Below are 41293 nucleotides of genomic sequence, written 5' to 3'. Positions count from 1 at the left end.
GGGGGGGCGCGGGCCGCGGCGGCCCCCCGGGGGTGGTTGGGGGGGGGGGGGGCGTTGGGGGGGGGGGGGGGGGGGGGGGGCCCCCCCCCCCCCGCGAGGCCCACACCGACGCGGGGCGCCCCTACCCCCACGGCCCCCACCCCCACGGCACCTACCCCCGCGGCCCTCCGGAGGACCCCCGCACCATCAACTCCCCCCGCACCGTGGCGATCCCCCCGGGCGGCGCCTCCTCCCGTCCCATCGCGATGCGGCCGGCCCGCGCCCCCGCCTCCGCGAGCGGCAGCCGTACCGTCGTCAGCGCGGGCACCGCGTCGATGCTGAACGGCAGGTCGTCGAAGCCGGCCACGGACACGTCGTCCGGGATCCGCAGCCCCAGCTCGCGCAGCGCCGCGCACGCGCCCAGCGCGACGGAGTCGTTCGCGGCGACGACGGCCGTCAGCTCCGGGTCCCTGCGCAGGAGTTCCAGCGTGGCCTCGTAGCCGGACTGCCGGTCGTAGCGGCCGTGGAGCGTCCAGCGGGGGTCCTCCTCGATGCCGTGCGCGGCCAGCGCGGCGCGGTGCCCCTCCAGCCGGTGCCGGGTCGTGGTGCGCTCCTCGGGGCCCGCGATGTAGCCGAGCCGCCGGTGCCCGAGCCCGATGAGGTGCTCGGTCAGTTCCCGGCCGCCCCCGCGGTTGTCGAAGGTCAGCGCGATGGCCCCCGTGCCCGGAGCCGGCGGCCGCCCGCACAGCACCACCCGCGTGCCGGCCTCCGCCAGCCTGCGCAGCTTCGCCGCCACGGCCGCCTGGTGCGCCGCGTCCTCCATCGCACCGCCGGTCAGTACGACGGCCGCCGCCCGCTGCCGCTGCAGCAGCGTGAGGTAGGTCAGTTCGCGCTCCGGGGCGCCGCCGGTGTTGCAGACCACGGCGAGTCTCTCGCCGCCCGCTCTGCCGCCCGGCCCGCCGATCTCGGACTGGACCGCGCCGGCCATGATGCCGAAGAAGGGGTCGGCGATGTCGTTGACCAGGATTCCCACCAGGTCGGACGTCGCCGCCGCGAGCGCGCTCGCGGGCCCGTTGAGGACGTAGTCCAGGTCGTCGACCGCCTTCAGCACCCGCGCCCGGGTGGAGGCGGCCACGGGATAGTTCCCGTTCAGCACGCGCGACACCGTCGCGGGGGAGACCTGGGCGCGGGCCGCCACGTCCGCCAGTGTCACCGTCATGTCCTCGTCCTCCGCATCGCGCGTGTCCCGAACGCCCGTCTCGGCCGTTCAAGCGCCGTCCAAGTGCCGTTTCAGCCGTCTCGGCCGTCTCAGCCGTCCAAGTGCCATCTGGGCCGTCGCAGCCGTCCAGGTCCGTCTCAGCCGTCCAGGTGACCTTACGGGCACCGCCCGCCGCCGTTCGCCCCCTCGAACAACTCGCCCGAGACACGGTCTTGTCCGGACCACCGTCCACAGGCTAGCTTCCTCATACATAGAAAGCGCTTGCTGTACTGCGTTGCCGTACCGCTCGCCGCATCGCCGGCCGTATCGATCGCTCTCGCTCGCTGTACGGCTCGTACGAAGGGAATGACGTGACACGCAAGACGGTGCGTATCGCCATGAACGGTGTGACCGGGCGCATGGGCTACCGCCAGCACCTCGTCCGCTCCATCCTGGCCCTCCGTGAACAGGGCGGCCTCGACCTCGGCGACGGCACCGTGCTGTGGCCGGAGCCGATCCTGGTCGGCCGCCGCGAGCACGCGCTGCGGGCGCTGGCCGAGCGGCACGGTCTGGAGCACGTCTCGACGGACGTGGACGCGGTCCTCGCCGACGACAGCGTCGACATCTACTTCGACGCCCAGGTGACCTCGGCCCGCGAGGAGGCGATCAGGAAGGCGATCGCCGCGGGCAAGCACATCTACACCGAGAAGCCCACCGCCACCGGCCTGGACGGCGCCCTGGAACTCGCCCGCCTGGCCAACGACGCCGGCATCAAGCACGGCGTCGTCCAGGACAAGCTCTTCCTCCCCGGCCTGCTCAAGCTCAAGCGCCTCATAGACGGCGGCTTCTTCGGCCGCATCCTGTCCGTGCGCGGCGAGTTCGGCTACTGGGTCTTCGAGGGCGACTGGCAGGACGCCCAGCGCCCCTCCTGGAACTACCGCGCGGAGGACGGCGGCGGCATCGTCGTCGACATGTTCCCGCACTGGGAGTACGTCCTGCACGAGCTGTTCGGCCGGGTGAAGTCCGTCCAGGCCCTCACCGCCACCCACATCCCGCAGCGCTGGGACGAGAACGGCAAGCCGTACGACGCCACCGCCGACGACGCCGCCTACGGCGTCTTCGAGCTCGACGGCGGTGCGATCGCCCAGATCAACTCCTCCTGGGCGGTCCGCGTCAACCGGGACGAGCTCGTCGAGTTCCAGGTCGACGGCACCGAGGGCTCCGCGGTGGCCGGCCTGCGCAACTGCCGGGTCCAGCACCGCTCCGCCACCCCCAAGCCGGTCTGGAACCCGGACATCCCCGCCACCGAGGTCTTCCGCGACCAGTGGCAGGAGGTCCCGGACAACGGCGACTTCGACAACGGCTTCAAGGCCCAGTGGGAGCTGTTCCTGCGCCACGTCTACGCCGACGCCCCCTACCACTGGGACCTGCTGGCCGGCGCCCGCGGCGTCCAGCTCGCCGAGCTGGGCCTGAAGTCGTCGGCCGAGGGCCGCCGCCTCGACGTCCCGGAGGTCTCGCTGTGACCCTGCACCTGCCGGACGCGAACGGCACCACGCGCGCCTACGAGCCCCGCGCCGAACCCCTCACCGTCACCCCAGGAAGCGCTTTCACGTCCCGTACGGTGTTCTCGGCGGCGCACGTCGTCGCCGACCCGTACGCGGACACCACGCCCGACGGCCCCGCCGCCGTCGACTGGGACGCCACCCTCGCCTTCCGCCGCCACCTGTGGTCCCACGGACTCGGCGTCGCCGAGGCGATGGACACCGCCCAGCGCGGCATGGGCCTGGACTGGGCCGGCGCGGCCGAGCTCATCCGCCGGTCCGCCGCCGAGGCGAAGACGTGCGGCGGCCGCATCGCCTGCGGCGTCGGCACCGACCAGCTCACCGCCGGCACGCTCGCCGAGGTCCGGGCGGCCTACGAGGAACAGCTCGCCGTCGTCGAGGAGTCGGGCGCCCAGGCCATCCTGATGGCCTCCCGCGCGCTGGCCGCGACGGCGCAGGGCCCGGACGACTACCTGGAGGTCTACGGCCACCTCCTGCGCCAGGCCGCCGAACCGGTCGTCCTGCACTGGCTCGGCCCGATGTTCGATCCGGCCCTGGAGGGCTACTGGGGGTCGGCGGACCTCGACGCGGCGACCGACACCTTCCTGGAGGTCATCGCCGCCCACCCCGACAAGGTCGACGGCATCAAGGTCTCCCTCCTCGACGCCCAGCGCGAGATCGACCTGCGCCGCCGCCTCCCACAGGGCGTGCGCTGCTACACCGGCGACGACTTCAACTACCCCGAGCTGATCGCCGGCGACGAGCAGGGCTTCAGCCACGCCCTGCTCGGCATCTTCGACCCGCTGGGCCCGCTGGCGGCCGAGGCGGTCCGCGTCCTGGACACGGGGAACACGGAGGGCTTCCGCGCCCTCCTCGACCCCACCGTCGAACTCTCCCGGCACCTCTTCCAGGCCCCCACCCGCTTCTACAAGACGGGCGTGGTGTTCCTGGCCTGGCTGGCCGGCCACCAGAGCCACTTCACGATGGTCGGCGGCCTCCAGTCGGCCCGCTCCCTGCCGCACCTCGCCCGCGCCTACGAACTCGCCGACGGCCTCGGCCTGTTCCCGGACCCGAAGCTGGCCCAGGAGCGCATGCGGAACCTGCTGAACCTGTACGGAGTGAACCAGTGAGCGACACGGCACCCGACCTGACCCGTTTCAGCATCAACCAGATGACGGTCAAGCAGCTGACGCTGCCCGAACTGACCGACGCCTGTCGCGACCTGGGCGTCGGCAACGTCGGCCTGTGGCGCGAACCCGTCCAGGCGTACGGCGTCGAGGCGGCGGCGAAACTGGTCCGCGACGCGGGCCTGACCGTCACCACCCTGTGCCGCGGCGGCTTCCTCACGGCCGTCGACCCCGACGAGCGCGCCAGGGCCCTGGCCGACAACCGCCGAGCCGTCGACGAGGCCGCCACCCTCGGCACCGACACCCTGGTCCTCGTCTCGGGCGGCCTCCCGGAGGGCAGCAAGGACCTGGGCGCGGCCCGCGAACGCATCGCGGACGCGCTCGCGGAACTGGCCCCTTACGCCGAGGAGCACGGCGTCCGCCTCGCCATCGAGCCGCTCCACCCCATGTACGCCTCCGACCGCTGCGTGGTCTCCACCCTCACCCAGGCCCTGGACCTCGCCGAACGCTTCCCGGCCCACCAGGTCGGCGTCACCGTCGACACGTACCACATCTGGTGGGACGACCGGGCACCGGAACAGATCGCGCGGGCGGGCGCGACGGGCCGCATCCACACCTTCCAGCTCGCCGACTGGACCACCCCCCTGCCCGAGGGCGTCCTCAACGGCCGCGGCCAGATCGGCGACGGCGCGATCGACATGCGGGAGTGGAAGGCGTACGTGGAGGCGGCCGGCTACACCGGCGCGATCGAGGTCGAGCTGTTCAACGAGGGGCTGTGGGCACGGGACGGACGGGAGGTACTCGCCGAGACGGCGGCCCGCTTCGCGGAGCACGTGGTTCAGCCCCACGGCAGGTGACCGGCCCGCTACGGACTCGGCGTCAGGAGGAGGAGGTGTCTCCTCCGGGGCCGGGTCCGTATTCGGCTCGTGGTGAGCCGAGGCGGTCTGCCACCAGCGTCAACCATCCGCCGGCACCGTGCGATGAGGGAGGGTCGACCTCCATGCCCAGTTCGGCGAGGGCCAAGGCGCAGCCGAACTCGTCCAGACCGAGTGCCAGCAGTTCGTGCAGCTCACCGACGAGACGGGCCACGAGGTGCGGATCGGTGGAGGAACGATAGTCCTCGACGGCTTCGTCATGGTCGGCGAACTCATCCGGCATGTCCTGCGAGAACCAGCCGCTCAGGGATCGGCCACCTTGAGTGCCAGCAAGAACGGCCTACGGGTTGGTTGAAATCGAGGCCGATGCCCCTTGCCTGATTGCAGCGCTTCGAGTTTCTGGTCGACCGTCTTTCGATTCTGTACTGGTCGTCAGGTGGGCCTGGCCAAGTAGAGCCCTATTTCGAAGCCGCAGCTCAACACGCAAGGGCGTCAGTTAATTTAATCTCTCAAGGAAGGAGATAGGAAATCTGCATTCTCACCCTCTTCGGCCTGGCCGTGGTTGGTGAAGTAGCGGGCGCCCTCGCCAACGGTGTCCAGCACGTCGAGCAGACATGAGTCTCGCTCGTGATCCCCGTGGCGAAGCGAAACTCGGGGGTCATGGAGGAGGCCGCCTGCGGAGATCAGCTTGGCGAGATCGAAGACATTTTCCCGGGAAACCTCCATGATGCTCTCCCTCAGTTCTGAGGAGTTCATATTCCGCAGCGAGGGGTTCCCTTTCACCGTACCGGTGACGACTTGGCGCCAATTGCCGCCCTCCCGGGGAGAGAGTGCAGCGTTCTTCTGCCCGTTTCCGGCCGGTGGGCCCACGAATTCTATGGTCTCCTGTGTGGTCTTCTGGGCGACAGTCAGGTTCGGGAACGAGGATGCGGCATCGATGGTTGGCTGGCCCCTGAGGCGATGGGCCAACTGCATGTCTGTCTTCCCTACGTGCTTGTCGATGACATGACTTCCATGGATCCCCTCCTGATTCGCCAAGTCCACGGGATATCTGTGATTTGATTCAACGGGCGGCCATGAAACGTCAGTTCGGGGTCGTTCGGAGGCGAGGTAGCGGCTTCCGGAGTGGTCGAAAGCGGCCGGGACGGGAGGCGGTGATGGCCGAGGCGGCGGCGCCGTTCGTCGAGTACGCGGCGGACGCGAGGCCCGGAAAACAAATGCCGGCGATCCGTGCAACCGTTCCGTCGCTCCGCGGGTCGTACTTGGCATCAGGACACCCCGGTGGGGGGATCCGAGGGATCTGGGGGGATCCGGGGGGATCGGTGGGGGTTCTGAGGGGGAGGGGAAACCCGAGGGGGCCCGGTCTTCGACTGGGCTCCCTCGAAGCTCCTCGATGCTCTGCGGCTGCTGTGGCCGCTGGGGTCTAGAAGAAGACGCCGCAGCGCAGCAGTACGTTCGCGTACGGTCGTGCCTCGCCGGTGCGGACGATCAGCCGGGCCCCGGCGGAGAGTTCCTTCAGTCGCTCGTGCGGGACGAGTGCGAGGGCGGGGAAGTGAGCGTCCAGCAGCGCGGCGGCCTCGGTGTTGGCCTCCCGTATCTCCGTCGCCGCCGTCGCGCCCTCGACGACCAGCTCGTCGAGCAGGCCCTCCACCACCTCGGCGAAGGACGGCACTCCGGCACGGAAGGCCAGGTCGACGACGCGCGGGCCGTCGGGGATGGGCATGCCCGCGTCGCAGACCAGGACCCCGTCGCCGTGGCCGAGTCCGGCCAGGGCCCCGGCGAGGTGGCGGTTGAGTATCCCGGCCTTCTTCACAGCGCCTCCACCTCCGCCGCCGTCGGGTACGACGCCTGCGCCCCCGCCTTGGTGACGGCCGCCGCGCCGACCCGCGCCGCGTACGCCGACGCCTCGGTGAGCGACTCTCCCGTGCCGAGCCGCCAGGCCAGCGCCGCGGTGAACGCGTCGCCCGCGCCCGTCGTGTCGACGGCGTTCACCTTCACGGAGGGGACGCGGGAGACACCCTCGGACGAGGACGCCACCAGCGCGCCCTCGGCGCCCAGGGTCACCACCACCGAGCGCGGCCCCTTGGCCAGCAGGATGCGGGCCCAGTCCTCGGGGCGTTCGCTCACGCAGGAGTCGCCGAGGATGACCTTCGCCTCGTGCTCGTTGACGATCAGCGGGTCGCAGGCCGCCAGCACCTCCGGCGGGAGCGGGCGCGGCGGTGACGGGTTCAGGACGAAGCGGCTGTCCGGTGCCAGGCTCCGGACCACCTCCACGACCGTCTCCAGCGGGATCTCCAACTGCGTGGAGACCACACGGGAGGCGTGGAAGAGGCTCGCGGCGGCGCGGACGTCCCCCGGTGCCAGCCGGCCGTTCGCGCCCGGCGAGACGACGATGCTGTTGTCGCCGGACGGGTCGACGGTGATCAGCGCGACGCCGGTCGGCGCCCCGCCCACCAGCACGCCGACCGTGTCGACACCGGCCGCCCGCTGCGAGTCCAGCAGCAGCCGGCCGTAGTCGTCGTCGCCGACCCGGGCCAGCAGCGCCGTACGGGCGCCGAGGCGGGCGGCGGCGACCGCCTGGTTCGCGCCCTTGCCGCCGGGGTGGACGGCCAGGTCGGTGCCGAGCACCGTCTCGCCGGCACCCGGCCGCCGCTCGACGCCGATCACGAGGTCGGCGTTGGCCGATCCCACGACCAGGAGGTCGTAGTCGTACATGAATCGCTCCCCGATCCGAGTGAAACCGAGTGAAACCGAGTGAAACCGAGTGAAGCCGAGTGAGGAGTGGCGGGCGGTCGATGGGACCGCCCGCCGTGAACTCCCCTGAACCCGTGTCAGCCCTCGAAGCCGGCCACGTTCTCCTTGGTGACCACCTTCACCGGCACCTTCACCATTGTGTCCACCTTTTCGCCATCGGCCGCGCGCAGCGCGTTCTGCACGGCGATCCTGCCCAGTTCCTTCGGCTGCTGCGCGACGGACGCGAACAACGTGCCCTCGCGCACCGCCTTCAGCCCGTCCGGGGTGCCGTCGAAGCCGACGACCTGGACCGACTTGCCGGCCTTGGAGCCCAGTGCCTTGATCGCGCCGAGGGCCATCTCGTCGTTCTCCGCGAAGACGCCGTCGATGTCGGGGTGCGCCTGGAGCAGGTTGGTCATCACGTCCAGGCCTTTGGTGCGGTCGAAGTCCGCGGGCTGCTTGGCGACGACCTTGATGCCCGGGTACTCCTTCAGACCGGCCGCGAAGCCCGCCCCGCGCTCCCGGCTGGCGGAGGTGCCGGCCTGGCCCTGGAGGATGACGATCGTGCCCTCGCCGCCCAGCTTCTCGGCGAGCGCCTTGGCGCCCAGCTCACCGCCCTCGACGTTGTCGGAGGCGACCAGCGCGGCCGCCTTCGCGTCGTTGACGCCGCGGTCCACGGCGATGACGGGGATGTCGTCCTTGTTCGCGCCGCGCACCGCGGGACCGGCCGCGTCGGAGTCCACCGGGTTGACGATGATCGAGGACAGCCCCTCGCTGGTGAAGTTCTGCAGCTGGTTCGCCTGCTGGGAGGCGTCGTTCTGCGCGTCCGTGACCGTCAGGTCCACGCCCGCCTTCTTCGCCTGCTCCTCGGCGCCGTCCCTGATCTGCACGAAGAACGGATTGTTGAGCGTGGACAGCGACAGGCCGACCTTACGCGTCTTCCCGTCCGAGGAGCCGTTGTGCAGCAGCGAGGTCGCGCCGACGACGGCCACCGCGACGACGGCCGCGATCAGGTACGTCAGTGCCTGCTTGCCCTTGCCGCCCCCGCCGGCCCCGGCCGCCGGAGCGGTCGCCCCCGCCTTGCGCCGCAGCGTGTCCAGCAGCACCGCGAGTGCGATGACGACACCGATGACGACCTGCTGCCAGAACGCGGAGACGGACAGCAGGTTGAGGCCGTTGCGCAGCACCGCGAGGATCAGCGCGCCGATCAGCGTGCCCGACGCCTTGCCGGTGCCGCCCGCGAGCGAGGCGCCGCCGATGACGACGGCGGCGATGGCGTCCAGTTCGTAGCCCTGCGCGGCCTGCGGCTGCGCGGAGGAGAGCCGGGAGGCGAGCACGATGCCCGCGGCGGCGGCGAACAGTCCGGAGAAGGCGTAGATGGCGAGCTTCTGCCGCTTCACGCGCAGGCCGGACAGGCGCGCGGCCTCCTCGTTGCCGCCGATGGCGTACATGGAGCGGCCGATGTAGGTCCGGCCGAGGACGAAGGCCGTGATCAGCCCCATCACGATCATCACGAGCACCGGCACCGGCAGCCACCCGCCGAGGGTGTCGCCCAGGTGCGAGACGGAGTCCGGGAAGGCGATCGGCGAGCCCTGCGAGATGACCAGCGACAGACCGCGCCCCACCGACAGCATGGCGAGCGTCGCGATGAACGGCGGCAGCTTCCCGTACGAGATGAGGAAGCCGTTCACCAGGCCGCACGCGATGCCCGTCGCGACGGACAGCAGCACCGCGAGCACGACGGGCATCCCGGCCTCGGTCGCGCTCCAGGCCAGTACGGTCGCCGACAGCGCGGCGACCGAGCCGACCGACAGGTCGATGCCCGCGGAGACGATGACGAAGGTGACGCCGAACGCGAGGATCGCGGTGACGGCGGCCTGGACGCCGACGTTCAGCAGGTTGTCGGCGGTCAGGAAGTCCCCGGACAGCGCCGACATGGCGATGACGAGGACGATCAGCGCGGTCAGCGCGCCGTTCTCCAGCAGCAGGCGGCGCACACCGCCCGTGGCGCCCTGCGCGCCCGGCTTGCTCTTGAGCGTGTCAGTGGCCACGGGAGGCCTCCGTTCCGTCGCTGTGGGGGGTGTCGCTGTGCGACGTGTTGCTGTCGGGGGTATTGGTGCCGGGGGTGTCGGTGTCGGGGGCGTCACCGTGAGGGGTGTCACCGTGAGGGGTGTCGCCGTGGGGCGTGCTGACGGCGAGGGCCATCACGGCGTCCTGGGTCGCCCGGTCGGCGGGGAGTTCGCCCGCGATCCGGCCCTGCGCCATCACCAGCACCCGGTCGCTCATGCCGAGCACCTCGGGCAGGTCGCTGGAGATCATCAGGACGGCGGCGCCGGCCGCGGTGAGTTCGTTGATCAGCTGGTAGATCTCGACCTTGGCGCCGACGTCGATGCCGCGTGTCGGCTCGTCGAGGATCAGCACCTTGGTGTTCGCCAGCAGCCACTTGCCGATGACGACCTTCTGCTGGTTGCCGCCGGAGAGCGTGCGCACGTGCTGGCCGAGCCCGGCCATCCGCACGCCGAGCTGCCCGGCGATCCGCTCGGCCGACTCGTGCTGCCCCTTGAGGTCGACGAGCCCGGCACGGGACGTGGACCGGAGGGTGACGAGACCGAGGTTCTCCTCGACGGAGGCGTCGAGGACGAGCCCCTGCCCCTTGCGGTCCTCGGGGACGAGCCCGATCCCGGCCGCCATGGCGGCGTTCACGTCGTGGCGGCGGAGCCGGTCGCCCGCGACGTGCACGGTCCCGGCGTCGTAGGGGTCGGCGCCGAACACGGCACGGACGACCTCCGTCCGCCCGGCGCCGACGAGTCCCGCGATGCCGACGACCTCACCGGCGCGCACCTCGAAACCGACGTCGTGGAAGACACCGTCCCGGGTCAGCCCCTCCACCTTGAGCAGTGCCTCGCCGGTGTCGGCGCGTTCGCGCGGGTACTGCTGCTCGATCGACCGGCCGACCATGAGCCGTACGAGCTCGTCCTCGGGCGTGGAGGCGGGCACCTGCCCGACGCTCCGTCCGTCCCGGATGACGGTGACCCGGTCGCCGAGGGCGGCGATCTCCTCCAGGTGATGGGTGATGAAGACGATGCCGACACCGTCCTCGCGCAGCTTCCGCACGATGGCGAACAGCTTCTCGACCTCCTCGGAGGTCAGTACGGCGGTCGGCTCGTCCATGATGAGCACGCGCGCGTCCAGGCTGAGCGCCTTGGCGATCTCCACCATCTGGAGCCGGGCGATGCCGAGTTCACGGACCCGGGCCCGCGGGGACACGTTCACGCCGACCCGCTTCAGGAGCACCTCGGCGTCCGCGTTCATCTTCTTCCGGTCGATCATCCCCAGGCGGCGTGGCTGGCGCCCCAGGAAGATGTTCTCGGCGACCGTCAGATCGGGGACGAGGTTGAACTCCTGGTAGATGGTGGCGATCCCGAGGCGCTCGGAGTCCTGCGCACCGTGGATGCGCACCTCCTCGCCACCGGACAGGATCCGCCCGGCGTCGGGCGTGTAGGCGCCGGAGAGCATCTTGATGAGGGTGCTCTTGCCCGCGCCGTTCTCACCGAGGAGCACGTGCACCTCGCCCCGGCGCAGGTCGAAGTCGACGCTGTCGAGCGCGACCACCCCGGGGAAGGTCTTGCGGATGCCCTCGATGCGCAGCAACTCGTCCGGACTGCGGCTGCTCACGGCGTACTCCTTCGTACGGGGGAGGGGGACGGGGGTTGCTGGGGGGCCGCCTCACCGCAGGAGCGGCGGACGACGAGCCGGGCCGGGAGAGTGACGGACTCGCCGGGCCGGCCCTCGATACGGTCGACCAGCGCGCGCACGGCGGCCCGCCCGAGGTCGCCGGTGGGCTGGGCGATCGCGGTGACGGGCGGATCGGTGTGCACGAACCAGCGGATGTCGTCGAACGCGGCGAGCGCGATGTCCTCGGGGACCCGCAGCCCGCGCGCGCGTACGGCGTCCAGCGCGCCGAGCGCCATCAGGTTGTCGGCGGCGAAGACGACCTCGGGCGGCTCGGGCAGGTCGAGGAAGCCCTCGGTGACCCGGCGTCCGCTGTCGGCCTGGAAGTCGCCCTGGCCGATGTAGGCGTCGGGCAGGGGGAGCCCGTACGCGCCGAGCGCCTCGCGGAAGGCGTCGACGCGCTCGCGTCCGGTCGTGGTGGCGGCCGGCCCGGCGATGATCGCGAGGCGGCGGTGCCCGAGCCCGTGCAGGTGGGCCACGAGGTCCCGTACGGCGGCCCGCCCGTCCGACCGCACGACGGGCACGTCGACGCCGGGGATCCAGCGGTCGACGAACACCATCGGCGTCCCGGCCCGCGCGGCCTCCAGCATCCGGGGCGAGCCGCCGTCGGTGGGGGAGACGAGCAGCCCGTCGATACGCCGGTCCAGCAGCGTCGTGACGTGGTGGTCCTGGAGGTCGGGCCGCTCGTCGGCGTTGCCGATGATGACGCTGTAGCCGAGCGCGCGGGCCTCCTCCTCGACGGAACGGGCCAGCTCGGTGAAGTACGGGTTCATGACGTCGCTGATGACCAGGCCGAGGGTGCGGGTCTGGTCCGTGCGCAGCGACCGGGCGACGGCGTTCGGGCGGTAGCCCAGCGTCTCGACGGCGGCCAGCACACGGGTGCGCGCGCTCGGGCTGACGGACGGATGGCCGTTGAGGACGCGCGAGACCGTCGCGACGGACACGCCCGCCTCGGCGGCGACGTCCTTGATGCCGATGCTCGCCATCGCCGTTCCACCTCCTTGTGGAATCGATTACACGGAGGATTGGAAACGATTACACGGGTGGATGGCAAGAGGGTGGGGGTGTGCCGAAACCCAATCGTGACCCGGCGGGCGTCGCGCGTCCGCCGCCGGACATGCGGCGGCCCGGCCCCGGGTCGGAGGACCCCGGGCCGGGCCGGACGCGACGGCCGGCCGGCTCAGTCGGCGAGCGCGGCGGTGAACATGCCCGCCTCGTAGGAGCCGCCCCGCTGATGCGTGATCACGGCGAGCCGGTTGGCCGCGTTGATCAGCGCCACCAGGGAGACCAGCGCGGCGGTCTGGTCGTCGTCGTAGTGCTTGCGCACCTGGGCCCAGGTCTCGTCGGACACGCCCTGGTGGGCGTCGGCGAGCCGGGTGCCCTCCTCGGCGAGTGCCAGCGCGGCCCGCTCGGCCTCGGTGAACACGGTGGACTCGCGCCAGGCGGCGACCAGGTGGAGCCGGACCGCGCTCTCCCCGGCGGCCGCGGCCTCCTTGACGTGCATGTCGATGCAGTGGCCGCAGCCGTTGATCTGGCTGGCCCGCAGCGACACCAGCTCCTGCGTGGACTTCGGCAGCGACGACTCGTGGACCAGCATGCCGGCGCCCGCGAACCGCTTGGCGAACCTGCTGCCGAACTCGTTCTCGAACAGGTTGAATCGGGCTTCCATGACCTCGTCCTCACTCTCGGTGCCTCACTGACGAACACAAGACGCCGGCGGCCCGAACCCTGTGACGGGGCGCCGGTGTGACGTGAGCCACCGCCGGCGGGTGTCACAGAGCGGCGGCGACCGGCGTCCTGTGCGCATGACACCGTCGGAGGCGAAGATGCGGGAGCAGCTGGTGACGAGCGGGAACAGCGGACGCGAGCCGGACGGCACGACCGGGCGGCCCATCGGCGGTAGCGACAGTGGCAGCGACGCAGGCAGCGACGGTGTCGGCGACGCAGGTAGCGACGGTGTCGGCGACGCAGGTAGCGACGGTGGCGGCGGCAGGGACGGCGGCGGCGGCGGACGCACGGACCCGGCCACCGAGGCCTTCGTCGCCCACCGCAACCTGCTCTTCACCGTCGCCTACGAGATGCTCGGCTCGGCCGCCGACGCCGAGGACGTCCTCCAGGAGACCTGGCTGCGCTGGGCGGGAGTCGATCTCGGCACCGTGCGCGACCGGCGCGCGTACCTGGTCCGCATCACCACCCGGCAGGCACTGAGCCGGCTGCGTACGCTCGGCCGCCGCAAGGAGTCCTACGTCGGCTCCTGGCTGCCCGAGCCGCTGCTCACCGCGCCGGACGTGGCCGAGGACGTCGAACTGGCCGACAGCGTCTCGATGGCGATGATGCTGGTCCTGGAGACGCTCACGCCGACCGAGCGGGCGGTGTTCGTACTGCGCGAGGTGTTCGACCTCGACTACGACGAGATCGCCGAGGCCGTCGACAAGAGCCCGGCCGCGGTCCGCCAGACCGCGCACCGGGCACGCGCGCACGTCGCGGCGCGCCGCCCGCGCGGGGTCGTCTCCCCCGCCGAGAGCAGGGACGCGCTCGCCGCGTTCCAGCGGGCGGTCGAGACGGGCGACCTGCAGGGCCTGCTCGACATCCTCGCGCCGGACGTCGTCCTGCTGGGCGACGGCGGCGGCATCAAGCAGGCCGTCCTGCGGCCCGTCACGGGGGCCGGCAAGGTGGCCCGCTTCATGGTCGGGGGGATGCTCAGGCAGGCCGCCAGGCTGTCGCTGGAACCGGCCCAGGTCAACGGCTACCCGGCCCTGGTCGTCCACCTCGACGGCGAACTCGACACCGTGCTGGCGCTGCGCTTCGACGACGGCCGCGTCACCGGGCTCTACGCGGTGCGCAACCCGGAGAAGCTGTCGCACATGCGCCGGGAGACGACCCTGCGCCGCTGACCGCGCGGCCCGGCGGGCGCCCCGGTTTAGGTGGTCGCCCGGCCCGGCGGTCGCCCGGCTAGGCGGGGTCCGGGAGCGTGTCGCCCGTCTCCAGCAGCGTCTTGAGGCTGGAGAGGAGGGCCGGCCAGCCGTGCTGGACCATCTCGCGCGCCGTGCTGCCGGGCTGGAACCCGTCGTGGACGACGGTCAGTTTCACCGAACCGCCGAGGTCCTCGATCTCGAACGTCACCTTCGACCGCTGCTCGGCGGCCAGCCTGGCGAGCGTCTCGTCGTCGACGCCGTTGGCCTTCGCCCACTCGGGCGTGAAGGTGTGCCAGGTGTAGGACAGGCGCCGGTACGGGTCGGAATCGAGCACGGCCTGTCCGGGGCCGGCGGTCTCCGCACCCCCCTGCCGCCAGACCATGGCCGACCCCGCCTTCCAGTCGGTGGCGAACTCCAGGCCCCAGTAGCGGCTGGTGAAGGCCGGGTCGGTCAGGCCCTGCCACAGCTTCTCCGGCGTGGTCCTGATGTAGGTCGTGTACACGAACGCGTTGCTGTCCATGGTGGTGTCCTCCAGCGCGTGCTTGAGATCGGCGAGTGCGCGCACCCGCTCGTGGTCGTAGCGGCTGATCCAGCGTTCGGCGACGGCGTTGACCGGTTCGGCGTTGAGGTAGTGCAGCTTCTCCCGGCCCCGCCGGACGGTGGTGACCAGGTTGGCCGCCTCCAGCAGCGCCAGGTGTTTGCTGACCGACTGCCGGGCCATGTCCAGCCCGGAGCACAGCTCGCGCAGGCTCTGCCCGTTGCGTGCGTTCAGGCTGTCCAGCAGCCGCCGTCGGCTGCTGTCGGCCAGCGCCTTGAACACCTCGTCCATCTCCGCCATCTCAGCCCCTCCGACATGCAGCCCATTGGCTGCCTATTACGTTAGGCAGCCAATGGGCTGCATGTCAACGGGTCGAACGGGCGTCGATATTCGCTACCGCGGCGGCCTGCGAGGGCGGAGACTCGTCCCATGGCGGACATGGCATCGTTCCGGGACGCGGTCACGGCGTGGGCGGCCGGTGGCCCCGGCGGACCCGCGCACGAACTGGCCGGGCGCCTGACCGTCCGGACGGCGGTGCTGCTCGAAGGGCCGAGCGACGCGGCGGCGGTCGACGCGCTGGCCGCCCACCACGGCCGGGACCTGGCGGCGGAGGGGATCTGCGTCCTCCCGATGGGCGGCGCGATGAGCGTCGGCCGCTTCGCCGGCCTCCTCGGACCGTCCGGCCTGGACCTCCGTCTGACGGGCCTGTGCGACGAGCGGGAGCGCGGCTACTACGTCCGCGCCCTGGACCGGGCGAACGCGGCCCGGCGCGACCTGTTCGTCTGCGCGGCCGACCTGGAGGACGAACTCATCCGCGCACTGGGCGTGCCACGGGTGACGGCACTCGTCGAGGCGGAGGGTGACCTGCGCCCCCTCCAGACCTTCCTCCGCCAGCCCGCCCAGCAGGGCCGCCCCGCACCGCAGCAGCTGCGCCGTTTCCTCGGCACGAAGAAGGGCCGCAAGATCCACTACGGCCGCGTCCTCGTCGAGGCACTGGACCCGGCCCGCACGCCCGACCCGCTGGCGGGACTGTTCGCCGCGCTCTGACCGTTCGCGGCGCTCTGACCGTTCGCCGCGCTCTGACTGTTCGCGGCGCTCTGACCGTTCGCGGCGTTCTGACTGTTCGCGGCGCTCCGGCCGTTCGCCTCTCCGGTCGCGGGCCGCACGCCGTTGTCAGTGGCGGCTGACAGGATGACGATCATGAGCCGGATCATCTCGTACAGCACGGCCGACAAGGCCGACGTCCTCGCTTTCCTGGGCGCCGCCGACGAACTGACGCCCGATCAGCAGCGGCTTCTCGGCATCATGCGCGAGAAGGCGCGGGAGCGCCAACGCGACCTGGACCACCAGGGCATCGACCTGGGCCTGTCCATACCCGACGCGCTCGAGCACCTGGTGGCCGGCCACGCGAGTTCGAAAGCCGAGTACGCGGCGGGCGCCTACTACCACGCCCTCCAGCACATCATCGACCGGAACGCCTCGGACCCCGCCGAGCTGGGTGTGTACTCCAAGCCGTCCACCTTCTTCGGGCTGGTCGACGAGGAGCTGCGCCGTCTGGGCGTGAGTGCCGACTTCCTCCTGCACGACCGCCTCTTCTCCGGGCCGCCGGAGGAGATCCCCTTCCCCATCCCGTACCCCGTGGACGGACCGCACATCGGCATGTTCCCGCTGGCCAAGGCGAAGCCGGCAGCGGAGGCCTACCGCGCGGTCCTGGACCGGATGGACGAAAGCCTCCGGTACGACGTCCGGGAGGTGATCGAGAAGCTCGAGTTCGAGCACGAGGAATGGGAGTACTCCACGAAGAACATCGACTGGTACACCCAGGACACGATCTTCTTCTCCATAACGGGCTGATTCCGCATGACGGCCTGATCGGCGGCGGTAGCAGCGGCCGAGGGCTGGAGGAGGTCCGGATGCCGGTCCGTCGGGCCCCGCGCCGCCGAGAGCGGCTCGCGGAAGGTGCCACGTGCCGGCGCGGTGTCACCGGACAACTGGCAGCGGGTGACGGTCGCCGAGGCGTGAAGCGATGTATCGCCGCTCTGTTCGGCTCCCGCAGGACGGAGGCGGCCTCCCGCGTCAGGACGCCGCCGAGCCCGAGCGCTCACGGCCGCCTCGGCGCGGCCACCCGGGGCGCCGGGCATTCCCCCCTCCGACTCAACCGTGAACGATCGGGCTTGATCGTGCGCGGCCCGCTCATATGAGTGCGTGGTGAACAGGTGGCCGGGAATGTCCTCGCCTTGCCGGTAGGTATGCCTGCGGCGGTCAGGCAGCCGCAGGCTCGCACCACACGTACTTGCCCCGGTTGCCGTGCCTGGCCGGCGGATGCCACCCCCACACGTCCGCGCAGACCCGCACCAGCGCCAGCCCCCGCCCCTCCTCCAGCTCCTCCACCCGCCCGAACTGCGCCGGTGGCTCGGGAGGTTCGGGGTCCGCGTCCCACGCCCCGATCCGCAGCGTGCCCGGCGGCGACCAGCACACGCGGAGGGCGGCGGGACCCTTGGTGTGCCGTACGGCATTGGGGACCAGCTCCGTGGCGAGCAGTTCGGCGACGTCGACGAGGCGGATCAGCCCGTGCATGGTCAGGATCAGCCGGAGGGTGCGCCTGCATCGTGCCGATGCGCGGGTCGACGACCGACGACCGACGCCCGCTGCCAAGGCCGGCCCCAGTCGGCTACCCCTCGGAGTCCTCCGACCGGTTACGGCGCTGCCGCAGCCACAGCAACCCGGCGGCCAGACCCGCCACCCCCAGCACCGCGACCTTGGCCGCCCCCTTGGACGCCAGGAGCCCCAGGCCCCAGTTTTCTTCCCAGCCCAGCCACAGCAGCAGACCCGCTGCCCCGAGCGCGCACAGCACAGCGACCACTACCTCGACTGCGGCCCACGCTCGGCCCCGCCCCCGGAAGTCCATGGACTTGATCGTAGTCACCTCACACGCACCGAACACACTGTCCGCCGGGCAGTCGGACCCGCTGCCGCCGCGCCGCCGGGAAGGGGGTGGGCAGGGGCCTCACATCCTTCTCCTCCGAGTCAGGAATTCCTGCCGGGCCCTCCCCCTGTCACACCTCACCGGTACCGTCGGATCATGTCCACCCAGTCCGACGCCGCCCCCGGCGAACGCCGCCTCGCCACCCTCGAAGGCGTCCTGGAACGCATCACGTACGCCAACGAGGAGAACGGCTACACGGTCGCCCGCGTCGACACCGGCAGAGGCGCCGGCGACCTGCTGACCGTCGTCGGCGCGCTGCTCGGCGCGCAGGCCGGCGAGTCCCTGCGCATGGAGGGCCGCTGGGGGTCCCACCCCCAGTACGGCAAGCAGTTCCACGTCGAGAACTACACGACCGTGCTCCCCGCCACGGTCCAGGGCATCCGGCGCTACCTCGGCTCCGGTCTGGTCAAGGGCATCGGGCCGGTCTTCGCCGACCGCATCACGCAGCACTTCGGCGTGGACACACTCCAGATCATCGAGGAGGAGCCGAAGCGGCTCATCGAGGTGCCCGGTCTCGGCCCCAAGCGGACCAAGAAGATCGCCGACGCGTGGGAGGAGCAGAAGGCGATCAAGGAGGTCATGCTCTTCCTCCAGACCGTCGAGGTGTCGACGTCGATCGCGGTGCGGATCTACAAGAAGTACGGTGACGCGTCGATCTCCGTCGTCAAGAACCAGCCCTACCGCCTCGCCGCCGACGTGTGGGGCATCGGCTTCCTCACCGCCGACAAGATCGCCCAGTCGGTCGGGATCCCGCACGACAGCCCGGACCGGGTGAAGGCGGGGCTGCAGTACGCCCTGTCACAGGCCACCGACCAGGGGCACTGCTACCTCCCCGAGGAGAAGCTGATCGCCGACGCGGTGAAGCTGCTCCAGGTGGACACCGGGCTCGTCATCGAGTGCCTCGCCGAGCTGGCCGCCGAGCCCGAGGAGGGCGAGGACCCCGGCGTCGTACGCGAGAAGGTCCCCGACCCGCAGGGCGGCGACCCCGTCACCGCCGTCTACCTCGTCCCCTTCCACCGCGCCGAGCTGGCCCTCTCCGCCCAGCTGCTGCGCCTCCTGCGCACCGGCGAGGACCGGATGCCGGGGTTCGGGGACGTGGCCTGGGACAAGGCCCTCGGGTGGCTGAAGGGCCGTACCGGCGCCGACCTCGCCCCCGAGCAGGAGGCCGCCGTCAAGCTCGCCCTCACCGAGAAGGTCGCCGTCCTCACCGGCGGGCCGGGCTGCGGCAAGTCCTTCACCGTCCGCTCCATCGTCGAGCTGGCCCGCGCGAAGAAGGCGAAGGTGGTGCTCGCCGCGCCGACCGGGCGGGCCGCCAAGCGCCTCGCCGAGCTGACCGGCGCCGAGGCCTCCACGGTCCACCGCCTGCTGGAGCTCAAGCCCGGCGGCGACGCCGCCTACGACCGGGACCGGCCGCTGGACGCCGACCTCGTCGTCGTCGACGAGGCCTCCATGCTCGACCTCCTCCTCGCCAACAAGCTGGTCAAGGCCGTGGCCCCCGGCGCGCACCTGCTCTTCGTCGGGGACGTCGACCAGCTGCCCAGCGTCGGCGCCGGGGAGGTGCTGCGGGACCTGCTCGCCGACGGCAGCCCCGTCCCCGCCGTCCGCCTCACCCGTGTCTTCCGGCAGGCCCAGCAGTCGGGCGTCGTGACGAACGCGCACCGGATCAACGCCGGACAGCACCCGCTCACCGACGGCATGAAGGACTTCTTCCTCTTCGTCGAGGACGAGACGGAGGAAGCGGGACGGCTGACGGTGGATGTCGCCGCGCGCCGCATCCCCGCCAAGTTCGGGCTGGACCCGCGCCGGGACGTGCAGGTCCTCGCCCCCATGCACCGCGGGCCCGCCGGCGCCGGCACGCTGAACGGGCTCCTCCAGCAGGCCGTCACCCCGGGGCGCCCGGACGTGCCGGAGAAGCGGTTCGGCGGCCGGGTCTTCCGCGTCGGCGACAAGGTCACCCAGATCCGCAACAATTACGAGAAGGGCGAGAACGGCGTCTTCAACGGCACCGTGGGCGTCGTCACCTCGCTCGACCCGGTGGAGCAGCGCCTCACCGTGCTGACGGACGAGGACGAGGAGGTTCCGTACGAGTTCGACGAACTGGACGAGCTGGCCCACGCCTACGCGGTGACCATCCACCGCTCCCAGGGCAGCGAGTACCCGGCGGTGGTGATCCCCGTGACGACCGGCGCCTGGATGATGCTCCAGCGGAACCTGCTGTACACGGCGGTCACCCGGGCCAAGAAGCTGGTCGTGCTCGTCGGCTCCCGCAGGGCGATCGGGCAGGCGGTGCGCACGGTGTCGGCGGGCAGGCGCTGCACGGCGCTCGACTTCCGGCTGGCGGGCTCCTGACCCGGAGACCTTCCGGTGAAACCTCTCGACCTGTGTGAAAAAAATGATCGATCAAACGAGTCGCAAAGGTCACAGAGCTCTTCCGGAAGGGGAGGAGAGGGGGCAGGATGAGCAAGTTGACGGCACTGAGTGCCGTCGATAGGCCCGATGGGCGACCCCGAGTGCACTCTCCTGAGCCAAGTGGGGGATGGTAGAGACAGTCAGGGCACCTCGAAGATGAGGCACTACGTCGGTGAGGGAAGACGTGAGCGACAACTCAGTAGTACTGCGGTACGGCGACGGCGAGTACACCTACCCGGTGATCGACAGCACCGTCGGCGACAAGGGCTTCGACATCGGGAAGCTCCGCGCCCAGACCGGTCTGGTGACGCTGGACAGTGGGTACGGCAACACCGCCGCCTACAAATCCGCGATCACGTATCTGGACGGCGAGGCGGGCATCCTCCGGTACCGCGGCTACCCGATCGAGCAGCTGGCGGAGCGCTCCTCCTTCGTGGAGGTCGCCTACCTGCTGATCAACGGCGAGCTGCCGACCGTCGACGAGCTCAGCGCGTTCAAGAACGAGATCACGCAGCACACCCTGCTGCATGAAGACGTCAAGAACTTCTACAAGGGCTTCCCGCGCGACGCCCACCCGATGGCCATGCTGTCGTCGGTCGTCTCGGCGCTGTCGACGTTCTACCAGGACAGCCACAACCCGTTCGACGAGCGTCAGCGCAACCTCTCCACGATCCGGCTGCTCGCGAAGCTTCCGACGATCGCGGCCTACGCGTACAAGAAGTCGATCGGCCACCCGTTCGTCTACCCGCGCAACGACCTCGGCTACGTCGAGAACTTCCTGCGCATGACGTTCTCGGTGCCGGCGCAGGAGTACGAGCTCGACCCGACGGTCGTCGCCGCGCTCGACAAGCTGCTGATCCTGCACGCGGACCACGAGCAGAACTGCTCGACCTCCACGGTCCGCCTGGTCGGCTCCTCGCAGGCGAACATGTTCGCCTCGATCTCCGCCGGCATCAACGCGCTCTGGGGCCCGCTGCACGGCGGCGCCAACCAGTCGGTGCTGGAGATGCTGGAGGGCATCCGCGACGCCGGCGGTGACGTCGACTCCTTCATCCGCAAGGTGAAGAACAAGGAGGACGGCGTCCGCCTGATGGGCTTCGGCCACCGGGTCTACAAGAACTTCGACCCGCGCGCCAAGATCATCAAGGCTGCCGCGCACGACGTGCTCTCCGCCCTCGGCAAGTCCGACGAGCTGCTGGACATCGCCCTGAAGCTGGAGGAGCACGCGCTCTCCGACGACTACTTCGTCTCGCGCAGCCTCTACCCGAACGTCGACTTCTACACCGGCCTGATCTACCGGGCCATGGGCTTCCCGACCGAGATGTTCACGGTCCTGTTCGCCCTCGGCCGGCTGCCGGGCTGGATCGCCCAGTGGCACGAGATGATCAAGGAGCCGGGTTCCCGCATCGGCCGCCCGCGCCAGATCTACACGGGCGTCGTCGAGCGCGACTTCGTGCCCGTCGAGGAGCGCTGAGCCGCCAGGCACCCCCGCAGCGCGTCCGAGGAGTCCCGTGCCGCCCGAGCGGTACGGGACTTTTCCGTGTCCGGACCCGGATGTGTGCATGACGCCCGAGGACAGCGGCCCGAGGGACAGCGGCCCGCGGCCCGCGGACAGCAGAAGGCGGACAGCAGAAGGCGCCCTGGCGCCGGTCCCCCCACGGGCCGACGAACCAGGGCGCCTTCCCATGTCCCGGTACGGATTCCCCCCACGGGATCCGGCCGGGCGTCTGTGAGGACAGCGCCTGAATCGCTGTACTGAGCACAACGAGCAAAACCCGCCGTGCCTGTGGTGCGGTCTGCCGGGACAGCGCACGCCCGGGAGGGCCGCTCAAAGCTTCCCGGTGTACGTGTCCCGGCAACGCAGCTCTGGGAAAGTCCCCCAAGACATCCCCAGATGCCAGGTGGCGCCCCCCAAGACGCTGCCTGACATCGCCAACTTAGACCTTCGAACCCCTTCGATGGTTACGTTCGCATCACTGTGATCTGCGTCTCTTGCATATGTCCGGTAGATGCGCAAGAGCACCCATACGCCGGACGGGGCCCAAGCGTAAGGAAGATGCGCGAGCCTTGTGAAGAGCTTATGTGAGGCGGGTGCCGGACTCCAGAGGCACTCCCCCTCGACCTGCGTGAAACGCGCATTCAGCGAAAGGCCCGCAGCCGGAGGCTGTTGGTGACCACGAACACCGAGGAGAAGGCCATCGCCGCCCCCGCGATCATCGGGTTCAGCATCCCCGCGGCGGCCAGTGGCAGCGCGGCCACGTTGTAGCCGAAGGCCCACACGAGGTTGCCCTTGATCGTGGAGAGGGTGCGCCGGGAGAGGCGGATCGCGTCCGCCGCCACCCGCAGGTCGCCGCGGACCAGCGTCAGGTCGCCCGCCTCGATCGCCGCGTCCGTCCCCGTGCCCATCGCCAGGCCCAGATCGGCGGTGGCGAGCGCCGCGGCGTCGTTGACGCCGTCCCCGACCATGGCGACCGTACGGCCCTCGGCCCGCAGCCGCTCCACCACGGCGACCTTGTCCTCGGGCAGCACCTCGGCGATCACCTCGTCGATGCCGACCGCCGCGGCGACCGACTCGGCGACGCGCCGGTTGTCGCCGGTCAGCAGCACGGGGGTGAGGCCCAGCCGGCGCAGCTCGGCCACCGCCTCCGCGCTGGTCCCCTTGACCGCGTCCGCCACGGCGACGACCCCGCGCGCCGCACCGTCCCACCCGACGACGACGGCCGTACGCCCGTCCCTCTCGGCCTTGTCCCTGGCGCGGGACACCTCGGGCGGCAGGGCGTCGTAGAGGCGCCCCACGGCCACCTCACGGCCCTCCACGCGGCCGCGTACGCCGCGCCCGGGGACGTTCTCGAAGTTCTCGACGGCGGGCAGCGGCCCGACCCGCTCCCCGGCGCCTGCCGCGACCGCGCGGGCCACCGGGTGCTCGGAGGCGTGCTCGACGGCGCCCGCGAGCCGCAGCAGCTCCTCCTCGGCGGTGCCCTCGGCGGCGTACACCTCGTGCAGGGTCATGCGGCCGGTGGTGACCGTGCCGGTCTTGTCCAGGACGACCGTGTCGACGCGCCGCGTGGACTCCAGCACCTCGGGGCCCTTGATGAGGATGCCGAGCTGTGCGCCGCGGCCCGTGCCGACCATCAGCGCGGTCGGCGTGGCCAGACCCAGGGCGCACGGACAGGCGATGATCAGTACGGCGACGGCGGCGGTGAACGCGGCGACCGTGTCACCGGTGGCGCCCAGCCACCCCCCGAACGTGGCGACCGCGATCAGCAGCACCACGGGTACGAAGATCCCGGAGATCCGGTCCGCGAGCCGCTGCACCTCGGCCTTGCCGCTCTGCGCGTCCTCGACCAGCTTGGCCATGCGTGCCAGCTGCGTGTCGGCGCCGACCCGGGTGGCCTCGACCACCAGCCGGCCGCCGGCGTTGACCGTGGCGCCGGTCACGGTGTCGCCGACGCCCACGTCCACCGGCACCGACTCGCCGGTCAGCATCGAGGCGTCCACGGCCGAGGCACCCTCGGTGACCGTCCCGTCGGTGGCGATCTTCTCGCCCGGCCGTACGGCGAACCGGTCGCCGACCGCCAGCCGGGCCACCGGAATCCGCACCTCGCGGCCGTCCCGCAGCACGGCGACGTCCTTCGCGCCCAGCTCCATCAGCGCCCGCAGCGCGGCTCCGGCGCGGCGCTTGGAGCGGGCCTCCAGCCAGCGGCCGAGGAGGAGGAAGGCGGTCACCCCGGCGGCGGCCTCCAGGTAGATCGTGGAGGCGCCGTCCGTGCGGGAGACGGTGAGGTCGAAGCCGTGCCGCATGCCCGGCATGCCCGCGTCCCCGAAGAACAGCGCCCACAGCGACCAGCCGAACGCCGCGAGGGTGCCGAGCGAGACCAGGGTGTCCATGGTGGCCGCGCCGTGCCGGACGTTCGTCCAGGCGGCGCGGTGGAAGGGCAGGCCGCCCCAGACCACGACGGGCGCGGCCAGGGTGAGCGAGAGCCACTGCCAGTTGTCGAACTGGAGCGCCGGGACCATCGCGAGCAGCACGACGGGCGCGGCGAGGAGGACGGAGACGACGAGGCGGTGGCGGAGGGCGGACAGCTCGGGGTGGTCGTCCGCGGCCTCTTCCGGCGCCCCTTCCAGGGCCTCGTCCGGGGGCGTGGTCTCGTCGGCGGGCTCCGGCGGCGCGGGCTGCTCGGCCGTGTATCCGGTCCTGACGACCGTGGCGATCAGGTCGGCGACCCCGGTGGTCACCGGGTGGGTGATCCGGGCCTTCTCCGTCGCGTAGTTCACCGTGGCGGTGACGCCGTCCATGCGGTTGAGCTTCTTCTCGACGCGGGCCGCGCAGGAGGCGCAGGTCATCCCGCCGATGAGCAGCTCGACCTCGGCGAGGTCCGGCCCGGCGGCCGGGCCGGCCGCGGGTGACGCCGAGGCGGCGCTGGACGCGGCGGTGGGCGGGGTGGGGCTGGACGCGGTGGTGGGTGCGGTGGGGCGGGACGCGGTGGGGCTGGTCATGGTCCGGACTCCAGACGGGCCGGCCGGGCCGCGGGTGGCCCGGCCGGAGGGGCTGTGGATGCGGCGGGGGCGGTTGCGGCCGGGGCGGTCCGCTGCGGTCCGTTGTGGCCTCTGTGACCTCTGTGGCCGCTGTGGCCGCTGTGGCTCAGACCCTGCCGACGAGCTCGAAGCCCGCCTCGTCCACGGCCGCGCGCACGGCCGCCTCGTCGAGGGGTGCCTCGGAGACGACGGTGACCTCGCCGGTCGAGGCGACGGCCCGCACCGAGCCGACGCCCGCGATCTCGGAGATCTCGCCGGACACGGCGCCCTCGCAGTGTCCGCAGCTCATTCCGCTCACCTTGTAGACGGTGGTGACGGAGCCCTGGGTGTCGGTCTGGGCGGTCATGTCATTACTCCTCGTCAGGGGGGCGTACTGGAGCGCACTCGGGGCGTACAGCCGTGCGCCCGTGGTCCAGCGTGGACCACTCACCATCCACTGTACCCCTAGGGGGTATGGCTTCGGACGGCCTGCCGTGAGATGGGGGACGGGAAGCGGGAACACCGGTACGGAAGTGAGGGCGGCGGATGCGCGCGGTCGTGTTCGAGAGGTTCGGAGAGCCGGCCGAGGTGCGGGAGGTGGCCGATCCGGCGCCCGCGCCGCACGGGGTCGTGGTCCGCGTCGAGGCCACCGGACTGTGCCGCAGCGACTGGCACGGCTGGCAGGGCCACGACCCGGACATCACGCTGCCGCACGTACCCGGTCACGAACTCGCCGGTGTCGTCGAGGCGGTCGGCGACCGGGTGGCCGGGTGGCGGCCCGGCGACCGGGTGACCGTGCCCTTCGTCTGCGCCTGCGGGAGCTGCGGGGCGTGTGCGGCGGGCGACCAGCAGGTGTGCGAACGGCAGACCCAGCCCGGCTTCACCCACTGGGGCTCCTTCGCCGAGTACGTGGCCCTCGACCACGCCGACGTCAACCTCGTCGCCGTCCCCGAGGACATGTCGTACGCGACGGCCGCCTCGCTCGGCTGCCGGTTCGCCACCGCGTTCCGGGCCGTGGTGCAGCAGGGAAGGGTCGCGGCGGGGGAGTGGGTCGCGGTGCACGGCTGCGGCGGGGTCGGCCTGTCGGCGGTGATGATCGCGGCGGCCTCGGGCGCGCGGGTCCTCGCCGTGGACGTGTCGCCCCGGGCGCTGGAGCTGGCACGTGCGTTCGGCGCGTCGGAGTGCGTGGACGCGTCCGCGACGCCGGACACGGCCGCGGCGGTCCGCGACCTGACCGGCGGCGGCGCCCACCTCTCCCTCGACGCCCTCGGCTCGCCCGTCACCTGCGCCGCGTCCGTGAACGGCCTGCGCCGCCGCGGCCGGCACGTCCAGGTGGGCCTGCTGCCCTCGGCGGACGGCACCACGCCGGTGCCGATGGCCCGCGCCGTCGCCCTGGAGCTGGAACTCCTCGGCAGCCACGGGATGGCCGCGCACACCTACCCCCCGATGCTGGAGCTGGTCCGCACCGGGGCGCTCCGGCCCGACCGGCTGGTGACGTCCACCATCGGGCTGGGCGCGGTCCCGGCCGCCCTGGCCGCGATGGGGACGGCGCCCGGCGCGGGTGTGACGGTCATCGAGCCGTGACGCCGGCCTCGGGACGCCCGCGGTCGGCCAGGGGGCGCCCGTCGTCGGCCAGGGGGCGCCCGCGGTGGGCGGCCCACTGGTGGTCCAGGACGGCCATCAGCACCTCGTCCGCCCACGCGCCGTCGCGCCACTCCACCTCACGCCGGACGCCCTCCACCACGAACCCCACCTTCTCGTAGACGTGCAGGGCCCGGTGGTTGTAGCCGTAGGCGTCCAGCTGGATCCGGTGCAGGCCGAGTTCCTCGAAGCCGTAGCCGACGATCAGCCGGGTCGCCTCGGTGCCTGTGCCCCGGCCGCGGCCCCGCGCGCCGAGCAGGATGCGGAAGGTGCAGGAACGGCTCTCGGGCTCCCACTCGTGCAGCACCACCTCGCCGAGGAGTCCGCCGTCGGCGGGATCGGTGACGGCCAGGTCGAGCCGGTCGGGCTGTGCGCTGCGGGAGCCGTACCAGGCGCGCACCAGCTCCGGGGTGAGCTCGTGCCCCGGCGAGCCGGTGAAGCGCTCGACCTCGGGATCGTTGATGATCTCCCACATGCGCTCGGCGTCGGCCTCGGTGAACGGCCGCAGGACGGCCCTGTCGCCGGTCAGGACGGGTTTCACGGAGAAGTCCATGTGCGGCACTGTGCCCCACGCGGACGTGGGGCACAGAACGATTTCCGGCGGTGGCCGGTGGCCGGTGGCCGGTGGCCGATGGCTGGTGGCTGGTGGCCGATGGTCGGGAGCCCGGCCGTCCTACCGGTTCCGGTTGCGGGGCCGGGACGCCACCCAGGTCCGGATCGTGTCCGCGTACCAGTAGGGCTTCCCGCCCTCCACGTGGTCGGGTGGCGGCAGGAGCCCGTGCTTGCGGTACGACCGCACGGTGTCCGGCTGTACCCGGATGTGGGCCGCGATGTCCTTGTAGGACCAGAGCCTTCGGTCGGTCATGAGCCGCACCTCCCTGTGTGCACCGCGGGCGGCGGCCGGGGACGGCCGCCGGGGGAGCCGGACGCTGCGCCGGCGATCACAAGCCTGACCCGGGTGAACGACGCGGGGTGAGGGGCGGACCGGGCCCGTTCCCGGATGTGACGGAAGGGCCGCGTGCACGTGACATCTGTGACGGAGCGGTCGTTTTCGTGACCCAAGTGGCGCAAAGGAACAGGTCGGATGCCGGGCGTGGCGCGTTGACCTCGCCCGGCCGGTATGACCCGGGTCGCGAGGGTGCGCCGCCACCCGGGCCATGTCGCCCATCCTGTCGTCCGAATGTCCGGACAAAACATTGACAGGCCCCACGTACGGGGCTAGAAACCGGGGGAGACGCAACGGCGGGCAGGCGACGACGGGCACGAAGGGGAAGGCGATGGCGCACGACCTGATCACCGCGGGGCGGACGTCCGCCCCCGCCGTCACCGGTACCCCCACGAAACGCCTCCGGCGCGGGAAGGCCGCTTCGCCCTGGCAGGAGCGAGGCGCGAGCGCCGACTCCCCGCTCGCACCGGCTCCGCGCCGGAGGTTCCCTCGTCCCGACGTCCCGACGTCCCGATGTCCCGATGTCCCGATGTCCCGACGTGCCGACGTGCCGACGTGCCGACGTTCCCACGCCCTCACCTCCCGACGTCCCGACGGGGGCGGGCGTCCGTACTCGTCCGTGTGTCGGAGTGCGGGCCGTCCGTACCGGCCCGTGTGCCGGGGTGCGGGCCGTCCGCGCTCGCCCACGGGACGGCGCGCGGGCCGCTCACACTGGCCCACGTGTCTACGCGGACGCGCAAACCGCAGACACAGTGTCGGGCCCGCCCGGAGTGCCCGGCTGGTGGGATGGACCCATGGCCGCGGCCGCGACCCGGACGTCGCCGGTCACGGCCCGTGAGCAGGACCAACGGCACGTCTCGACCCGTCGCCGCCATCTGTGAAGGAGTTCTCGGTCATGACGAACATCGTCAACCACTGGATCGGCGGCAAGACCGCCGACGGCGCCTCGGGCACGTACGGGCCGGTGACGAACCCGGCGACCGGTGAGGTCACCACCAAGGTCGCCTTCGCCTCCGTCGACGAGGTGGACGCCGCGGTCGCCGCCGCCAAGGAGGCGTACCTGACCTGGGGTCAGTCCTCGCTGGCGCAGCGCACCTCGATCCTCTTCGGGTTCCGGGCGCTGCTGGACGCGCACCGCGACGAGATCGCCGAGCTGATCACCGCCGAGCACGGCAAGGTGCACTCCGACGCGCTCGGCGAGGTCGCGCGCGGCCTGGAGATCGTCGACCTGGCCTGCGGCATCACCGTGCAGCTCAAGGGCGAGCTGTCGACCCAGGTCGCCACCCGCGTCGACGTGGCCTCGATCCGGCAGCCGCTCGGCGTGGTCGCCGGCATCACGCCGTTCAACTTCCCGGCGATGGTGCCGATGTGGATGTTCCCGCTCGCCATCGCCTGCGGCAACACCTTCGTGCTCAAGCCGAGCGAGAAGGACCCGTCGGCCTCGATGAGGATCGCCGAGCTGCTCTCCGAGGCGGGTCTGCCGGACGGCGTCTTCAACGTCGTGCACGGCGACAAGGTGGCCGTGGACCGCCTCCTGGAGCATCCGGACGTCAAGGCGGTCTCCTTCGTCGGCTCGACCCCGATCGCCCGCTACATTCACACCACCGCCTCCGCGAACGGCAAGCGCGTCCAGGCCCTCGGCGGCGCCAAGAACCACATGCTGGTACTGCCGGACGCCGACCTCGACGCGGCGGCCGACGCGGCCGTCTCCGCGGCCTACGGCTCGGCCGGCGAGCGTTGCATGGCGATCTCCGCGGTCGTGGCGGTCGGCGCGGTCGGCGACGAGCTGGTCGAGAAGATCCGCGAACGCGCCGAGAAGATCAAGATCGGCCCCGGTGACGACCCGTCCTCCGAGATGGGCCCGCTGATCACCAAGGCGCACCGCGACAAGGTGGCGTCCTACGTCGAGGGCGCGGCGGCCGAGGGCTGCGAGGTCGTCCTGGACGGCACCGGCCACACGGTGGACGGCCACGAGGACGGCCACTGGATCGGCATCTCCCTGCTGGACCGGGTGCCGACCACGGCGAAGGCCTACCAGGACGAGATCTTCGGCCCGGTCCTGTGCGTGCTGCGCGCCGAGACGTACGAGGAGGGCGTGGCGCTCATCAACGCCTCCCCCTTCGGCAACGGCACCGCGATCTTCACCCGGGACGGCGGCGCGGCCCGCCGCTTCCAGCTGGAGGTCGAGGCCGGCATGGTCGGCGTGAACGTGCCGATCCCGGTCCCCGTCGGCTACCACTCCTTCGGCGGCTGGAAGGACTCGCTCTTCGGCGGCCACCACATCTACGGCAACGACGGCACGCACTTCTACACCCGCGGCAAGGTCGTCACCACCCGCTGGCCGGACCCGGCCGACGCGCCGGCCGGCGTGGACCTGGGCTTCCCGCGCAACCACTGAGCCACCCGGTGCCTCCGTCTCCCACGCGGGGGACGGAGGCACCGTCGGCGCGGTCTCAGCCCTGCTGCCTCCCGGCGTCCTTCACGTCCTCCGTGAGGTCACCGGTCTGCCCGGCGGGCGGGGCGACGATCTCCTTCGTGGCGCCGAACTTGTCGAAGTCCATGGTGACCTCCATGCTGCCGAAGTCCTGCTGCAGGCGCACCGGCAGGTCCTTGGCGTCCACCCAGATGTCCATGGTGATCGAGCCGCCGCCGGCGGTCGAGTTCAGGAGGCTGTCGGCGCCGCGGAGGGCCTCCTTGAACCTGCCCAGGTCCCCCTGGTCGAGCACGGCCCGGTAGTGGGTCGTGGGCTTGCCGTTGACGGTCTCCTCGCCGAGGTCCTCGACGTCGCTCGCGTACTTCAGGCCCTTCAGGGAGTCCACCGGGCTGCCTCCGCCGCCCCCGCTCATCGCGGCGGCGCCCGACTCGCCGAACACGGCCGACCCGTCGATCCTGATCCATTCCTTGCCCGCGAGCGGGCCGGCGGGCTGGGGGTCGATGTCGTAGTAGTAGGCGCCGTCCACGAACAGTGTGCGCACGGTAGGGGAGTCCGTGAGCTCCTGCATCCGCACGGCCTCGGTGTCCATCTCGACGTCGAGCGCGTAGCCGTCGCCCCAGGAGTACGTGCCGTCCATGGCGATCGGCTCACCGGTGCCCAGGTCGGTCGTCGTCCTGACCTCGGCGGAGCCCAGCTCCTCGGTCCGGTCGGTGGCCCGCGAGAGCGCCGCCATGATCGTGTCGGCCTTGCCCGCGGCAGTCTCCGCGGCACTGTCCGCGGCCGTCTCCACGGCCTTGTCGGCGGTCTCGGCCGCCGTCCCGGCGCCGTCCGAACCGCACGCGGTCGCCGCGGCCATCGCCGCGGCCGTCAACCCCACCCAGGCCGCCGTGTACTTCAGCTTCATGAGTCCCCACCCCGTTGCCGTGTTCCTGTGATTCGTCTGTGTCCCGGACTGTACCGGGCCCCACCGACAGTGTCCGGGCGCCGGAAAACGGCACGTTTTTTTACGCCGCTCCCTACGGTTCCCGTACGCCTCAAAGAGGCTCTGCCGGAAGGAACCTGATGCGGTTTCCGGAAGTCGCGCCGAGATCCGTCAACGGATTTCGTAGGTAAACACCCATTGACGCGCCGGTTTTCGTCGGTATTCCATCTGGCGTCGGGAGCGGACGAGAACCACGTACGACCAAGCCGCCGGAGGCGATAGCGCTCCCGCCCGAACCACACCGCACGAGTCGATCGGAACCGCTCCATGACCGACACGCTCCGCCCCGTCGAGACCGCCGCAGCGGCACCCCCGGACCTCCAGGCCCCCGGGGAGACCCGGACGCTCAAGCGTTCCATCGGGGTCGTCGGCGGCACGCTGCTGACGCTCTCGTGCGTGACTCCGGCCTCCACGCTGTTCGTGGTCGTCCCCGACCTCTTCGGCTCGCTCGGCACCGCCACCGCCCTGACCATCGCCATCGGCTCCCTGCTCTGTGTCGCCGTGGCGTTCTGCTACTCGGAGCTGGGCACCCTCATCCCCAGCGCGGGCGGCGAGTACGCCATGGTGTCGACGATGGCCGGGCGCCTGGCGGGCTGGCTGGTCTTCGTGCTGTCCCTGCTGGTTGTCATGATCGTGCCGCCGGTGATCGCGATGGGCACGGCCGACTACCTCGAACCGGTCGTGCACCTCGACCCGTCCCTGGCGGGCGCCGGCGTCATGGTGCTCGCCACCCTCGCCGGCCTGCTCGACCTGCGTGCCAACGCCTGGATCACCGGCGTCTTCCTGGTCCTGGAGGTCATCGCCGCGGCCGTCGTCGCGGTGCTGGGCTTCGCCCACGCCGAGCGCGGCCCCGAAAGCCTCGTATCCATGGAGGTGGCCGGCGCGGACGGCGGCGCGGACCCCGTGACGGGCATGCTGGTCGTCTCCGGGCTCGCCATCGCCCTGTTCGTCACCCAGGGCTTCTCCACCGCCGTCTACCTCTCCGAGGAGCTGGAGGACCCGCGCCGCAACGTCGCCCGCACGGTCCTCGCCACCCTCGGCATCTCCGCCGTGATCCTCCTGGTCCCGGTCGTCGCCATCACCCTCGGCGCCTCCGACCTCGCGGAGCTGACCGGCGGCGACCTCGGCGCCATGGTCACCGCCTGGTCCAACTCCGCCGTCGGCACCTTCGTCAGCCTCTGCGTGGCCCTCGCCATCATCAACGCCGGCATCGTCATGGTCATCCAGAACTCGCGCGTCCTGTTCGCCTCTGCCCGCGACAAGGCCTGGCCCGCGCCGGTCAACACCCTCTTCGCCAAGCTCGGCCGGTTCGGCTCCCCGTGGGTCGCCACGCTCGCCGTCGGCGTGCCCGGTGCCGTGATGTGCTTCGTCGACCTGGACACCCTGTACGGCGTCACGGGCGTCTCCGTCACCGGCATGTACCTGCTCGTCGCGGTCGCCGCCCTGCTCGCCCGGCGCGGCTCCCACCGGGACGCGCAGGCGTGGCGGATGCCCCTGTGGCCGGCGATGCCCATCCTGCTGATCGCCGTCCTCGCCTACATCCTGACCCAGCAGGAGACCGTCCACCTGCTGTGGACCGGCGGCATCACCGCCGCCGCCACCCTGTACTGGGCCCTGTACCTGCGCCCGCGCCGCGACACGCGCTGGCTGGTGACCGTCCCGGAGGACGCCCGGGAGCCCGCCGGGGCGTGAGCGTCCCCGGCCGCGAACCTCCCTGCCGCGGCCACCGCCGCCCACTGCCCCTACCGCGCCCGTGGTACGCGGCACGGAGCCGTACTTCCGTGGGAGGGGCGGTGGTTCATCCCCTGGACTGCCCGGTTGTCGGCGGCGGCCCGTACCGTTGACGCATGGATCTTCGACTGCCCCGCGTGCGAGGGCTGCTTCGGGGGCCGCGGCGGATGCTCTCCGCCGCGGCCGCCGTCGTCGTACTCGCCGGCGCCGGGACATGGACGGCCGTCGCCGGCGACGACCCGCCCCCGGTGCACCGCGCCGACCGGACCATGGCCGTGGGCGACGGGGTGCGCCTGGACACCTCGTACTTCACCGCCGGCTCCGGCGGACGCCGCCCGGCCGTCCTGCTCGCGCACGGCTTCGGCGGCAGCAAGGACGACGTCCGCGAGCAGGCCGAAGGCCTCGCCCGGGACGGGTACGCGGTGCTGACCTGGTCGGCGCGCGGCTTCGGCAGGTCCACCGGGAAGATCGGGCTGAACGCCCCGGACGGCGAGGTCGCCGACGTGTCCCGGCTGATCGACTGGCTGGCGGGGCAGCCGCAGGTCCGGCTGGACGGGGCGGGCGACCCGCGCGTGGGCGTGGCCGGCAACTCCTACGGCGGCGCGGTCGCGCTGCTGGCCGCCGGGCACGACCGCCGGGTGGACGCGATCGCCCCCGCGATCACGTACTGGAACCTCTCGGACGCCCTCTTCCCGAACGGCGTCTTCAAGAAGCTGTGGGCCGGCATCTTCGTCAACATGGGCGGCGGCTGCGAGCGGTTCGAGGAAGAGCTGTGCCGCATGTACCAGCGGGTCGCCGAGTCCGGGGCGCCGGACCCGGAGGCGGTGGAGCTCCTCGACGAGCGCAGCCCGCAGGCCGTCGGCGAGCGCATCGACGTGCCCACGCTGCTGACGCAGGGCCAGACCGACTCGCTCTTCCCGCTCGGCCACGCCGACCAGGCCGCGCGGGCGATCCGTGCGGGCGGCGCCCCGGCGGCCGTCGACTGGATCGCCGGCGGACACGACGGCGGCGACCTGGAGACGGAGCGGGTCCAGGCCCGCGTCGGAGCGTGGTTCGACCGCTATCTGAAGGGCGACGAATCGGCCGGCACCGGCCCCGGCTTCCGTGTCAGCCGCACCCTCGGCACCGGCAGCGGAGACGGCGAACCCCGGCTGGAGGGCGTGAGCGCCGACTCCTACCCCGGCCTGGAGAGCGAGCTCCGCCCGGTCGGACTGCGCGGAGGTGAGCAGAGCTTCGAGAACCCGGCCGGCGCCAGTCCACCCGCTGTCTCCGCCCTGCCCGGCATCGGCGGCTCGGGCGGACTCTCCCAGCTCTCCTCGCTCGGCATCGGCGTCTCCCTGGACTTCCCCGGCCAGCACGCGGCGTTCGAGTCGGCGCCCGTCCGGGAGGACCTCCGCATCACCGGCTCGCCGACCGCCACCGTCCACGTGGAGTCCACGAAGGACGACGCCGTGCTCTTCGCCAAGGTGTACGACGTCGGCCCCGGCGGCACCCAGCCGGTACTCCCCTCCCAACTGGTCACCCCCATCCGGGTGGAGGACGTCGGGGACGGCAGGGACGTGAAGATCACCCTGCCGGCCGTCGACCACGAGGTGGAGAGCGGCCACCGGCTGCGCCTGGTCCTGTCCTCCACCGACCTCGGGTACGCCTCCCCGGCCGCCCCCGCCACGTACACCGTCTCCCTGAAGGGCGACCTGGAGGTCCCGACGGCCCTCGGCGACACCGGCCCGGCGGCCGGACTGCCCGCCTGGGTCTGGTGGGCGCCCCTCGCGGGAGCCGCCGTCGCCGCGGCCCTGCTGCTGACCGCCCGCCGCCGCACCACGGCCCCGCCGCCCGACCCCGCGCTGGCCGGCGTACCCCTCCAGATCACCGGCCTGACCAAGCGGTACGCCAAGTCCACCGACCGGTACGCCGTCCGGGACCTGTCCTTCCGGGTGGAGCAGGGCCAGGTGCTGGGCCTGCTCGGGCCGAACGGCGCCGGCAAGACGACGACCCTGCGCATGCTGATGGGCCTGATCACACCGGACGGCGGCGAGATCCGCGTCTTCGGCCACGCCATCGCGCCCGGCGCTCCGGTGCTCTCCCGGGTCGGCGCGTTCGTGGAGGGCGCGGGCTTCCTGCCGCACCTGTCCGGCCGGGAGAACCTGGAGCTGTACTGGCGGGCCACCGGCCGCCCGCCCGAGGACGCCCACCTCGACGAGGCCCTGGAGATCGCCGGCCTCGGCGACGCGCTCGCCCGCGCGGTGCGCACCTACTCCCAGGGCATGCGCCAGCGCCTCGCCATCGCCCAGGCCATGCTGGGCCTGCCCGACCTGCTGATACTGGACGAGCCGACCAACGGCCTGGACCCGCCGCAGATCCGCGAGATGCGCGAGGTGATGATCCGCTACGCGGCGGCCGGCCGCACGGTGATCGTCTCCAGCCACCTGCTGGCCGAGGTCGAGCAGACCTGCACCCACCTGGTGGTCATGGACCACGGCAGGCTCGTCCAGGCCGGCCCGGTCGGTGAGATCGTCGGCTCCGGCGACACCCTGCTGGTGGGCACCTTCGCGCGCGTGGACGCACCGCTCGTCGAGAAGGTCGCCGCCCTGCCGGGCGTGGCCTCGGCGACCGCCACCGACGGCGGTCTGCTGGTCCGGCTCGGCCCCGGGGGCACGGCACGGGACCTGATCGCCGAACTCGTACGCCTGGACGTGCCCGTGGAGTCGGTGGGCCCCCACCGGCGCCTCGAGGACGCCTTCCTCACCCTGATCGGAGAACCGGCATGAGCACGCTGGCCGAACGCGCCGCGCCCGCCGGCCCCCAGGAGGTCGCCGAGGGTTACCGCGCGGGCCGCACGCTGCCCGTCCGGGTCGAGCTGGTCCGGCAGCTGAAGCGGCGGCGCACCCTCGTCATGGGCGGCATCCTGTTCGCCCTGCCGTTCGTCCTGCTCGTCGCCTTCCGCATCGGCGGCGAGCCGGGCGGTGCGAACAACCAGGTCAGCCTGATGGACTCGGCCACCGCGTCGGGCGCGAACTTCGCCGCGGTCAACCTCTTCGCCTCCGCGGGCTTCCTCCTCGTCGTGCCCGTCGCCCTGTTCTTCGGGGACACGGTCGCCTCGGAGGCCGGCTGGTCGTCCCTGCGCTACCTGCTGGCGGCACCCGTGCCCCGCGCCCGCCTGCTCTGGTCCAAGCTGGTCGTCGCCCTCACCCTCAGCCTCGCCGCGATCGTGCTGCTGCCGCTGGTCGCGCTCGCCGTCGGCACGGCCGCCTACGGCTGGGGGCCGCTGGAGCTGCCCACCGGCGGCAGCCTGCCCACCGGTACCGCGGCCGAGCGCCTGGCCATCACGGTGGCGTACGTCTTCGTCTCCCAACTGGTCACCGCCGCCCTGGCGTTCTGGCTGTCCACCAAGACGGACGCGCCGCTCGGCGCGGTCGGCGGCGCGGTCGGCCTGACCATCATCGGCAACGTCCTGGACGAGGTGACCGCCCTCGGCGGCTGGCGCGACTTCCTGCCCGCGCACTGGCAGTACGCCTGGCTCGACACCGTCCGGCCCGAAATGGACTGGACCCGCCTGGCCCAGGGCGCGTCCCTGTCGGTGACGTACGCGCTCGTGCTGTTCGCCCTGGCCTTCCGGGGGTTCGCCGGCAAGGACGTCGTGTCGTAGGGGGTGCCGGGATGCCGCCGAGGTCACCGGAGGATCACCCACCGGTCTCGGCGGCCCGCCGCCGTGCCCACTTCGAGACGCACCCGTGACGCCCCGTGCCGCACGTTCCGCCCCGCCGCGCCGTCACAGTCACGTACACCGGCGTCAACGGAACCAGGGGGCACGGACGATGAAGCGGTACCGGACACGAAGGCCGATCGGCGCGCTGCTCGCGCTCACGGCGGCGGGCGGCCTGCTGCTCACCGGCTGCCGGGGCGGGGACGACACGGCCCAGGGCGCGAAGGACTCCGCGGCCGACTCCCGGGGCGGCTCGGCCGCGCTGCCCGCGCCCGACCGCCCCCGCGGCGAGGGCGAACAGCGCCACGACGGCGGCACGACCACCGGAGAGACCGGAGAGACCGGAGAGACCGGAGAGACGGGGGAGACGGGGGACTCCCGCGACGTCGCCCCCGCCCCCGACCACCTCTCCACCTTCGCCCTCGACGTCGACACCGCCTCCTACGGCTACGCCCGCCGCACCCTCGCCGAGGGCCGGCTGCCCGACCCGTCGACGGTCCGCCCCGAGGAGTTCGTCAACAGCTTCCGCCAGGACTACGACCGCCCCGACGGCGACGGCTTCACGGTGACCGTGGACGGCGCCCGCACCGACGCGGAGGACTGGTCGCTGGTCCGCGTCGGCCTGGCCACGCGGACCGCCGAGCAGGAGGGCGAACGCCCGCCCGCCGCCCTGACGTTCGTCATCGACGTCTCCGGGTCCATGGCCGAACCCGGCCGGCTCGACCTCGCCAGGGATTCCCTCGGCACGATGACCGACCGCCTGCGCGACGACGACTCGGTGGCGCTCGTCACCTTCAGCGACGAGGCCGAGACCGTACTGCCCATGACCCGGCTCGGCGACCGCCGAGGCCGCGTCCACGACGCGATCGACAGCCTGGAGCCCGCCGAGTCCACCAACCTCGGCGCCGGCGTCGAGACCGGCTACGCGACCGCCGTCGAGGGCCGCCGCGAGGGCGCCACCAACCGCGTCGTCCTCGTCTCCGACGCCCTCGCCAACACCGGCGACACCGACGCGGACGCCATCCTCGAACGCGTCGCGGACGCCCGCCGCGAGCACGGCATCACCCTCTTCGGCGTCGGCGTCGGCAGCGACTACGGCGACGCCCTGATGGAACGCCTCGCCGACAAGGGCGACGGCCACACCACGTACGTCTCGGACACCGAGGACGCCCGCGAGGTCTTCTGCGAGCAACTCCCGCGCCACATCGAACTGACCGCCCGCGACGCCAAGGCCCAGGTCGCCTTCGACCCTCGGACGGTCGCCGAGTTCCGCCTCGTCGGCTACGACAACCGCCGGGTCGCCGACGACGACTTCCGCGACGACCGCGTCGACGGCGGCGAGGTCGGCCCGGGCCACACGGTCACCGCCCTGTACGCGGTCCGCACCCGGCCCGGCGCCGACGGCCACCTCGCCACGGCCACCGTCCGCTGGCTCGACCCGCGTACCCGGGCCCCGCACGAGGAGTCCGGCGACGTGGAGACCGACGCCCTCGACGGCTCCGTCTGGGACGCGGACGACGACTCCGTCCGGGGCGCGGACCGCGGCCTGCGGGTCGCGGCGACCGCCGCCTACTTCGCCGACGCGCTGCGCGCCCCGTACGACGGTGACGGCTCCCTGCCCGGCGCACCGGGCCTCGGTGAACTCGCCGAACGCGCCGACGCGCTGGCCGACCGCACGGAGGACCCGGAGATCGGGCGGCTCGCCGAGGCGGTCCGGCAGGCGGACCGGCTGACCTGAGACACACCCGTCACCTCGCGGCACGGTCTACGAGGGCTACGGCCTGACCGAGACCACCGCCGCCGCCACCATCGTCCCGCCCCTGGGGCCCCCGGCCCGGCACCGTCGGCCCGCCGGTTCCCGGCACGGCCGTGCGCACCGCCGACGACGGCGAGGTGCTCCTCAAGGGCGGGATCGTCTTCGGGTCCTGCCGGAACAACCCGCGGGCCACCGCCGCCGCCCTCACCGACGGCTGGTTCGCCACCGGCGGCCTCGGCTCCCTCGACGCCGACGGCTGCCCACCATCACCGGCCGCAAGAAGGACCTCCTGGGCACCTCCGGCGGCAAGAACGTCTCCAGGCCGTCCTGGAGGACCGCCTCCGCAGCCGCCCGCCGGCCGCCCTCAATTGCGCCGTGCGGCATTCGAGTGAATTCCTCGGCGTTTCGCGTTTCTTCGTTTCTCCGGTCGTCACATTCTCGTTGGCAGACTGCAGGTCATGGTGCGAGCCGCCGACACCGGGCTCGCGCGATTTCCGCGGTCATTCACGCATGGCCGCGGAGAAGGGAAAGTACATGAAGAAGAACGCTGCTGACATCGGCTCCCCGGGGGCCCTCTCCGGCAACGCGGTCCAGGTTCCCGTGCACATTCCCGTCAACCTGCGCGGCAACAACATCAACGTCGTGGGCCTGCTGAACGAGGCGTCCGACAACGTGCGCGTGAGCGACTGACGTCGTTCCGCACCAGCCGACCGGCTGCGTCGCCGCCGGCCCGGGCCAACTCGCTTTGGTTCAGGGCCGGCTTTCCTCCTTTCCGCAGCGGTTGTGCAGTCCATCCTTCAGTCATCTCTTCAAGTAGGAAGACAACCAGAGTGCGACAGACCCTGAGCAGGGGGATGGTCGCGGCTGCCGCCGCGACGAGCATCCTGACCCTGTGCGGCAGCCCCGCCCTTGCCGACTCGTCCGCGAACGGCACCGCCAAGAACTCGTCGGGCACCGCGTCCGACAGCGCCGCTCAGGCCCCGGCCGACGCGCCCGCGCACGTCTGCGGCAGCGCCGCCGACGCCGTGAGCACGTTCGTCGCGGCCGCCGGCGACGAGTGCGCGAACCACTCGGACGAGCAGGCCGACGGCTCCGAAGCCCACCGTGCGGCCCACGGCGACGACGTCTCGGCCTACGGCTCGGACGCGGACGGCGGAGACGACGAGAAGGACGGCGAGGACGGCGAGAACGCCCAGTTCCCGTACGGCCTGCTCGGTTCCCACGCGAGCGGTGAGGCCGAGGCCTCGTCCGGCACCGGTTCCGGCAACCACGCCAAGGCGGTGATCGAGATGCCGTTCGACCTCTGCGGCAGCACCGCCAGTGTGATCGCCGCGCTCAACCCGGTCTTCGGCAACGTCTGCGAGCGCGAGACCCCGGGCGGCTACGGCGACGACGACACGCCTCCGACCACTCCGCCCGCCGAGGAGGAGAAGACCCCGCCCGCCGAGGAGGACAAGACCCCGCCCGCCGAGGAGGACAAGACCCCGCCCGCCCACGAGGCGAAGACCCCGCCGCACAAGGGCAAGGAGCAGCCGCCCGCCCTGGCGGAGACCGGCAGCGAGGTCGCGCTCGGTACCGCGGCCGCCGGCGCCGCCCTGCTGGCCGGCGGTGCGATCCTGTACCGCCGGGGCCGGGCCGCCTCCCGCCGCTGACCCGGGCCTCACCCGCCCCCGCCGCCCCCGGCCGACCTCCCTCGGTCTGCCGGGGGCGTCGTGCCGTCCGGGGCGCCTGCCCCGGCGCGAAGCTCCCCGCCGGGGCCGCACGACGCCCGGCCGGCGACCGCCCCGGCGGCCCGCCCTGGCGACCGCTCCGCCGGGCGGCCCGTCAGCGGCTGCCCGCCCTCTCGTCGTCCGGTCGTCCGGCCCGGCCGGTGGCGGGAGCGGGCGCGGACGCCTGGCGGACCACCCGGGCCCGGGCCGGTTCCCCGGAATCCGGGCGGTCGTCCCTCCGGTGCAGGCGGTGCACGCGGTGCAGCAGCCGGGTGGTCGCGTGCCGGCCCCACAGGGGCCACAGGGCCCGGCCGGGCGCCCGGTCGTCCGCGGCGTGCCAGGCCAGCTCACGTCCGTCGGGGGCCCGGCGCAGGGCGCTCAGCGGCGCGTAGTTCTCCACCACGAACGACCGCCCCGGCCGCGGCGCCCCCTGAGGCAGCGGACGGTCGGTCAGGTCCAGGTGCAGGGCCCGTACGACGTCCAGCCCGGCGGCGTCGGTGAAGAGCCGGAACTGGGCGCCGGGGCGGGGGTTGAAGTCGAGCAGGTGGTAGCGGCCCGTCGTACCGCAGCGGCGGAAGTCGAGGTCGAAGATGCCCCGGTAACCCAGCTCCCCGGTGATCCGCTCGGCGAGCGCCTGCACCTGGGGGTTCGGCGTCCAGCGGCCGACCGCCGTCAGCCCGGCGCCGCGCGGCCTGGCGCGCGTCTTGCGGCCGGCACCGCCGGACCGGACCGTGCCCGAGCGGTCCGCGTACCCGTGGGCGAACCAGTCACGGTCCGGCCCCGGCGGCAGGAACGCCTGGAGCAGCAGCCGGCTGCCCGCCTCCCCGGTCCGCCGGTACAGCTCCCCGGCCTCCCGCGCCGAGCGCACCAGCACGGTGCTGCGCAGCCCGATGCCCGGGGGCAGCAGCCACGGCCGGCTCCACTTCGCCACCATCGGCAGCCCCAGCCGGCGGGCGGCACGGGCGGCGTCGGCCGGGCCGTCCGGGACCAGGGTCTCGGGGTGCGGGACGCCAAGTGAGGCGCACACGCCGGCCAGTTCCGCCTTGTCGGCCACCCGCTCGGTCAGCGCGCCGGGCAGGTCGGGCAGCAGGTACGCGGACGCCGGCTCCGCACGCATCCGCCCCACCGCCAGGGCACACGCGTCGTCCATCGGGATCAGTACGGCGGGACGTGCGATCCTCGCGGCGACGCGGCGCAGGACCACCGCGATGTCGGCGGGCGACGCGCCGGGCGGCGGCGGAGTGTGCAGGCGGCTCACATAACGGGAGACGGCCAGGGGGCTCCGGGCGCAGTCGGCGACCACGTGCACGTCCACCCCCGCGCGGCCGAGCGAACGCACGGCACCCAGCGTTCCGTGGTGAAAGGGATTCCGGTCGATCCGCACCAGTACGGCGGGGACGCGGGTGTCGAACAGCGACACGGGAAACTTCCTTCTTATTCGTTTCGGGTCACCGAAGCGGTCGATCGGCGCACTCGAAAGCCGTAACGGCGGTGGCGTGATGGCATTTCATATGACTGAGTGTCACTAGCTATTCGACTAGGAAAGAGGAAAGAGGCCGGCATGGTCGTACGGCAGGCACGGACCAGGTCCAGGCGGCGGCCGGCATGCGTAGCGGCGGCGGCGGTCGCGGCGGCGGCGCTCCTGGCGGCCGGCCCGGGTGTCGCCGCCGGCGGACCGGCCGCACGTCCGGCACCCCCGCCCGCCCCCGCCCCACCCCCTCCCCCGTTGTCTGCCGCAACCCTAACCGCGCCACCGGCCCCTGGGCGTTGCCCACAACCTGGCCCCGCGGGGCGGGGACACCCCCCGCCCACGGCGGGGGGCTGGGGGTGAGCCTGTTCATGG

The 41293-nt window shown here is 72.3% G+C and carries 34 protein-coding genes and 2 pseudogenes; 18 read left to right on the top strand and 18 right to left on the bottom strand.

What is annotated here, in order from left to right:
- Nucleotides 1-151: 151 nt before the first annotated feature.
- Entirely contained in the window at nt 152-1198 is a 1047-nt protein-coding gene (locus tag ACP4J0_RS34620) for a LacI family DNA-binding transcriptional regulator (RefSeq protein WP_426602829.1), read from the bottom strand.
- A 350-nt stretch (nt 1199-1548) separates the two neighbouring features.
- Here ACP4J0_RS34620 and ACP4J0_RS34615 point away from each other — a divergent pair, with 350 nt between their 5' ends.
- The 3 genes from ACP4J0_RS34615 to ACP4J0_RS34605 are packed head-to-tail and all read left to right on the top strand — an operon-like array spanning nt 1549 to nt 4702.
- The gene (locus ACP4J0_RS34615) at nt 1549-2700 is read left to right on the top strand and encodes a Gfo/Idh/MocA family protein (protein WP_426602827.1); all 1152 of its coding nucleotides are present in this window, start codon (nt 1549-1551) and stop codon (nt 2698-2700) included.
- Nucleotides 2697-3848, top strand: a complete 1152-nt coding sequence (locus ACP4J0_RS34610; RefSeq protein ID WP_426602825.1) for a dihydrodipicolinate synthase family protein — start codon at nt 2697-2699, stop codon at nt 3846-3848. The genes ACP4J0_RS34615 and ACP4J0_RS34610 overlap by 4 nt, the downstream gene beginning before the upstream one ends.
- Nucleotides 3849-3889: 41 nt before the next feature.
- Nucleotides 3890-4702, top strand: a complete 813-nt coding sequence (locus ACP4J0_RS34605) for a sugar phosphate isomerase/epimerase family protein (RefSeq protein ID WP_426602839.1) — start codon at nt 3890-3892, stop codon at nt 4700-4702.
- Between the two features lie 22 nt (nt 4703-4724).
- Here ACP4J0_RS34605 and ACP4J0_RS34600 read toward each other — a convergent pair whose 3' ends face one another.
- The 8 genes from ACP4J0_RS34600 to ACP4J0_RS34565 all read right to left on the bottom strand — a co-directional run bounded on the left by ACP4J0_RS34600 (nt 4725) and on the right by ACP4J0_RS34565 (nt 12854).
- The gene (locus ACP4J0_RS34600; RefSeq protein ID WP_426602837.1) at nt 4725-5027 is read right to left on the bottom strand and encodes a contact-dependent growth inhibition system immunity protein; all 303 of its coding nucleotides are present in this window, start codon (nt 5025-5027) and stop codon (nt 4725-4727) included.
- Nucleotides 5028-5221: 194 nt separating this feature from the next.
- Entirely contained in the window at nt 5222-5758 is a 537-nt protein-coding gene (locus ACP4J0_RS34595) for an RNase A-like domain-containing protein (protein ID WP_426602823.1), read from the bottom strand.
- A 385-nt stretch (nt 5759-6143) separates the two neighbouring features.
- A complete protein-coding gene (gene rbsD / locus ACP4J0_RS34590; RefSeq protein ID WP_426602821.1) occupies nt 6144-6533 on the bottom strand; it encodes a D-ribose pyranase in 390 nt (129 codons plus the stop codon).
- Nucleotides 6530-7435: a ribokinase gene (locus tag ACP4J0_RS34585; protein WP_426602819.1), complete on the bottom strand. Its 906-nt coding sequence runs from the start codon at nt 7433-7435 to the stop codon at nt 6530-6532. The genes rbsD and ACP4J0_RS34585 overlap by 4 nt, the downstream gene beginning before the upstream one ends.
- Nucleotides 7436-7551: 116 nt before the next feature.
- A complete protein-coding gene (locus tag ACP4J0_RS34580; RefSeq protein WP_426602817.1) occupies nt 7552-9504 on the bottom strand; it encodes a substrate-binding domain-containing protein in 1953 nt (650 codons plus the stop codon).
- Nucleotides 9494-11128, bottom strand: a complete 1635-nt coding sequence (locus tag ACP4J0_RS34575; protein WP_426602815.1) for an ATP-binding cassette domain-containing protein — start codon at nt 11126-11128, stop codon at nt 9494-9496. The genes ACP4J0_RS34580 and ACP4J0_RS34575 overlap by 11 nt, the downstream gene beginning before the upstream one ends.
- A complete protein-coding gene (locus ACP4J0_RS34570) occupies nt 11125-12171 on the bottom strand; it encodes a LacI family DNA-binding transcriptional regulator (protein ID WP_426602813.1) in 1047 nt (348 codons plus the stop codon). The genes ACP4J0_RS34575 and ACP4J0_RS34570 overlap by 4 nt, the downstream gene beginning before the upstream one ends.
- Before the next feature lie 194 nt (nt 12172-12365).
- The gene (locus ACP4J0_RS34565; RefSeq protein WP_426602811.1) at nt 12366-12854 is read right to left on the bottom strand and encodes a carboxymuconolactone decarboxylase family protein; all 489 of its coding nucleotides are present in this window, start codon (nt 12852-12854) and stop codon (nt 12366-12368) included.
- A 136-nt stretch (nt 12855-12990) separates the two neighbouring features.
- On the opposite strand from ACP4J0_RS34565, the gene ACP4J0_RS34560 reads away from it, so the two are divergent.
- Complete coding sequence (locus ACP4J0_RS34560) at nt 12991-14079, top strand: RNA polymerase sigma-70 factor (protein WP_426602809.1); 1089 nt, start codon at nt 12991-12993, stop codon at nt 14077-14079.
- A 58-nt stretch (nt 14080-14137) separates the two neighbouring features.
- On the opposite strand, the gene ACP4J0_RS34555 is transcribed toward ACP4J0_RS34560, so the two are convergent.
- Nucleotides 14138-14929, bottom strand: coding sequence for an ArsR/SmtB family transcription factor (locus tag ACP4J0_RS34555; RefSeq protein WP_426602835.1), 792 nt, complete (start codon nt 14927-14929; stop codon nt 14138-14140).
- A 138-nt stretch (nt 14930-15067) separates the two neighbouring features.
- On the opposite strand from ACP4J0_RS34555, the gene ACP4J0_RS34550 reads away from it, so the two are divergent.
- Nucleotides 15068-15685 (top strand): TOPRIM nucleotidyl transferase/hydrolase domain-containing protein, encoded by a 618-nt coding sequence (locus ACP4J0_RS34550; protein ID WP_426602807.1) that lies wholly within the window; start codon nt 15068-15070, stop codon nt 15683-15685.
- A gap of 153 nt (nt 15686-15838) precedes the next feature.
- A complete protein-coding gene (locus ACP4J0_RS34545; protein ID WP_426602805.1) occupies nt 15839-16492 on the top strand; it encodes a DUF7691 family protein in 654 nt (217 codons plus the stop codon).
- A 408-nt stretch (nt 16493-16900) separates the two neighbouring features.
- Here the strand turns inward: ACP4J0_RS34545 and ACP4J0_RS34540 are convergent, their stop codons facing one another.
- Together ACP4J0_RS34540 and ACP4J0_RS34535 are read right to left on the bottom strand one after the other, a co-directional pair.
- A complete protein-coding gene (locus ACP4J0_RS34540; protein WP_426602833.1) occupies nt 16901-17305 on the bottom strand; it encodes an ATP-binding protein in 405 nt (134 codons plus the stop codon).
- 4 nt (nt 17306-17309) lie between these two features.
- Nucleotides 17310-17564 carry a hypothetical protein gene (locus ACP4J0_RS34535; RefSeq protein ID WP_426602803.1) on the bottom strand — a complete coding sequence of 85 codons (255 nt, stop codon included), beginning with the start codon at nt 17562-17564 and terminating at the stop codon, nt 17310-17312.
- 156 nt (nt 17565-17720) lie between these two features.
- On the opposite strand from ACP4J0_RS34535, the gene recD2 reads away from it, so the two are divergent.
- Both recD2 and ACP4J0_RS34525 read left to right on the top strand, forming a co-directional pair.
- On the top strand, nt 17721-19973 hold the full coding sequence (recD2, locus tag ACP4J0_RS34530) for an SF1B family DNA helicase RecD2 (protein WP_426602801.1): 2253 nt from the start codon (nt 17721-17723) through the stop codon (nt 19971-19973).
- A gap of 244 nt (nt 19974-20217) precedes the next feature.
- A complete protein-coding gene (locus ACP4J0_RS34525; protein WP_426517026.1) occupies nt 20218-21507 on the top strand; it encodes a citrate synthase in 1290 nt (429 codons plus the stop codon).
- 665 nt (nt 21508-22172) lie between these two features.
- Here ACP4J0_RS34525 and ACP4J0_RS34520 read toward each other — a convergent pair.
- Both ACP4J0_RS34520 and ACP4J0_RS34515 read right to left on the bottom strand, forming a co-directional pair.
- Entirely contained in the window at nt 22173-24530 is a 2358-nt protein-coding gene (locus ACP4J0_RS34520; protein WP_426602799.1) for a heavy metal translocating P-type ATPase, read from the bottom strand.
- Between the two features lie 145 nt (nt 24531-24675).
- Nucleotides 24676-24915, bottom strand: a complete 240-nt coding sequence (locus ACP4J0_RS34515) for a heavy-metal-associated domain-containing protein (RefSeq protein WP_426602797.1) — start codon at nt 24913-24915, stop codon at nt 24676-24678.
- Between the two features lie 179 nt (nt 24916-25094).
- Between ACP4J0_RS34515 and ACP4J0_RS34510 the strand changes: the two genes are divergently transcribed.
- Nucleotides 25095-26132 carry a zinc-dependent alcohol dehydrogenase family protein gene (locus tag ACP4J0_RS34510; protein WP_426602795.1) on the top strand — a complete coding sequence of 346 codons (1038 nt, stop codon included), beginning with the start codon at nt 25095-25097 and terminating at the stop codon, nt 26130-26132.
- Here ACP4J0_RS34510 and ACP4J0_RS34505 read toward each other — a convergent pair.
- Nucleotides 26119-26742, bottom strand: a complete 624-nt coding sequence (locus ACP4J0_RS34505; protein ID WP_426602793.1) for a GNAT family N-acetyltransferase — start codon at nt 26740-26742, stop codon at nt 26119-26121. The genes ACP4J0_RS34510 and ACP4J0_RS34505 overlap by 14 nt on opposite strands.
- 120 nt (nt 26743-26862) lie before the next feature.
- Nucleotides 26863-27054, bottom strand: a complete 192-nt coding sequence (locus tag ACP4J0_RS34500) for a helix-turn-helix transcriptional regulator (RefSeq protein ID WP_426602791.1) — start codon at nt 27052-27054, stop codon at nt 26863-26865.
- A 479-nt stretch (nt 27055-27533) separates the two neighbouring features.
- Between ACP4J0_RS34500 and ACP4J0_RS34495 the strand changes: the two are divergent.
- Together ACP4J0_RS34495 and mmsA are read left to right on the top strand one after the other, a co-directional pair.
- Nucleotides 27534-27636: pseudogene (locus ACP4J0_RS34495) on the top strand (5-deoxy-glucuronate isomerase); the annotation flags it as partial.
- 394 nt (nt 27637-28030) lie between these two features.
- Nucleotides 28031-29533 (top strand): CoA-acylating methylmalonate-semialdehyde dehydrogenase, encoded by a 1503-nt coding sequence (gene mmsA / locus ACP4J0_RS34490; RefSeq protein WP_426602789.1) that lies wholly within the window; start codon nt 28031-28033, stop codon nt 29531-29533.
- Between the two features lie 55 nt (nt 29534-29588).
- Here the strand turns inward: mmsA and ACP4J0_RS34485 are convergent, their stop codons facing one another.
- Entirely contained in the window at nt 29589-30473 is an 885-nt protein-coding gene (locus tag ACP4J0_RS34485) for a hypothetical protein (protein WP_426602787.1), read from the bottom strand.
- Nucleotides 30474-30818: 345 nt separating this feature from the next.
- On the opposite strand from ACP4J0_RS34485, the gene ACP4J0_RS34480 reads away from it, so the two are divergent.
- The 7 genes and pseudogenes from ACP4J0_RS34480 to ACP4J0_RS34450 all read left to right on the top strand — a co-directional run bounded on the left by ACP4J0_RS34480 (nt 30819) and on the right by ACP4J0_RS34450 (nt 39393).
- The gene (locus ACP4J0_RS34480) at nt 30819-32243 is read left to right on the top strand and encodes an APC family permease (protein ID WP_426602785.1); all 1425 of its coding nucleotides are present in this window, start codon (nt 30819-30821) and stop codon (nt 32241-32243) included.
- A gap of 155 nt (nt 32244-32398) precedes the next feature.
- Nucleotides 32399-35050, top strand: coding sequence for a CocE/NonD family hydrolase (locus ACP4J0_RS34475; protein WP_426602783.1), 2652 nt, complete (start codon nt 32399-32401; stop codon nt 35048-35050).
- A complete protein-coding gene (locus ACP4J0_RS34470) occupies nt 35047-35928 on the top strand; it encodes an ABC transporter permease (RefSeq protein ID WP_426602781.1) in 882 nt (293 codons plus the stop codon). The genes ACP4J0_RS34475 and ACP4J0_RS34470 overlap by 4 nt, the downstream gene beginning before the upstream one ends.
- 169 nt (nt 35929-36097) lie before the next feature.
- Complete coding sequence (locus tag ACP4J0_RS34465) at nt 36098-37723, top strand: YfbK domain-containing protein (RefSeq protein WP_426602779.1); 1626 nt, start codon at nt 36098-36100, stop codon at nt 37721-37723.
- A gap of 25 nt (nt 37724-37748) precedes the next feature.
- Nucleotides 37749-38104: pseudogene (locus ACP4J0_RS34460) on the top strand (AMP-binding protein); the annotation flags it as partial.
- A gap of 147 nt (nt 38105-38251) precedes the next feature.
- Nucleotides 38252-38431 carry a chaplin gene (locus ACP4J0_RS34455; RefSeq protein WP_426602831.1) on the top strand — a complete coding sequence of 60 codons (180 nt, stop codon included), beginning with the start codon at nt 38252-38254 and terminating at the stop codon, nt 38429-38431.
- A gap of 140 nt (nt 38432-38571) precedes the next feature.
- Nucleotides 38572-39393 carry a chaplin family protein gene (locus ACP4J0_RS34450; protein ID WP_426602777.1) on the top strand — a complete coding sequence of 274 codons (822 nt, stop codon included), beginning with the start codon at nt 38572-38574 and terminating at the stop codon, nt 39391-39393.
- Nucleotides 39394-39565: 172 nt separating this feature from the next.
- Here the strand turns inward: ACP4J0_RS34450 and ACP4J0_RS34445 are convergent, their stop codons facing one another.
- Nucleotides 39566-40870, bottom strand: a complete 1305-nt coding sequence (locus ACP4J0_RS34445; RefSeq protein ID WP_426602775.1) for an ATP-grasp domain-containing protein — start codon at nt 40868-40870, stop codon at nt 39566-39568.
- Nucleotides 40871-41293 lie beyond the last annotated feature (423 nt).

This window comes from Streptomyces sp. WG7 (assembly GCF_049975785.1).
In the GTDB taxonomy this organism is placed as follows: domain Bacteria; phylum Actinomycetota; class Actinomycetes; order Streptomycetales; family Streptomycetaceae; genus Streptomyces.
The sequence above is the reverse complement of the archived record's forward strand: the minus strand, read 5'-3'. Positions and strand labels throughout refer to the sequence as shown.

Excerpts from the sequence above, each read along its gene's own strand:
- ACP4J0_RS34480 (WP_426602785.1), top strand. The coding sequence starts at position 30,819 with ATGACCGACACGCTCCGCCCCGTCGAGACCGCCGCAGCGGCACCCCCG.
- ACP4J0_RS34515 (WP_426602797.1), bottom strand. The coding sequence starts at position 24,915 with ATGACCGCCCAGACCGACACCCAGGGCTCCGTCACCACCGTCTACAAG.
- ACP4J0_RS34565 (WP_426602811.1), bottom strand. The coding sequence starts at position 12,854 with ATGGAAGCCCGATTCAACCTGTTCGAGAACGAGTTCGGCAGCAGGTTC.
- ACP4J0_RS34620 (WP_426602829.1), bottom strand. The coding sequence starts at position 1,198 with ATGACGGTGACACTGGCGGACGTGGCGGCCCGCGCCCAGGTCTCCCCC.
- ACP4J0_RS34585 (WP_426602819.1), bottom strand. The coding sequence starts at position 7,435 with ATGTACGACTACGACCTCCTGGTCGTGGGATCGGCCAACGCCGACCTC.
- ACP4J0_RS34545 (WP_426602805.1), top strand. The coding sequence starts at position 15,839 with ATGAGCCGGATCATCTCGTACAGCACGGCCGACAAGGCCGACGTCCTC.
- ACP4J0_RS34475 (WP_426602783.1), top strand. The coding sequence starts at position 32,399 with ATGGATCTTCGACTGCCCCGCGTGCGAGGGCTGCTTCGGGGGCCGCGG.
- ACP4J0_RS34560 (WP_426602809.1), top strand. The coding sequence starts at position 12,991 with ATGACACCGTCGGAGGCGAAGATGCGGGAGCAGCTGGTGACGAGCGGG.
- ACP4J0_RS34505 (WP_426602793.1), bottom strand. The coding sequence starts at position 26,742 with ATGGACTTCTCCGTGAAACCCGTCCTGACCGGCGACAGGGCCGTCCTG.
- ACP4J0_RS34520 (WP_426602799.1), bottom strand. The coding sequence starts at position 24,530 with ATGACCAGCCCCACCGCGTCCCGCCCCACCGCACCCACCACCGCGTCC.
- ACP4J0_RS34465 (WP_426602779.1), top strand. The coding sequence starts at position 36,098 with ATGAAGCGGTACCGGACACGAAGGCCGATCGGCGCGCTGCTCGCGCTC.
- ACP4J0_RS34455 (WP_426602831.1), top strand. The coding sequence starts at position 38,252 with ATGGCCGCGGAGAAGGGAAAGTACATGAAGAAGAACGCTGCTGACATC.
- ACP4J0_RS34605 (WP_426602839.1), top strand. The coding sequence starts at position 3,890 with ATGACGGTCAAGCAGCTGACGCTGCCCGAACTGACCGACGCCTGTCGC.
- ACP4J0_RS34550 (WP_426602807.1), top strand. The coding sequence starts at position 15,068 with ATGGCGGACATGGCATCGTTCCGGGACGCGGTCACGGCGTGGGCGGCC.
- recD2 (WP_426602801.1), top strand. The coding sequence starts at position 17,721 with ATGTCCACCCAGTCCGACGCCGCCCCCGGCGAACGCCGCCTCGCCACC.
- ACP4J0_RS34500 (WP_426602791.1), bottom strand. The coding sequence starts at position 27,054 with ATGACCGACCGAAGGCTCTGGTCCTACAAGGACATCGCGGCCCACATC.
- mmsA (WP_426602789.1), top strand. The coding sequence starts at position 28,031 with ATGACGAACATCGTCAACCACTGGATCGGCGGCAAGACCGCCGACGGC.
- ACP4J0_RS34485 (WP_426602787.1), bottom strand. The coding sequence starts at position 30,473 with ATGAAGCTGAAGTACACGGCGGCCTGGGTGGGGTTGACGGCCGCGGCG.
- ACP4J0_RS34470 (WP_426602781.1), top strand. The coding sequence starts at position 35,047 with ATGAGCACGCTGGCCGAACGCGCCGCGCCCGCCGGCCCCCAGGAGGTC.
- ACP4J0_RS34570 (WP_426602813.1), bottom strand. The coding sequence starts at position 12,171 with ATGGCGAGCATCGGCATCAAGGACGTCGCCGCCGAGGCGGGCGTGTCC.
- ACP4J0_RS34555 (WP_426602835.1), bottom strand. The coding sequence starts at position 14,929 with ATGGACGAGGTGTTCAAGGCGCTGGCCGACAGCAGCCGACGGCGGCTG.
- ACP4J0_RS34510 (WP_426602795.1), top strand. The coding sequence starts at position 25,095 with ATGCGCGCGGTCGTGTTCGAGAGGTTCGGAGAGCCGGCCGAGGTGCGG.